Origin of the sequence: Streptomyces sp. NBC_01314, from assembly GCF_041435215.1 — a bacterium.
Classification (GTDB): domain Bacteria; phylum Actinomycetota; class Actinomycetes; order Streptomycetales; family Streptomycetaceae; genus Streptomyces.
This window is the reverse complement of sequence record NZ_CP108394.1, coordinates 2,471,333-2,529,003: the sequence shown is the minus strand read 5'-3', so window position 1 is coordinate 2,529,003 and position 57,671 is coordinate 2,471,333. Positions and strand designations below refer to the sequence as shown.

The following is a 57,671-nucleotide window of genomic DNA, read 5'->3' as shown; positions in this document are numbered from 1 at the left end:
GGGGCGCGGCCGCACTGCACGCGCTGCGACTGATCGCCCGGGGGCGGCTGCTGCCGGGACTGACCGCCGAGGGGTTCGACGCGTGGCGCGCGGGACCGCTCGACCCGGACGACATCGCGCACCTCAGGGCCGTCGCCGCGGCACTGCCGTACGAGGGCCACGCGGTCCCGCTGCCCGGCAGGGGACCGCTGCGGCTGCCCGAGCCGGAGCCGCTGATGCGGTCCTTCCTGGACGCGGTCGCCGACACGCTGCCGCGCGGCCCGGCGGCGCCGTACGTCTCCGGGAAACCGTTCGCCGCGCACGCCGGGCAGCGGCTGCCGCACGCCCGCGACTGGGCGGCCGAGGTCGCCGCCGGCATGGACGCGGGCGTACGCATCTCCCTGCGCCTCGACCTGGCGGCGCACGACCTCTTCGACGACCTCGAAGGCGCTTCGCGGGCGGGCGCGGCCGTGGTCCAGGTGCACAGCCTCGCCGACCCCACCCTCGTCGTCGACGCCGCAGCGCTGTGGGCGGGTGACGCGGACGCGGCGTTCGGGCCCCGCGCGCGCGTGGACGCCGCCCTCGCCGTACGGCGCGCGGCCCGCGTCTGGCCGCCTCTGGACCGGCTCTCCGAGCAGGACGTCCCCGATGTCCTCGCCCTCTCAGAGGACGAGCTGTCCGACCTGCTCGGCGTCGCCGCGACCCGGCTCGGCGCGGCCGGCGTAGCCGTGCACTGGCCCCGGGACCTGGCCCACGACCTGAGCGCCCGCGCCGAGGTGCGCCCGGCGCCCGGCTCCGCCACGGACGGCACCGGTTTCTTCGAGGGCGAGGAACTGCTGCGGTTCCGCTGGCAGTTGGCGCTCGGCGGCGACCCGCTCACCGAGGCGGAGATGGACACCCTCGCCGAGGCCCACCGCCCGATCGTGCGCCTCCGTGACCAGTGGGTCCTCGTCGACCCGGCCCTCGTCCGCAAGGCCCGCAAACGCGAACTGGGCCTCCTCGACCCGGTGGACGCGCTGTCCGCGGCCCTCTCCGGCACCGCCGAGATCGACGGTGAGACGGTGGAGGCGGTGCCGGTCGGCGCGCTCGCGGCTCTACGGGACCGTCTGACGGCGGGGATCGGTGCAGCGGAACCGCCACCCGGCCTCTCGGCCACCCTCCGCGACTACCAGCTCCGGGGCCTGGCCTGGCTGGACCTCATGACCTCCCTCGGCCTCGGCGGCTGCCTCGCCGACGACATGGGCCTCGGCAAGACGATCACGGTCATCGCCCTCCACCTGCGCCGGGCCCGCCCCGAACCCACGCTGGTCGTCTGCCCCGCCTCCCTGCTGGGCAACTGGCAGCGCGAGATCGCCCGCTTCGCCCCCGGCGTGCCCGTACGCCGCTTCCACGGCCCCGACCGCACCCTGGACGACCTACCGGGCTCCGAGGAGGTGCAGGCGCGCCCCCAGAGCCCCGCAACCGGCGGCTTCGTCCTCACCACCTACGGAACCATGCGCTCGACGGCCCCACGCCTCGCCCAGCAGGAGTGGGGCATGGTCGTCGCCGACGAGGCCCAGCACGTCAAGAACCCCTACTCGGCGACGGCGAAGGCCCTGCGTACGATCCCGACGCCCGCGCGCGTGGCCCTCACCGGCACCCCGGTCGAGAACAACCTCTCCGAGCTCTGGGCCCTCCTCGACTGGACGACCCCCGGGCTCCTCGGCCCGCTGAAGTCCTTCCGCGCCCGCCACGCCCGCGCCGTGGAGAACGGCGAGGACCAGGAGGCCGTGACCCGCCTCGCCCGCCTGGTCCGCCCCTTCCTCCTGCGTCGTAAGAAGTCCGACCCGGGCATCGTTCCCGAACTCCCGCCCAAGACCGAGACCGACCACGCCGTCCCCCTCACCCGCGAACAGGCCGCCCTGTACGAGGCGGTGGTCCGCGAGTCGCTGCTCGCCATCGAGACGGCGGAGGGCATCGCCCGCCGGGGCCTGGTCCTGAAACTCCTCGGCGCCCTCAAGCAGATCTGCGACCACCCGGCGCTGTATCTGAAGGAGGAGGCGGGTGCCGCGATCGGAGACCGGTTCGCCGCCCGCTCCGGCAAACTGGCCCTGCTGGACGAGCTGCTGGACACGCTGCTCTCCGAGGACGGCTCCGCGCTGGTCTTCACCCAGTACGTCGGCATGGCCCGCCTGATCACCGCGCACCTCGCCGCCCGCGCCGTCCCGGTCGAGCTGCTGCACGGCGGCACGCCGGTCAAGGAACGCGAACACATGGTGGACCGTTTCCAGAGCGGGGAGACGCCGGTCCTGGTCCTGTCCCTCAAGGCGGCCGGCACCGGCCTGAACCTCACCCGCGCAGGCCACGTCGTCCACTTCGACCGCTGGTGGAATCCGGCCGTCGAGGAACAGGCCACCGATCGCGCCTACCGCATCGGCCAGACCCAGCCCGTGCAGGTGCACCGCCTCATCACCGAGGGCACCGTCGAGGACCGCATCGCCGACATGCTGGAAGCCAAGCGTGCCCTCTCCGACGCCGTTCTCGGCTCGGGCGAGGCGGCTCTCACCGAGCTGGGGGACCGGGAGCTGACCGACCTGGTGTCGTTGCGGAGGCCGACGTGAGCGGGGGAGCGGGGACGCCGGGACACGCGGAGGAGCACCCCGGGGAGGACGTACGGGCCGGGGAGGACGCCGCGGCCGCGGCGTCGGGTGCGCGGCGTTCGGCAGGGGACGCGGAGGAGCCGGGGGACGCGGAGGAGCTGGGGAACATGGACCGGCCGGATTCCGGTGCCGGGTCCCGGCCCGCCGACGTGGCCCGCCGGGCGCTGCGGGCGGCGCGGGAACGGGACAGGTACGGGGCCGGGGCCGACGCCGTCGATCAACGGGGTTCGGGCTCTGCGCCGGGGGCCGACGCGGCGGGGGAGAAAAGGACACCCGACGCTCGGACGGCCCCGCAGGCCTCCGCCCGGCCCGCTGACGTGGCGCGGGAGGCGTTGCGGAGGGCCGCGGAGTCCAGGGCGGGGGGTCTGAAGGAGTCGGCGGAGTCGGCGGGAGAGCGGGGCGGGGTCGAGCCCGTGGGAGGGCGCGGTGAGGCCGAGCCGCTGACGCGGAGTGCTCCGGGCGGGCGGGCGGTGGAGCGTGCTTCTGCCGACCCCGGGGACTCCCGGCTCGGTGACGGGCCGGGGCCCGGTTCCGGTGCTTGGGCCGGTGGGGGAAGCAAGCCGGGCGCTCGCCCCGGCGACATAGCCCGCGAGGCCTTGCGGGCCGCACGCGATGCCACCGGGCGGGCCCGGGGCGAGGCGGAGGGCACTCGTGCCGAGGCCGAGGCCGAGGCCGAGGCCACGGACAAGGCAGGCCGGACTTCGCGGCCGCCGGCGGCGGGCCGAGACCGGGCTTCGGGAAGCCGGATGGGTGACGTACGCGAACTGCTCGCCGACGCCTTCAAGTTGCCCTCCGAGGAGCCGGAAGCCGACGAGACCTCCCTCATGGGCACGGACACCGAGGGGGAGGGTGTCGGTTCTGCGGCGGCGGGGGAGTTCCACGAGCCGCCGCCCCCTCGCGAGGGCGTGACCCGCGACCGCGCGACCCATGGCCCCGCCGTTCCCGGCCGCACCACGCACGCCCCGTCCCCGGCAACAGGCGGCACCTCCGCGCGGCGGGAGCCCACCTCGGCCGTGGCCGACCCGGAGCCGGCCCCCGCCCGGCCCAGTGCCCCTCACCAGGACACCGACCTCGCCGCAGCCCCCCGCGTCCCCCGCACCATGGCCGCACCCTCCCGGGACGGTGAACTGCGGCGTACCTTCCGGCCGTTGCCGCCGCGCCCCTCGGCCGGGGAGGCGTTCGCGGAGAGCTGGTGGGGCAACACGTGGGTGACGGCTCTGGAAGAGGGCGCGTTGGACGCGGCGCGGTTGGCGCGGGGGCGGGCGTACGCCGACAAGGGGCAGGTGGACGCGATCACCGTCACGCCGGGGCTGGTGCTGGCGTATGTGCACGGGAGCAGGCCTCGGCCGTACCGGGTGCAACTCCGCCTGCGGACGCTGGACGAGAAGGAATGGGACCGCTTCCTGGACGCGGCGGCGGAGCAACCGGGCCACATCGCCGCGCTGTTGGACAAGGAGCTGCCGCAGACTCTCGCCGGACCCGAGGCCGGCTCCGAGGCCGGCTCCGAAGCCGGACCAGGACCCGAGGCCGGCTTCGGAGCCGCAGCCGCGGCAGATCGTGGACCCGGACGCCTCGCAGGCCCCGGAGCCGGGGACGGCGTGCGTCTGTTGCCCGGCGCCGGGGAGCTCGAACCCCGTTGCAGTTGCCCCGACTTCGGGCACCCCTGCAAGCACGCCGCCGCGCTCTGCTACCAGACGGCGCGGCTGCTGGACGAGGACCCGTTCGTGCTGTTGCTGCTGCGGGGCCGGGGCGAGCGGGAGCTGCTCGACGCCCTGTCGCGGCGGAACGCGGCCCGTGCGGCGCGTGCCGCGCAGGAGCAGGAGCCCGCACCGCTTCCCGGGGTACGGGCCCTCGACGCCCTCGCCCCGCGCACCCTTCCCCCGCTGCCCGCCCCCTCGCCCCCGCCGCCGCACCCGGAACAGCCGCCGGTGTACCCGGGCGTGCCCGGCGGCCCGGACCCGTTCGCCCTGGACCAGTTGGCCACCGACGCGGCCGCCCGCGCGCATGCGCTGCTCACCACGGGACGCGACCCGGTGGCCGAACTGACGCTGTGGCAGGACGCGGTACGACTCGCCGCCGCCCGCCCCGGCTCCGGCCTCACGGCCACGACCCGCGCCCTCTACTCCTCCCTGGCCGCAGCCACCGGACGCACCCCGGCCGACCTGGCCCGCGCGGTCGCCGCCTGGCGTCAGGGCGGCCTCGAAGGGCTGGCCGTCCTGGAGGACTTCTGGGACCCGCCGGCCGGCCGCTTCGACCGCGCCCGTCCCCTGCTCCTCGCCGCCGACCTCCCGGCCTTCCGCCCCCGGCGCAACCACCTCACCCACCCCCGCGGTCACGTCCAACTCCGCCTCGGCCGCGACGGCCTCTGGTACGCGTACGAGTCCGAACCGGGCCACGACGACTGGTGGCCGCGAGGCACACCGGACCTCGACCCGGTGGGCGCGCTCACGGGTCTGGGATCCGCCGACGACTGACGGCCGACCGAGCCACGGCCCCACCCGGCCGGCAACGGGGACACGCGACGCGCGGCACACGCCCCGACATGCGACATGCGACATGCGACACACGACGCGCGACAACACGCCCCCGACACGCAACGCGCGGCACACGACCCCGATGCGCGACCCGACACGCGACACACGACACGCGGGGATGTTTGTTCGATGCCCGTTCGGGTCACCCCGCGCCGGCTGTGTCACCGGCCTGTGACCTGCGCTCCGGTGAAGACGATGTGAGAGTTGCCCGCTGATGTTCGGGAGCTGTCCGGGCTGATTCGGGGGCCTGGGACCGAGCACCGAGGAAGGGACGTTAGCGTGGAGCGGTGAGTGAGACGCAGACCCCCGCCCTCCAGTACCGGTTCGACGGGCCGGACGACGCCCCGGTCCTGATCCTCGGACCCTCGCTCGGTACTACATGGCACATGTGGGACCGGCAGGTCCCAGAACTGACCAAACAGTGGCGGATCTTCCGCTTCGACCTGCCGGGCCACGGTGGTGCGCCCGCGTACCCGGGCGGCTCGGTCACCGAGTTGGCCGCCCGGCTGCTGGCCACGCTCGACGCCGTCGGGGTGCAGCGGTTCGGTTACGCGGGCTGTGCGCTCGGCGGCGCCATCGGCGTCGAGCTCGCGCTGCGCCATCCCGAACGCATCGCCTCGCTCGCGCTGATCGCCGCCTCGCCCCGCTTCGGCACGGCCGACGAGTTCCGTCAGCGCGGGGTGATCGTGCGGACGAACGGCCTCGACCCGATCGCCCGTACGTCTCCGGACCGCTGGTTCACCGGCGGGTTCGCGGCGGCTCAGCCGGCGATCACCGAGTGGGCCGTGCAGATGGTGCGCACCACCGACCCCGGTTGCTACATCGCCGCCTGCGAGGCGCTCGCCTCGTTCGACGTGCGCGGCGAACTCGGCCGTATCGGCGTCCCCACCCTCGTCCTCGTCGGCTCCGACGACCAGGTCACCGGCCCCGCCGAGGCCCGCACGCTCGTCGCGGGCATCCCGGACGCCCGGCTCGCCGTCGTACCCGGCGCCTCGCACCTCGTGCCGGTCGAACAGCCCGCCGCCGTCACCGACCTCCTCGTACGGCACTTCTCCACCGCCTGGCAGCCCGCCTACGACTCCATCACCGGCCAGGTCGCCATCCCGGCGGCCCCGGTCAAGCCGGTCCTCGCCGCCGTTCCGCCGCAGACCGGACCGGTCGCCGAGATCGCCCCGGCCGCCGCCCAGCCCGAGGCGCTGGGCAGACCGGACCCGTACGACGCCGGGCTCAAGGTCCGCCGCGAGGTGCTCGGGGACGCGCATGTCGACCGGGCGCTGGCCTCGGCGGACGAGTTCTCCGGCGACTTCCAGGAGTTCATCACCCGCTACGCCTGGGGCGAGATCTGGGACCGGCCCGGTCTCGACCGCCGCTCCCGCAGCTGTGTCACGCTGACCGCGCTCGTCGCCGGCGGACACCTGGACGAACTCGCCTTCCACACCCGCGCCGCCCTCCGCAACGGCCTCACCCCGAACGAGATCAAGGAAGTCCTCCTCCAGGCCGCCGTCTACTGCGGGGTGCCGGCCGCGAACAGCGCGTTCCGCGTGGCCCAGCAGGTCATCCGCGAGGAGACCACCCCCGAGGAGTGAGCCCCGGTGCCGAGCCCGGCCGCCGGTGGGCGCACAACCGGTGGCCGGAGGCAGGATGGACCCATGAAGCTCACCAAGAAGTCGCACGCCTGCGTCCGTCTGGAGAAGGACGGACGCACGCTCGTCATCGACCCGGGCGGGTTCAGCGAGGAGGACGCCGCGATCGGCGCGGACGCCGTCCTGGTCACGCACGAGCACATCGACCATTTCGACGAGGGACGGCTGCGGACGGCCCTGGAGGGCAACCCGGCCGCCGAGATCTGGACCCTGCGGTCCGTCGCCGAGAAGATCTCCGCCGCCTTCCCCGGCCGGGTGCACACCGTCGGCCACGGCGACACGTTCACCGCCGCGGGCTTCGACGTCCAGGTCCACGGCGAGCTCCACGCCGTCATCCACCCGGACATCCCGCGCATCACCAACGTCGGCTACCTCGTCGACCGCGGCCGGGTCTTCCACCCTGGCGACGCCCTCACCGTCCCCGACCATGCCGTCGAGACGCTGATGCTCCCCGTCATGGCCCCCTGGAGCAAGATCTCCGAAGTCATCGACTACGTCCGCGAGGTGAAGCCGCACCGCGCGTACGACATCCACGACGCCCTCCTCACCGACCTCGCCCGCCCCATCTACGACCGCCAGATCGGCACCCTGGGCGGTGCCGAGCACCTGCGTCTCGCCCCCGGCACCTCGGCGGACGTCTGAGCAGCGCGCACGTCGTCGTCGGCGACCGGGCGTGACCGGCGTTGTCGGACCCGCCCGGTAGGTTGTGAGGCATGCGCATCGCGACCTGGAACGTGAACTCGATCACCGCCCGTCTCCCGAGGCTCCTGGCCTGGCTGGAGAGCAGCGGCACCGACGTGCTCTGCCTCCAGGAGGCCAAGATCGCCGAGGACGGCTTCCCGTTCGACGCGCTGCGCGAGGCGGGCTACGAGGCGGCGGTGCACGCGACGGGCCGGTGGAACGGCGTGGCGGTGATCTCCCGCGTCGGCATCGAGGACGTGGTCAAGGGCCTGCCCGGCGACCCCGGCTACGACGGCGTCGTGGAGCCCCGCGCGATCTCCGCGACCTGCGGCCCGGTCCGCGTCTGGTCGGTGTACGTGCCGAACGGCCGCGAGGTCGACCACCCGCACTACGCGTACAAGCTCCAGTGGTTCGAGGCCCTCAAGGCCACCGTCGCGGGCGACGCGGCCGGCAGCCGCCCCTTCGCCGTCATGGGCGACTACAACGTGGCGCCGACGGACGACGACGTGTACGACGTCGCCGCCTTCGAGGGCCTCACCCATGTCACCCCCGCCGAGCGTGCCGCCCTCGCCTCCCTCCGCGAGGCCGGCCTCTCCGACGTCGTCCCGCGCCCCCTCAAGTACGAGCACCCCTTCACGTACTGGGACTACCGCCAGCTCTGCTTCCCGAAGAACCGGGGCATGCGCATCGACCTCGTCTACGGCAACGAGGCGTTCGCGAAGGCCGTGACCGACTCGTACGTGGACCGGGAGGAGCGGAAGGGCAAGGGCGCGTCGGACCACGCGCCGGTCGTGGTGGACCTGGAGGTGTAGTTTCCGGCGGCTCAGAGGAGCCTGAGGTCCACCGACTCGGCCAGCACGGCCAGTCCCGTTTCGTTCGGATGCAGATGGTCCCCGCTGTCGTACGCGGGAAATAACCGGGCCGGGCGATCGGGGTCGCGCAGCACCACGTCGAAGTCGAGGATCCCGTCGAACTCCTCGTTCCCCCGGATCCACTCGTTCACCGCGACCCGCCGCTCGTCGGCGTCGGCCGTGCAGCGGGACTCGCCCTCGCACGGCGCGATCGTCGCCACGAGCATGCGCAGTCCCCGCTCGTGCCCCCGGGCCGCGATCTCCCGCAGTCCGGCGACGACCTCGCCCGCCGTCGCACCCCAGCGGACGTCGTTGACGCCCTGGAAGACGACGGCGGTACGGGCGGAGGTCTGGGCGAGGACGTCACGGTCGAGGCGGTGCAGGGCGCTCACGCCGCCCGTGTCGGTGGAGACACCGTCGCCGGGATAGCGGTCGGTGACCACCCGGTTCGCCGAGATCCCCTGGTTGAGGACGCCGTAGCGCGGGACCTCGTCCTGGGCGAGCAGCCGCCCGGCCAGCACATCCGGCCACCGCCGGTTCGCGTCGGCCGTCACCCTCTCGCCGTCGGTGATCGAGTCCCCGAGGAGCACGACGGAGCCCGGCCCGCCGCCCACGTCCACACCGGTCAGCAGCGGCCAGGTCGTGAGCGTCGAGGTGTACGCAGTCGCCGAGCCCTCGCCCGCGTGGTCCCCCGGCTCGCTCACGTACGACGTCTGCTGGGCGAGCCGGTGCACCGGGGCGGCCGTCACCGTGCCCGGCAGGTGGAAGCTCACCAACAGGTTGGTGTCCGGCGGCACTTCGAAGCCCAGCGGGTCGCTGAACGCCTGGGCGCCCGCCGGGATACCGGTACCCGCCGCGCCCCCGAACGACAGCGGCACCGGCGCGCTGCGGGCGGTCGCCCCCGCCGCCTGCAACGCCACCGTCGCGCTGCCCACCCGTACCGGCGCCGACGCGAAGGTGTTGTCGAGCCGGATCCGGACCCGGGGCCCGCCCGCCGAGGTGTGGACGACGAGCCGCAGTGTGCGGTCGGTCCAGGGGCCGACGGCCGTGTATCCGGAGGCGGAAGCGGCCCAACCGCCGGTCCAGCCGGGCGACTCGGGGCGGACGGACAGGGCGAACACATGCAGGTCCCGGTTGCGCGGCAGGGTCACTGAGGCGACTTCGCGGCCACGCGTGACCGGCACGGTGACGACGTACAGCCGTGCCTTCTCGGTGAGTTGACCGCCGGGAGTGTTGATGTGAGGGAGCGCCACGGCTTTGGTGGCGAGCGGGCCGGTGCGCCAGTCCGGGGCGGTCAGGCGGTACGCGGAGCGGGCGCCGCTCGTGTAGCGGACCGTACCGGTGCCGGTCGCCTCGGTGCCGCCCGTGGCGGCGACGAGGAAGGCGAGGGCGTCTCCCCGGCCCCGTACACGGACGGACTGGCCGGCGGCGCGTACGTTGTCGGGCTCGCCCGCCGTGCGGCGCGGCCAGGTCAGGCGCGCGCCCTGAACGGTCAGCGCGCGTCCGGGTGTCCACCCGGCGGCCGTCAGGTCGGTGGCGGAGAGGGAACCGCCGGAGCCGTCGAAGTCGGCCTCGGCGGGCCGCGCGTCGTCGCTGACCGCCCGATTGTCGAAGAGGCGTTCCAGCGGCACCGGTTCGGGCACCGGGCCGCCGGCGGCCCGGGCGGTGGCGACGGGTGCCACCGCCGCCAGAAGTGCCAGTACGACGGTCGTTCCCCGGACGCGTCGGCGCACGCGTGACCCCTCCCGCTCACTGATGACCATGTTGGCGACGATGGCGATCGATGACGACGGATGCGACATCGGTACAACGATGAGACGACAGATGCGTCATGAAGCCAATGAGGCGTCAGGAACCCGTCCATGAGGCGGGCTCGAAATGCGAACGAACTCCCGGCGAACAGTCGGTCCCCGCGCGCCTGTGGTGCTGAGGGTGATGCGGATGACACGCTGAGCGCATGAACATCTCTTTCCTGGGCAACTGGCGCAAGAGGCGTGACTCCGTTTTCGGGGTCGCGGTGTTCACCGGCGGCGACGGTGACGACGGTCACGAAGGACTCGCCGAACTCCTCTCCGAATGCGAACTGCTGCGCGCGCAGGCCGCACAGGCCGGTGTTCGACTGGACGACTCCGCAGCCTCGCTGGAAGCCCTCGACCAGCTCGTTCCGCGCTGGCGCGACGACGAGGAGACCGTGGCCTGGCTCGGGAACGACGCCGGGCTCTACCTGGGCACGGTCGTCGTACGGACCGTCCCCGGCGCCCGCTGGGAGATCTGGCCCGATGGGCAGCCCGTGGTGCGCCTGATGTCCGGCCGTGAGATCGACGTGGTCGAGGCCGGCCACGAGTGGGCCGCGAGCGGCGCACCGGAACTGTCCCAGCTGTACGCCGAGGTCGCGGAGGGATGACGGCCTCCCGCGCCGTCCCGCACGCTGTCCTCCGCGCCGCCTGCGACGTGGCCGACTCCTGAAAATACGGCTAATCCCTGACAGTGCGTGTCGTCCCTGAGGGCAACATCCGTCCGGATAGTTTGCGGCACCTGCGACACGACACCAACACGACACGACACGACACGACACGACATGGCACGGGCCGAGAGCGAGTAGGGCGGGCAGGGCATGGCGGTCGATCCGCTGATCGAGATGCACGACGTGAACAAGTACTTCGGCGAGCTGCATGTCCTGCAGGACATCGACCTGACCGTCGGCAAGGGGGAGGTGGTCGTGGTCATCGGCCCGTCGGGGTCGGGGAAGTCGACGCTGTGCAGGGCGATCAACCGGCTTGAGCCCATTCGCTCCGGCACGATCCTGCTCGACGGGCAGCCGCTGCCGGACGAGGGCAAGGCCCTCGCGGCGCTCCGCGCGGACGTCGGAATGGTCTTCCAGGCATTCAACCTCTTCGCGCACAGGACGGTCCTGCAGAATGTGTCGCTCGGTCAGGTCAAGGTCCGCAAACGGAAGAAGGAGGACGCCGACAGGCGCTCCCGCGAACTCCTCGACCGTGTCGGCCTCGCCGACCAGGCGACGAAGTATCCGGCGCAGCTCTCCGGCGGCCAGCAGCAGCGCGTGGCCATCGCCCGCGCCCTCGCCATGGACCCCAAGGTCATGCTGTTCGACGAGCCGACCTCGGCCCTCGACCCGGAAATGATCAACGAAGTCCTCGAAGTCATGCAGCAGTTGGCACGTGAGGGCATGACCATGGTCGTCGTCACCCATGAGATGGGCTTCGCCCGCTCCGCCGCGAACCGTGTCGTCTTCATGGCGGACGGCCGCATCGTCGAGGACCGCACTCCGGACGGCTTCTTCACGAACCCGGAGAGCGACCGTGCCAAGGACTTTCTCTCCAAGATCCTCAAGCACTGACCACCGCCACTGGACCCGGCGCGGGCCTCGACTACGATGAGCGGTTCATCCACTTGGGGTGAGCGAGGCCGTGGACGCCACCCCCGGCCGAAAAGGGATGCTGCTGCCAGGCGCGCAGTAGCCAGGGGCCAGGCCCGCCCGGCAGCAGCCGGAGATCACTGCTCGCGCAGCGGGATCGACACGTACGACGGGTCGTTCGGCGGCGAGGAGAAGGTCAGCTGCGCGCCGGTCGGGTTGTGCTCGATGTAGAGCGGGTCGACCGTGTCGACGACCAGGGCGAGACGGTGGCCCGCCGGAACGTCGTAGGCCGTGGAGAGCAACTCCAGGTCCACGCCGAACGGCTTGCCGGGTGTCTCGCCGTGGAAGGTGTACGGCGCGTGGCTGACCAGCTTGCCGAGGCCGAGCGGGCCCACGTCGTACAGGTAGGCGACGAGGGTGCCGCTCTCCTTGGTGGCCGTGACCGTGGTGTGCAGCTTCGCGGTCCCCCGCACGGACCGCGCCGTCGCGTACTTCTCCGACTGCCACACGGCCGCCCAGCGGCGCGGCAGCAGCGGAATCGAGGCCACGGGCGGCAGTTGGGCCACCTGGTCCAGGATGCTGGAGAGGAAGACGACACCGCCGTCCGCGCCCGAGTCGACGTTCGCGCGGATCGTGGTGCCGCCCGTCAGGGCGATCTTCTCGCGGGTCGCGGTGACCGACTTCCAGTCCGGGTAGCCCTCGAAGGCGCCGCCCGTACGGGACTTGAGCCGTACGGGCTGCTCGCGGTCGATGCCGTTGGGCGTGCCCTTGAGGTAGCGGTCGAACCAGCGCTGGGTGTCCGTCCACACGTCGTTGGGCAGCCCGAACAGTCCGGTCGCCTCCGTGGTGGCGTGGTCACCGGGGCGCAGTTCCAGCCGCTTGGGGCCGGTGAGCTTCTCGTAGAAGTCGGCGTACTGGTTGGGCGGGAAGATCGAGTCGCCCCAGGCGTTGGCGAGCATGACCGCCGTGCCGTTGGTGTTGAGCTGGTCCAGGTAGGTCTCGGGGGAACGTTTCTTCCCCCAGGCGATCATGTCCTCCTCCTTGGCCAGGTTGGAGGCGTAGAAGTTCTCGAAGAGCTGCTGGAGTTCGGGGCCCTGGCGGCCGGTGATCCGTCCGGCGCCGTCCAGGAGGGCGGCTGCCTGGAGGTGCTGGGTGCGCCCGCCGTAGATCGAGTCGATCAGGTCCGCCCAGCCGCTCAGCGCGGCGACCGCCTTGACGCGCTTGTCGTGCGCGGCGGTGAGCAGGCTGATGCCCGCGCCGTACGACAGCCCCGCCATGCCGATGCGCGCGGCGTCGGCCGAAGTGTTCGCGAGGGCCCAGTCGATCACCTTGGAGGCGTCGGCTGTGTCGGGTGGCCCCGCGACCTCTATGTATCCGCCGGATTCCCAGAAGCCGCGGACGTTGTAACTGACCACGACGTAACCGGCTTCGGCGAGCTTCCGTGCCTGGGCCAGGTACTCGACCTGGGGGAGGCCCCAGCTCGTGGGCAGCACGAGGAGGGGGTGGGCGCGCGAGGCGTCCGCGGGCGCGACCACGTTGGCCTTGAGGACCGTGCCACCGTCGCCCTCGATGTCGACGAAGCGCGTGGTGGGGTCGGCGGTGGCGCCGGACGCCGCCTCGGCGGCGGGGGCCAGGCCGAGGGCCGTACCGGCGACCAGGGTGGCCGAGACGGCGCCCGCGGCGCTCGTACGCAGGGCCCTGGCCGTACGCGATGTGGTGCCGTGCTGGTGTCTCACGGGTCGCTCCTCACTCGTGTAAGTGCAAAGTGACCCGACGGTAACCGGACTCCCTTACCGGAAGTAACTCCCCAGTAAGTTACGTGACGGTAACGTTCAGCCGTGAACTAGGAGGCGCGGTGCGAGATCTGTGCCGGGGCCGACGGGGTCGGTGCCGGGGCCTGGGCCGCGCGGGTGACGTCCGAGACGAGCTCGACCACATCGGGGCCGTACGCCTGGGAGTTGACGACCTTCAGGAGGAGGACGAAGGTGCCGGTGCCGTACTTGCGGTGCAGGCGCTCGTGGTTGCGGGCGAGGTAGCGGGTGGCGGCCTGGTTGGTGATCGCGCGCTGGCCGCAGAAGAGGAAGACGGGCCGGGACTGGTCCGGCTGACCGGTGGTGAGCCGGGCCAGGACGACGTGCTCGGTGATGCCGGGGTCGAGGCGGTACTGCTCGCTGCCGACGTGCAGGGCGGCCCGGTCGGGGCCGGGATCGGGGTCGAGGTTGAAACGGATACCCGGCAGCATGGCCGCTATGTGGGCGGCCATACGCCGGTTGGAGCCGGGCCCTCCCACGCAGAACTCGGTGCGTTCGCCGAAGCCCTGCTGGGCGGCGTCCTGGGTGATGATCTGTGCGTGCGCGCCGCAGTCCTTGATCAGTGCGGAGAGCTCCAGCAGTGCGAACACGTCGAAGCGGTGCACCGCCAGATTCACTGTGGACGGATCGCGGCTGACCACCAGCAAGGACTCGGAGTTGTCGGGCAGTCCGAAGAACGTCTGCTTCCGGCGGAGTTTCCGCTTCCACAGGTACGTCCGGAAGAGCCAGCCCAGCGAGGCACTGAGCCCCGCCGCGATCACGCCGAGGACGATATTGCGCACGTCGTCATTCATGGCCGCGCATGGTAGCGGGCGAGCCGAACCCTGTCCGAATCCCTGTCCGATTCCGTGTCTGGTGTCCTGGTTCGGCGTGCCGTCGCGAGAGCGGTGCGGGTCCGCCGGATGGCCGAGACGCCGCTGACGGGGCCATGGCACCCGCGTTAGTCTGCGCGGACGGTCCTTGACTGGAGGTACGGATGCGTCTGCGTCGTCCTGTCGCGCGGAAACTGGCTGTGCTGGCGGCAACGTCCGCCGTGGTGTCGATGGGCGCGGCCCCGCCGTCCCTGGCCGCGACGGACACCGTCGAGAAGGCCCCGGTCGCCGTCGGCTACGGCGGCGCCGTCTCCAGCGTCGACCCGGACGCCTCCGCCGCCGGCATCGAGATGCTCCGCAAGGGCGGCAACGCGGTGGACGCGGCCGTCGCCACGGCCGCCGCGCTCGGCGTCACGGAGCCCTACTCCTCGGGCATCGGCGGAGGGGGCTACTTCGTCTACTACGACGCCAGGTCCCGTACGGTGCACACCATCGACGGCCGGGAGACCGCACCCCTGAGCGCCGACGAGAGCCTCTTCCTGGAGAACGGCGCGCCGATCCCGTTCGCCGAGGCCGTCACCAGCGGGCTGAGCGTCGGCACGCCCGGGACCCCGGCAACCTGGCAGACGGCGCTGAGCAGTTGGGGCACCAAGTCGCTCGGCAAGCTGCTGAAGCCCGCCGAGAAGCTCGCCCGCGACGGCTTCACCGTCGACCCGACGTTCCGCGCCCAGACCGCCTCCAACGAGGCCAGGTTCCGTAACTTCCCGGCCACCGTCGACCTCTACCTCCCCGGCGGGCAGCTGCCGGTGGTCGGCTCGACCCTCAAGAACCCCGATCTGGCACGCACCTACGCCGAGTTGGGCCGCAAGGGCGTCGGCGCCCTCTACCGGGGCGACCTCGCGCAGGACATCGTCGATACGGTCAACAAGCCGCCCGTGGACCCGAGTTCGGGCTACAACGCCCGCCCCGGCGACCTGACCACCGCCGACCTCGCCGCGTACCGCGCGAAGCGCCAGGCGCCCACGAAGGCGAAGTACCGGGGCCTCGGCGTCTACGGAATGGCCCCCTCCTCCTCCGGCGGCACGACGGTCGCCGAGGCGCTCAACATCCTGGAGCGGACCGACCTCTCGAAGGCGAGCGACGTCCAGTACCTGCACCGCTACATCGAGGCCAGCCGTATCGCGTTCGCCGACCGTGGCCGCTGGGTCGGTGACCCCGCCTTCGAGGACGTACCGACGAAGGGGCTGCTGTCGCAGAGGTTCGCCGACTCGCGCGAGTGCCTGATCAAGGACGACGCGGTGCTCACCAGCCCCGTCGCGCCGGGCGACCCGCGCGATCCGGCGGCCTGCGCGACGGGCGGGACGGCAGCGCCGACGACGTACGAGGGTGACAGCACGACCCATCTCACGGTCGCCGACAAGTGGGGCAACGTCGTCTCGTACACACTCACCATCGAGCAGACCGGCGGCAGCGGTATCACCGTGCCGGGCCGGGGCTTCCTGCTCAACAACGAGCTGACGGACTTCTCCTTCACCCCGGCCAGCCCTGCCGTGCACGACCCGAACCTGCCGGGGCCGGGCAAGCGGCCGCGCTCGTCGATGTCGCCGACGATCGTGCTCGACCGGCACGACAAGCCCGTGGTGGCGCTCGGTTCGCCGGGCGGCGCGACCATCATCACGACCGTGCTGCAGACCCTGACCGGCTTCCTCGACCGGGGCCTGCCGCTGGTCGACGCGATCGCCGCGCCACGCGCCAGCCAGCGCAACCAGACCACCACCGAGCTCGAACCGGGCCTGTGGAACAGCCCGTTGAGGACCGAGCTCGAAGCAATCGGGCACGGCTTCCGGCAGAACCCGGAGATCGGCGCGGCCACGGCCGTCCAGCGCCTGTCGAACGGCAAGTGGCTGGCCGCCGCGGAGACCGTACGGCGCGGGGGCGGCGCGGCGATGGTCGTGCACCCCACGGAGTAGGTGTCAGCGAGGGCAGGTGTCACTGTGGGGCGGGCGGCGTCGTTCGGAAGGCGAGCCGCCCGTCCTCCACGGCCTCCACGTCCGCCACCACCCGGCTGCCGGACGGCAGCCGACCATCGAGGAGCAGTCGGGACAGGGGGTTCTCGACCTCCCGCTGGATCGTGCGGCGCAGCGGGCGGGCGCCGTACTCGGGCTGGTCACCGTGGCGGGCGAGCCATTCGACGGCCCTCTCGGTGAACTCGATGGTGACGCCCCGCGCGTGCAACCGGTGCCGGGTCCGCTCCAGCAGCAGGTCGGTGATCCGCCGCAGTTGGTCGTCGGTGAGCCGGCGGAAGACGACGATCTCGTCGACGCGGTTGAGGAACTCGGGCCGGAAGTGCTCCCGCAGCGGCCGCAGGATCCGCTCGCGCCGGTCCTCCTCGACCGCCTCCGCATCGCCCGCCGAGAAGCCCAGCCCCGACCCGCCCCGGCCGATGGCCTCCGAGCCCAGGTTGCTGGTCATGACGACCACGGTGTGGGTGAAGTCGACCGTGCGGCCCCGCGCGTCGGTGAGCCTGCCGTCGTCGAGGACCTGGAGCAGCAGGTTGAAGACGTCCGGGTGGGCCTTCTCCACCTCGTCCAGCAACAGCAGCGCGTACGGATGCCGTCGTACGGTCTCCGTCAGCTGCCCGGCCTCCTCGTGGCCGACGTAGCCGGGCGGGGCGCCGACCAGCCGGCTGACGGCGTGCCGCTCCTGGTACTCGCTCATGTCGAGCCGCACCATCCGGTCCTCGCCGCCGAAGAGGGCCTCCGCCAGCGCGCGGGCCAGTTCGGTCTTGCCGACGCCGGTCGGGCCCAGGAACAGGAAACTGCCGATCGGCCGTTCGGGACTGGCCAGCCCGGCGCGCGAGCGCAGCACGGCGTCCGCCACCACACGCACCGCCTCGTCCTGCCCGACGACCCGCTGACGCAGCCGCCGTTCCAGCCCGAGCAGCCGTTCCGTCTCCTCCTGCGTGAGGCTGCTGACGGGGATGCCGGTCTGCCGGGAGACGACCTCGGCGATGTCCTCGGCGGTGATCTCCAGACTCTGCCCGTCGTCGGCCCGCTTCTCGCCGCGCCCTTCGGCGATCCGGTCCCTGAGCTCGCCGATCCGGTCCCGCAGGCGGGTGGCCTGCTCGTACTGCTCACCCGCGACCGCCTGGTCCTTGTCCCGGGTCACCCGCTCGATCTCCCGTTCCAGGGCCCGTACGTCCGTCCCCTTCGTCCGGGCGCGCAGCCGGACCCGGGCCCCGGCCTGGTCCATCAGATCGATGGCCTTGTCGGGCAGCCGGCGGTCGGTGAGGTACCGGTCCGACAGCTCCACGGCGGCCACCAGGGCCTCGTCGCCGTAGCGGACCTGATGGTGGGCCTCGTACCGGTCACGCAGCCCGCGCAGGATCTCCAGGGCGTCGTCGCCGTCCGGCTCGGGGACCAGCACCGGCTGGAACCGGCGGGCCAGCGCCGCGTCCTTCTCGATCCGCCGGTACTCGTCCAAGGTCGTCGCCCCGACGATGTTCAGCTCGCCGCGGGCCAGGGCCGGCTTGAGGATGTCGCCCGCGTCCAGCACGCTGCCCTCGCCCGAGCCGGCGCCCACGACCGTGTGCAACTCGTCGATGAAGACGACCAGTTCCTCGGAGTGCGCGCGGATCTCGTCGACGATGTTCGTCAGCCGTTCCTCGAAGTCGCCCCGGTAACGGGTCCCGGCGACCACCCCGGACAGATCCAGGGCGACCACCCGGCGCCCGGCCAGCACATCGGGCACGTCCCCCTCGGCGACGCGCTGGGCCAGCCCCTCCACGATCGCGGTCTTGCCGACGCCCGCCTCACCGATGAGCACAGGGTTGTTCTTGCCGCGCCGGGAGAGCACTTCGACGGTCTGCTCGATCTCCTCCTCCCGCCCGATGACCGGGTCGATACGGCCCTGAAAGGCGAGGTCGGTCAGGTCGCGGCCGTACTTGTCCAGGGTCGGGGTGGCGGTGGGGGTGCGGCGCGGCAGGTCGGAGCGCGGAAATCCGGCGAGGGGGATTCCGGCGGGCGGGGGCGTCGTCGGCGGCTCCGACGCGTCCGGCGGCAGCGCGGAGGCCGAGAGGTGCGCGGCTCCGAGGATGTGCCCGGCGGCCGAGTCGGGGTTGGCGGCGAGGGCGCTCAGGACGTGTTCGGGGCCGATGTGGCCGGAGCCGGTGACCCGGGCCAGTTCGTGCGCGTCCAGCAGGGCCCGTTTGACCGCGGGGGTCAGTGCCAGGGACGCGGGCGCCGGCCCCTGGCCCGGCTTGTGCCGCTCCGGGCCCGACCGTTCGTCGATCTCACCGGCCAGCGCGTCGGGGTCGGCGCCCGCGCGGGCCACCAGACTTCGGGTCGGCTCGGTGTTCAGCGCGGCGCGCAGCAGATGCTGGGTGTCCAGGTCACTGCTGCCGTGCCGTGCCGCGTACGCCGCGGCGTCGGCCACCAGTTGGCGGGCCTGGCCGCTCATCAGCCGGCCGATCTCGATCCGCTGTGGGCGCGGCCCACCGAAGAAACGGGCGAAGAACTCACTGAAGGGGTCCGGACCGTAGCCCTCGGGCCCCGGGAATCCGCTGTTCATTCGCCACCGGGTTCCCATGCGCGGCGGGGCTACACCAGGGCGCCGTTGGGGATACGGGTTCGCTTTGGGGGCGTGGGTGCGGGTGCGGATGCGTGGGGGCTTCCCGCGCGGCTCGACGGCGCTTCGAAGTCCCCGTCACCGCGCGGTCAGTACCCGCGGCCCGGCATCCGTGATGGCGACCGTATGTTCCGCATGAGCCGCCCGGGACCCGTCGTCCGTGCGCAACGTCCACCCGTCCGGCGCCGCGTGGTACCCGTCGCCGCCCCCGCCGATCAGCATCGGCTCGATGGCCAGGACCATCCCGTGCCGCAGCTTCATCCCGCGTCCGGGCCGCCCCTCGTTCGGTACCCCCGGGTCCTCGTGCATGTGGCGGCCGATCCCGTGCCCGCCGAACCCGTCGGGAATCCCGTACCCGGCGGCGCGGCACACCGTGCCGATCGCGTGCGCGATGTCGCCGATGCGGTTGCCGACGACGGCCGCCTCGATGCCCGCGGCGAGGGCGCGTTCGGCGGTCTCGACGAGCCGCAGGTCGGCGGCGCGCGGCTCGCCCACCACGAAGCTGATCGCCGAGTCCCCGACCCAGCCGTCCAGTTCGGCGCCGAAGTCCATGGAGACGAGGTCGCCGTCGCGCAGCCGGTACGCCGTCGGGATGCCGTGCACGATGGCGTCGTTCACGGAGGCGCAGATCACGGCCGGGAAGGGCGTGGGCGCGAAGGAGGGGCGATAGCCGAGGAACGGCGACGAGGCGCCCGCCCCGCGCAGCACCTCGTGTGCCACCTCGTCCAGTTCGAGCAGGGAGACGCCCACGTCGGCGACGCTCCGCACCGCGGTCAGCGCTCGTCCCACGACCTGCCCGGCCTCGTACATCGCGTCCATCGACGCATCCGTCTTCAGTTCCACCATGCCAATTACTATACCGCTCGATACCCAATTAATATACCGGTCCGCCGACGGGGATCGGTATTAGAATGGGGTCATGGTGCGCACCCCCCTGACCCCCGAAGAGCACGAACGCGGCGAGCGGCTCGGCCGATTGCTGCGCGAGGCGCGCGGCGGTCGCAGCATGGCGGAGATCGCCGCCCGCGCGGGTATCTCCGCGGAGACCCTGCGGAAGATCGAGACCGGCCGAGCTCCCACCCCGGCCTTCTTCACGGTCGCCGCCCTCGCCCGCGCGATGGGTCTGTCCATGGACGAACTCGTCACGCTATGCGCACCGGCCGCCGCGCCGGCCCCGACGGCCGCGGTCGCCTGAACTGTTCGCCGTCATGGCCGGAGTCGGTCGTCGCGGTGGCCTGAACCCCTCACGCACAGCTGTCACAGGGCCGCGCACAGCACTCTGCGTCCGCTCCGAAAACTTCGCGTAGCCGTCCTGTAACACAACTGGTGTTTTCTTACGGGCCGGAGCACTCCAGTCTGCCGGGGAGCATGGAATGGCTGTGGATCAACTCCCGGGACAGGTGCGGGAGTTCGCGGGATACCTGAACAAGCTGATGACGAAGCTCGACCAGGGCGGTGGCTGGTGCGCCGTTTTCTGGCAGCGCGACCCCGACGGCATGCGTGCCTGTCTGGACGGCCTGGAGGTGCCGCCCTGGGACGTCGTGGAAGCGCTCATGCACGACCTCAACACCGCGTACGGTCCCGCCGCGGCGGCCCAGGAGACCGAGCGGGCCCGTGCTCTGCACAGCGCCTCGCTCGCCGCGTACGACTCCCGGCCCGGCGGCCGTGACGCTCTCCGTGACAGGCTCGACGTCATGCTCCGCGAGCAGCGCCACGCCGCCGAACGCACCGCCGAACTGACCCGCCTGCTCCAGGCCGCCACCTCCCAGGTCGAGGCCGACTCCGTCCGCCTCGACCTGGCCTGGGCCCACAACGACCGCGAACGCGCCACGGCCCGCTGCACAGAACTGCGCACCCGCATCGAGGACGCCGACCGCCGCGCCCCGCACAGCCCCGTGCGGGGCGCCACGCACGTTCCGGAGAACACCGCCGGGGACGTCTTCCGAGTGGGAGCGCCGGAACCGGAGGAACGCACGGCCGACTCGGCGCAGCGCCTCGGCGGACGTACGTATGAGGAGCAGTACGGCGGCGGGCAAGCGCACGCGGACCAGTACGGCGGCGGGCGCACGCGTGAGGACCAGTACCTCGGCGGACGTATACGCACGGACCCGTACGGCGGCGGACGTGCCCCCGACAGTCCTGCGCCCGGCAGCCGTACCCCCGAGGGGGCCGCCGCACACGACGCCCGGCGTGACACCTACACGGCCGCCTTCCCCGAGCCCGACGAAGAGGCCCGGACCGCGTCCACCGCCGACCCCGAGCCCGGCCCCCACAACCCCGCTCCGGAGGCCGCCGCCCCGGCGCCCGCCAAGCAGCGTGCCAAGCGCCGCCCACGAGGGGGCGCCCGTTTCGCCGGGGCGATGGAGGCCGAGGAGGCTCCGCCCGTCGTCGTGCCCGTGGCCGCGCCGGCCGCGGGCCGCAAGGGGCGCGCTCCCCGGGGCGCCCGGTACGCGGGTGTCGCGGAGGGGGCCGAGGCGGCGGCACCGAAGCAGCCGCAGGCGCGGCAGCCGCTGGACGACGAGGCGCGGCGGGAGGTCGCCGACACCGTGCAGGGGTTGGTGCGGCTGCGCCGGGAGGGCCGCAGCGGGGAGGCGCACGCCCTCCTCGTGGAGGTCGCGCGGTGGCCTGCCGCCCGCTTCCCGCTGCTCGCGGCCGACCTTCGCCGCGCGGGGCTGGGCGCCGACTGGGCGACCCTGTTGTGGGAGGCCGGCTCGCTGCCCGCCGACCGACTGGTCGCGGTCGCGGACGCCCTGAACGCGGTGGGCCGCGCCTCGGACGGCGAGCAGGTGCTGCGGCAGGGCGTCTCACGGCCCGCCGAGGAGATCGGCGAGGCGGTGCTCGCGTTCACCACCGAGGGGCGTGAGCGGGAGGCGCGTGCGCTGCTCGACGTGTATGTACGCGTGCGTACACCGGAGGAGGCGGCGCGCACCGCGGAGGCCGATCCGCGACGCCTCAAGCCCCTGGTGCTGGCGGCGGCGCGCGCCGTCTCCGAGGAGCGTTGCCGAGAGGTCGTGCACGCGCTGCGCGTGCAGGGAATCACCTGACCCGCCCCGCCACCTCCGACCCACCGGCCGCGCCCGACAGCCGCCCGTGGGGCCGCCCGTGGGACGGCCGGGGCGCCGGCCGGTTCGGCGCGCGAAACACAGAGGTAATCGCCCACTGGAGTGCGAAACGTGATCGACTCGGCCGGTTGACGACGATGGTCTTGCCCAGCCAGTCGACGGGGCTTAGTTTCAAGCCTCTACGGCCTGCTTCTACGGGCGTAGAGGCTCGCTGAGGTCCCTGTCGAAGGAGCACCTGACATGGCCAACGTCGTACGCGCCGCCCTGGTCCAGGCGACCTGGACCGGCGACACCGAATCCATGGTCGCCAAGCACGTCGAGCACGCCCGCGAGGCGGCCCGGCAGGGCGCCAAGGTGATCGGCTTCCAGGAAGTCTTCAACGCGCCCTATTTCTGCCAGGTCCAGGAACCCGAGCACTACGCCTGGGCGGAACCCGTCCCGGACGGCCCGACCGTCACGCGGATGCGGGAGCTGGCCCGCGAGACCGGCATGGTGATCGTCGTCCCGGTCTTCGAGGTCGAGCAGTCCGGGTTCTACTACAACACCGCGGCGGTGATCGACTCCGACGGCACCTACCTCGGCAAGTACCGCAAGCACCACATCCCCCAGGTCAAGGGGTTCTGGGAGAAGTACTACTTCAAGCCCGGAAACCTCGGCTGGCCGGTCTTCGAGACGGCCGTCGGCAAGGTCGGCGTCTACATCTGCTACGACCGCCACTTCCCGGAGGGCTGGCGCCAGCTCGGTCTGAACGGCGCCCAGCTCGTGTACAACCCGTCCGCGACCCACCGGGGCCTGTCCTCCCACCTGTGGCAGCTGGAGCAGCCCGCGGCAGCCGTCGCCAACGAGTACTTCATCGCCGCGATCAACCGGGTCGGCGTGGAGGAGTACGGGGACAACGACTTCTACGGCACCTCGTACTTCGTGGACCCGCGCGGCAAGTTCGTCGGCGAGGTCGCCAGTGGGCACGACGAGGAACTCGTCGTACGGGATCTCGACTTCGACCTGATCGAGGAAGTGCGGCAGCAGTGGGCGTTCTACCGGGACCGTCGGCCCGACGCGTACGAGGGGCTCGTACAGCCGTGACCGCGTGCGAAGGACTCGTGCAGCCCTGAGGTGGGCACGTACAGCCGTGACACACGCAGAACCCGTACAGCAGTGAAAGGAGTGGTGCAGCCGTGACCGACGAACTGCTCGGACGCCACAAGGCCGTACTGCCCGACTGGCTCGCGCTCTACTACGCGGACCCGCTGGAGATCACCCACGGCGAGGGCCGCCATGTCTGGGACGCCCGGGGCAACAAGTACCTCGACTTCTTCGGCGGCATCCTCACCACGATGACGGCGCACGCGCTGCCCGAGGTCACCAAGGCGGTGAGCGAGCAGGCCGGGCGGATCATCCACTCCTCGACGCTCTACCTCAACCGGCCGATGGTCGAACTCGCCGAGCGGATCGCGCAGATGTCCGGCATCCCGGACGCCCGCGTCTTCTTCACCACCTCCGGCACCGAGGCCAACGACACCGCGCTGATGCTGGCGACGACGTACCGCCGCAGCAACCAGATCCTGGCGATGCGCAACAGCTACCACGGCCGCTCGTTCAGCGCGGTCGGCATCACCGGCAACAAGGGCTGGTCCCCGACCTCGCTGTCACCGCTCCAGACGCTGTACGTGCACGGCGGCGTCCGGACCCGCGGCCCGTACGCCGACCTGAGCGACGCCGACTTCATCACGGCCTGCGTCGCCGACCTGGAGGACCTGCTCGGCCACGGCCGGCCGCCGGCCGCGCTGATCGCCGAGCCGATCCAGGGCGTCGGCGGCTTCACCTCACCGCCGGACGGCCTGTACGCGGCCTTCCGCGAGGTGCTGCAGCGGCAGGGTGTGCTGTGGATCGCGGACGAGGTGCAGACCGGGTGGGGCCGCACCGGCGACAACTTCTGGGGCTGGCAGGCGCACGGCCAGAACGGGCCGCCGGACATCCTCACCTTCGCCAAGGGCATCGGCAACGGCATGTCCATCGGCGGTGTCGTCGCCCGCTCCGAGGTCATGAACTGCCTGGACAGCAACTCGATCTCGACCTTCGGCGGCACCCAGATCACCATGGCCGCCGGGCTCGCCAACCTGAACTACCTGATCGAGCACGACCTCCAGGGCAACGCGCGCCGCGTCGGCGGACTGCTCATCGAACGGCTGCGCGCGATCACCGCCCAGATCCCACAGGTGCGGGAAGTACGCGGCCGGGGGCTCATGATCGGCATCGAGCTGGTCAAACCCGGCACCGACGAGGCGAACCCGGAGGCCGCCTCGGCGGTCCTCGAAGCCGCCCGCCGGGAGGGCCTGTTGATCGGCAAGGGCGGCGGCCACAACACCAGCGCGCTGCGCGTCGCGCCCCCGCTGGCGCTGACCGTCGCGGAGGCGGAGGAGGGCGCCGACGCCCTCGAACGTGCTCTGAGGAGCATTCAGTAACACCAGATGTAAGGAAACCCAGCGCCATGACCACCGCCTTGGAACCCGCCCTGTCGGTACGCCAGGTCCTCAACCTGGACCGGGTCCTCGCCGGAGAGCCCGAGGTGGTGGCCGGGGCCGGTCAGCTCGACCGGCCCGTGCGCTGGGTGCATGTGGCCGAGGCCCCCGACGTGGGCGTGATGCTCACCGGCGGCGAGATGGTCCTCACCACCGGGGTCCTGCTCGCCGGGAACGTCGAGGCCCAGGCCGAGTACATCCGCTCGCTGTACCGGGCCGAGGCCGCGGCGGTCGTCCTCGGTCTCGGCCGGGCCTTCCCGACGCCGCCCGACGTGATGCGCCGGGCGGCGGAACGGTGCGGTCTGCCCATGGTGGTGCTGCACCGGCCGTTCCCCTTCGCCGAACTGACCGAAGAGGTGCAATCCCGGTTGGTGCGGCGGAAGTTCGCGGCCGTGAGCCTGTCGGAGGCCGTCCGCACGGCCCTGACCGGACTGATCACCGCCGGTGCCCCGCTGCAACGGCTCCTCGACGAGATCGCCAAGCACGCGGGCTGTCCGCTCGTCGTCACCAACCTCGCCCATCGCGTCCTCGCCACGGCGGGGGAGCGGTCGGCGGTCGACGACGTGCTGCGCGACTGGGAGCGGATCTCCCGACAGGCGGGCGGCAGCGCGGGCGACGGCTGGGCACGGGCCGAGCTGGGCGGGCGCGGGGAGCGCTGGGGACAGATCGTGCTGTGCGGGTACCGCGGCGACACCGCCACCGGGCGGCTGCTCGCGGACCGGGCCGCCGAAGCGCTCGTCCTGCACCGCATGCTCGGCGGTGCGGCGCACTCCTGGGAGGAGCAGTCCGCGCAGAGCCTCCTGACGGACCTGGTCTCCGGAGTCGTACCGGCCCGGCAACTGCTGCCGAGGGCACGGGCGGCCGGGCTCCCGGTCAACCGCCGTACGTTCGTACCGCTCGTCGTACGCGACGAGGAACCGGCCCAACTCGACCGCGTACTGCGGATGCTGGGCCTTCCCGGGCTCGTCGCCGAACTGGCGGAGGGTGCCACCGCCGTACTCCTCAGCCTCGCCCGGGACCAGGACGCGACCGCGCTCACCGCGCACTTCGCGACCCGGCTGCGGTCGGAGTCGGGGGTGCGGAAGCCGGTCGTGGCGGCCGCTGAGGCGCGGACCACCTGGGAGGACGTGCCGGGCGGGCTGCGGGAGGCCCGGCATGTGGCGGACGCCGTCGCCCAGTCCTCGGGGACCGGGCTCGACGTGCCGCTCGTCGTACGTCTGCGGGACGTGCATTTGCGCGGCCTGGTCCGGCTGCTGCGGGACGACCCGCACGTACAGGCCTTCGCCGAGCGGGAGCTGGACGGGCTGCTGTGCGGCGACGGACACGCCGAGCAGGATCTGCTGCCCGTACTGCGGACCTACCTCGCGACCGGCCGCAACAAGTCGCACACGGCTCAGCTGCACCACGTCAGCCGGCCCGCGCTGTACCGACGGCTCGAAGCCATAGAGGCCCGCCTCGGCGTGGACCTCGACGACTTCGAACAGGCCGCGTCGGTCCACATCGCCCTCCTCGCCCACGACGCGCAACAGGGCTGAAACATGCCGGGACCTGCGAAAACGGCGGTGAAACATGCGTCCGCGAAGAGGTGACACGGTGGAACGCGAAACGCCCGCAGACGTGACACCGTGCAACTCAAACCCGACTTCCGGACTCCATACGCTCGCCGCACACCGAGTTACCGGAGGTCCCGATGAGCAGAGTCATCCGCGCAGCCATCTTCCAGACGGCCTGGACCGGCGACAAGGAGTCGATGATCCAGGTCCACGAGCAGGCGGCCCGCGACGCGGCCGCGCAGGGTGCGCAGGTCCTGTGCTTCCAGGAGCTGTTCTACGGTCCCTACTTCTGCCAGGTCCAGGACAAGGCGTTCTACGAGTACGCCGAGCAGATCCCCGACGGCCCGATCGTCAAGCGCTTCCAGGCGCTCGCCAGGGAGCTGGGTCTCGTCCTCGTGCTGCCGATGTACGAGGAGGAGCAGCCGGGCGTCCTCTACAACACCGCCGCCGTGATCGACTCGGACGGCAAGTACCTCGGCAAGTACCGCAAGCACCACATCCCCCAGGTCCCCGGCTTCTGGGAGAAGTTCTACTTCCGCCCCGGGAACGCGGGCTGGCCCGTCTTCGACACCGCTGTGGGGAAGATCGGCGTCTACATCTGCTACGACCGGCACTTCCCGGAGGGCTGGCGTGCGCTGGGCCTCGCCGGCGCCGAGATCGTGTTCAACCCGTCGGCCACCTCGCGGGGGCTGTCCCGCTACCTGTGGCAGCTGGAGCAGCCGGCGTCGGCCGTCGCCAACGAGTACTTCATCGGCGCGATCAACCGGGTCGGCGTCGAGGAGCTGGGCGACAACGACTTCTACGGCACCTCCTACTTCGTGGACCCGGAGGCCCAGTTCGTGGGCGAGGTGGCCAGCGACAAGGAGACCGAACTCGTGGTCCGCGACCTGGACCTGGCCAAGCTCCGCGAGGTCCGCGACCGCTGGCAGTTCTTCCGCGACCGCCGCCCGGACGCGTATGCCCCGCTGACGGCCCCGTAACGAAGCCTTCCCGCGCCCCTCCGCTGGTGAGGGGCGCGGGGCAGTGCCTGATATGCGGCTTCCGCCGCGTGGGCGCAACCAGCCACCGACGACCGGCACTTTCCCGACAACCGAACGGAGCGTGAACCCATGGTCGGCCGTACCCTCATCCGCGGCGGTCTCGTCATCACCGCGTCCGACGAGATCCACGCCGACGTACTGATCGAGGACGGCCGAGTCGCCGCCCTCGCGGCGAGCGGCACCCCGGCCGCCGAGGCCTGGACCGCCGAACGCACCATCGACGCCACCGGGAAGTACGTGATCCCCGGCGGCGTGGACGCCCACACCCACATGCAACTCCCCTTCGGCGGCACCTCCGCCTCCGACACCTTCGAGACCGGCACCCGGGCCGCGGCCTGGGGCGGTACGACGACGATCGTCGACTTCGCCGTGCAGAGCGTCGGCCACGCCCTCCGCGAGGGCCTCGACGCCTGGCACGCCAAGGCGGAGGGCAACTGCGCGATCGACTACGGCTTCCACATGATCGTGTCGGACGTGAACCAGGACACGCTGAAGGAGATGGACCTGCTGGTGCAGGAGGGCGTCACCTCCTTCAAGCAGTTCATGGCCTACCCGGGCGTCTTCTACAGCGACGACGGCCAGATCCTGCGCGCCATGCAGCGCTCCGCCGAGAACGGCGGCCTGATCATGATGCACGCGGAGAACGGCATCGCGATCGACGTGCTGGTCGAACAGGCCCTGGCACGCGGGGAGACGGACCCGAGGTACCACGGCGAGGTCCGCAAGGCCCTCCTCGAAGCCGAGGCCACCCACCGCGCCATCAAGCTGGCCCAGGTCGCCGGCGCCCCCCTGTACGTCGTGCACGTCTCGGCGATGGAAGCGGTCGCCGAGCTGGCCAGGGCGCGCGACGAGGGGCTCAACGTCTTCGGGGAGACCTGCCCGCAGTACCTGTTCCTGTCGACGGACAACCTCGCGGAGCCGGATTTCGAGGGCTCCAAGTATGTGTGCAGCACGCCTTTGCGACCGCGCGAGCACCAGGCGAAGCTCTGGCAGGGCCTCAGGACCAACGACCTCCAGGTGGTCTCCACCGACCACTGCCCCTTCTGCTTCGTCGGCCAGAAGGAACTCGGACGCGGCGACTTCTCCAAGATCCCCAACGGGCTGCCGGGCGTCGAGAACCGGATGGACCTGCTGCACCAGGCGGTCGTCGACGGGCACATCTCGCGCCGCCGCTGGATCGAGATCGCCTGCGCGACCCCGGCCCGCATGTTCGGCATGTACCCGAAGAAGGGCACCATCGCGCCGGGCGCGGACGCCGACATCGTCATCTACGACCCGCACGCCGAGCAGGTCATGTCCGCCGAGACACACCACATGAACGTCGACTACTCGGCGTACGAGGGCAAGCGCACCACCGGCCGGGTCGAGACGGTCCTCTCGCGCGGCGAACTCGTCATCACCGAGCGGGAGTACACGGGGCACGCCGGGCACGGCGTCTACACCCCCCGCTCCACCTGTCAGTACCTCAACTAGGAGTGGCGCCCATCATGGACTTCGGACTCGTCCTGCAGACCGACCCGCCGGCCTCGCGTGTCATCGAGCTGATGAAGCGCGCCGAGGACAACGGCTTCACGTACGGCTGGACCTTCGACTCCGCCGTGCTCTGGCAGGAGCCGTTCGTCATCTACAGCCAGATCCTGTCCCAGACCACGAAGCTGACGGTCGGCCCCATGGTCACCAACCCGGGCACCCGCACCTGGGAGGTCACCGCCTCGACCTTCGCCACGCTCAACGACATGTTCGGCAACCGCACGGTCTGCGGCATCGGCCGCGGCGACTCCGCGATGCGGGTCGCGGGCCGCAAGCCCAACACCCTGGCCCGTATCAGCGAGGCCATGAAGGTGATCCGGTCGCTGGGCAGCGGGGGAGAGGCCGACCTCGGCGGCACGGTCATCAGCTTCCCCTGGATCAAGGATGACGCCGAACTCCCGGTCTGGATGGCCGCGTACGGCCCCAAGGCCCTGAAGATGACCGGTGAGGAGGCCGACGGCTTCATCCTCCAGCTCTCCGACCTGTACCTCACCGAGTACATGGTCAAGGCGGTCAAGGACGCGGCCGTGGCCGCCGGGCGCGACCCGTCCGAGGTGAAGATCTGCGTGGCGGCACCCGCGTACGTCACCGAGGACGACTCGCCGGAGGCGCTGGCCCACGCGCGTGAGCAGTGCCGCTGGTTCGGCGGGATGGTCGGCAACCACGTCGCCGACCTGGTGTCGAAGTACGGTGAGCACTCCGCGGCCGTACCGGAGGAGCTGACGGACTACATCAAGGCACGTGAGGGGTACGACTACTCCCACCACGGGCGTGCCGACAACCCCGACACCCAGTTCGTGCCGGACGAGATCGTCGACCGGTTCTGCGTCATCGGTACCCCCGAGGCGCACATCGAGAAGCTCAACGCACTGCGCGCACTGGGCGTCGACCAGTTCGCGGTCTACGACATGCACGACGCGCAGGAGCGGGTGATCGACGTGTACGGCTCGACGGTCATCCCGGCTCTCAACGACTGACCGGGCTTCCCTTCCGGAAACCGGCCTTCCCTTCCGGAACAGGTCGGCGACTGCAAGAATCCGGCCACCCCGATAAATCGGAACCAACCGCTCCACTTCTGGAACCGACCGCTCCATCTCCGGAACCAGCCGCCCCACCCCCGGCACCATCCGCGTTACTGTCCGACCCCCCCCCACACCTTGTCTCCCTTCCCTCCGCCGTCCCGGAGGGAAGGGGCCCAAGGCCTCCGCACGGCCTTTCTCTCCCGTCCCGTCTCCCTGATTGGCCTGCCCATGACCGAAACAGTCCCCACGGGGTCGTCGATAGCCCAGTCCGCCGACTCGTCCGGCCGGATCGAGCTGGCCCCCGAGGCCTTCCCCGCCGACAGCCCCTTCGCCAATGAGGACCTGCGCCCCGTACCCGTCTCCGAGCGCAAGTGGACGACGTACAACTTCGCGGCGCTGTGGATCTCCATGGCCCACTGCATCCCCAGCTGGACCCTGGCCTCCGGCCTGGTCGCCCTCGGTATGGACTGGAAGCAGGCCGTCTTCACCATCGCCCTGGCCAACATCATCGTGCTGCTGCCGATGCTGGCCACCGGGCACGCCGGACCCAAGTACGGCATCCCCTTCCCGGTGCTCGCCCGCGCCTCCTTCGGACTGCGCGGGGCCAACATCCCGGCGCTGATCCGCGCGGCCGTCGCCTGCGGCTGGTTCGGCATCCAGACGTGGATCGGCGGCTCCGGCATATTCGCGCTCGGCTCCAAGCTCACCGGTGGTGAGTGGGAGAAGGCCGGGCAGATCGCGGGCAACCCCTGGCCGCTGTGGCTCTGCTTCATCCTCTTCTGGGCGCTGCAGATAGCGATCATCTACCGCGGCATGGACTTCCTGCGGCACTTCGAGAACTGGGCCGCGCCCTTCGTGATCGTCGGCGCGCTCGTGCTGCTGATCTGGATCGCGGTCAAGGCCGACGGGTTCGGCGCGCTGCTCGACCAGCCGTCCAAGCTCGGCTGGGGCCCCGACTTCTGGCCGGTCTTCTTCCCGTCCCTGATGGGAATGATCGGTTTCTGGGCGACTCTGTCCCTGAACATCCCTGACTTCACCCGCTTCGGCGCCAGTCAGAAGGCGCAGACCTGGGGCCAGTCCCTGGGCCTGCCGACCACGATGACCCTCTTCGCCGTCCTCGCCGTGCTGGTCACCTCCGGCTCCGAGGTCGTCTACGGCGAGGCCATCTGGGACCCGGTCGCGCTGGCGGCCAAGGCCGACAACGCCTTCGGTCTGCTCTTCGCGCTGATCATCGTGCTGGTCGCGACCATCTCCGTGAACATCGCGGCGAACGTGGTCTCACCGGCGTACGACCTGGCGAACCTCGCGCCGAAGCTCATCAACTTCCGTACGGGCGCGCTCATCACGGGTGTGCTCGGCATCCTGATCTTCCCGTGGAAGCTGATCTCCACGCCCGAGTTCTACATCTTCACCTGGCTCGGCGTGGTCGGCGGTCTGCTCGGCACGGTCGCGGGCATCCTTATCGCCGACTACTGGATCATCCGCCGTACCGTCCTGCACCTCGCGGACCTGTACACGCCCGGCGGGCGCTACTGGTACGTGAACGGCTGGAACTGGCGGGCCATAGTGGCCTTCGTGGTGGGCGGTGTCCTCGCGGTCGGTGGCTCGTACTCGACCGTCTCCGAGGCCGGCGTGTCCTCGGGACCGTTCCCGCACGACGGCATGATCCCGTTCCTCAAGCCGCTCGCCGACTACGGCTGGGCGGTGGGCCTGGGCACGGCGATCGTGCTGTACGTGGCGCTGATGGCCGGGGAGAGGAAGAAGGCGCAGGACCGGACGGAGAAGGAGCAGGTGACCGTCTGACGGCGGCCGTGACCGTGGGCGGCGGTGGCCGTGCCGGAGGAACCCACCCTTACCGGGCGTCCTTCAGCACGGCCGCCGCCTCTTTCGCGGCCTTGATGGCGCCCTTGTTGATCTCGTCCGTGCCGGGCGCCTTCTGGGACTCGAAGTCGCTGCCGTTGTAGGTGACGACCACCAGGGCGTTGGACATGCGGACGTACACCACGCCCTCGCGGGTCTGCTGCTTGTCCTCGGTGGTGAGATTCACCACCGAGTAGGCCTCGTCACCGAGGCCGGGTACGGCGCCGCCGCCACTCTTGTCCGTGGTGCGTGTCTTGTAGGCGCTTTCAGCCTTGTCGTCCGATTGCTGGATCTCGTACGAGACGTCGAGCCAGCGGTAGTCGAAGCCGTTGAGCGCGTTCCATGAACAGGTGCGGCGCACGGACTCGTTGGTCGACGCGATCTCCTTGCCGGCCGTCTTCGCGCCCGGAACAAGGGATTTGACCATTTTTGTCGAGACGCCGGAGCAGGGTGACGGTGCCTTCGCGTACGTCTTGGACGCGGCCGATGTCGACGGCGCGGACTCGGAGGTCGAGACGGGCTTCGACGCGGTGTCCCGGGTGGAGTCCTCCCCGGCCGGGCTCGCGGACAGCGGACCGGACGACAACGCCCAGCCCGCGGTGGCGAGTACGGCGACCGGCAGCAGTCGCGCGGTGAGGGCGAGCGGCAGAGGGAGATCACGCACGGCGCACTTCTCGGGGTCGAGGCGGCGGTACCGCCGGGCGGTGGGGTACGTCAGTGTCACACGACTATCTGTGGGACGAAAGTCCGGACTCTTTCCATGTATACGTGGCGACAGGGCATCGTGGTTCAGCTCGGCTCGTGATTCAAGGTCCGGTCGTGGTTCGGGTCCGGTCGTGGTTCACGTCGGTTCGTGGTCCAGGGCGCGGGTGCCGCCCTCGGGTCGGCGGCCTTCGTGTCGACGGCGGAGTCGCGGCTTCCGCCGGGGTGCGTGTCAGGATCGGCCCATGATCCCGATACGCGGCCGTAGGGCCTCCCGCGCGATCCTTGTGGCGGCACTCACCCTGGCCGTCGGCGGCTGCGGACTCTCGGAGGAACTGGACCGCGAGCGCGACCCCGACCGTGCGGCGCCCTCGGCCCCGGTCTCGCCGGCGGCCACGGACGGGCCCGAGGCGACGGCGGCCTGCCCGCCCTCGGGGGTGCGGATGGTCCCCGGCCTCGTGGAATCGGCGATGGGGCTGCGGGCGATGGGTGTGACCCTCACGAACTGCGGCACGGTGCTGTACACCGTCAACGGCTACCCGGCGATCGAGGTGCTCGACGAGGACGGCGAGCCCTACGCCGACGTACGCGTCCTGCAGGGTACGCGGCACATCACCACCGGCGTGCCGGACTTCGGCCCGCACGTCGTCACCCTGAAGCCCGGCGAGTCCGCCAGGACCGAACTGGTCTGGCGCAACACGGTCACCGAGGCGGACATACCCGCCGTCAACGCCCTGTACCTGCGCATAGCCCCGCTGTCGGACAGGCCCGCCGAAGTGATCACCCCCGAGGGCGGCATCGACCTCGGCAACACGGGCCGCCTCGCCACGACGGCGTGGGCGCAGGTCACCGGGGAGGGGTCTTAACCAGTTGCGGAGCCATCGGGGCGATCAGCACCCTGGGTGCATGAAGCGGTCACCGTACGCCACCGAGCCCCGACTCCCGTCCCTGCGCGAGGAGATCCTCGCCTACTACGAGCAGGGGAAGGAGGACGCGCGCCTCAGACAGGGCACCGGGCGGCTGGAGTTCTGGCGGACGCAGGACGTGCTGCGGCGGCTGCTGCCGGAGGCTCCTGCTCGGGTGCTCGATGTCGGCGGGGGCACGGGCATCCACGCCGAGTGGCTGGCGGAGGACGGCCACGAGGTCGAGGTCGTCGATCCCGTGCCGATGCACGTGGAGCGGTCCGGACGGCTGCCCGGGGTCACCGCCCGGCTCGGGGACGCCCGCGCGCTGCCCGCCGAGGACGCCGCGTACGACGTCGTGCTCTTCCTCGGGCCGCTCTATCATCTGCCCGAACGCCCGGACCGGGTAAGGGCGTTGGCCGAGGCCCACCGGGCCGTTCGCCCGGGTGGTGTGGTGGTCGCGGCCACGATCAACCGGTTCGCGGGGCTCAACGACACCCTCCTGCAAGGGAACTACTTCATCCCGGAGCGCCGTGAACGCATTGACGCCGTTTCGGTCGATGGCCGGCACGGGTACTCGTCGGCGGACCCACACTTCACCACCGCCTACTTCGCCGACCCGGCCGAGGTACCCGGCGAGTTCACCGAGGCCGGGCTCGCACACGAGGGGCAGTACGGCGTCGAGGGTGTCGCCTGGCTGATGGGCGGGGTGGAGGAGTGGCTCGACGACCCGGAACGCCGGGAGGCGGTGCTGGCCGCGACCCGGCGGATCGAGTCGGAGCCGTCGCTGCTGGGGGCGAGCGGGCATGTGCTGACGGTGGGGCGGCGTTCCTGAGGGCACCGCCGGGGCGTCGTCGCTCCTGAGAGGGCCTTCCGGGGACTGCGTACGATCATCGGACGTCCGTCGCGCAGTGAGGAGCCCGCCCGTGTTCACCACCCGACCGACGCTCCAGGGGACCTTCGGCATGGTGGCCTCCACGCACTGGCTCGCCTCCCAGTCGGCGATGGCGGTCCTGGAGGACGGCGGCAACGCGTTCGACGCGGCCGTGGCGGCGGGCTTCGTCCTGCACGTCGTGGAACCCCACCTCAACGGGCCCGCCGGCGAGGTGCCCATCGTGCTCGCGCCCGCGGACGGCGAGGTCCGGGTGCTGTGCGGACAGGGCGTCGCGCCGGCCGGGGCGACCGCCGAGCACTACCGGGGGCTCGGTCTGGAGCTGGTACCCGGCACGGGGCCGCTGGCCGCCGCCGTGCCGGGCGCGTTCGACGCGTGGATGCTCCTCCTGCGCGACCACGGCACCAAGGACCTGGCCGACGTCCTGAAGTACGCCATCGGGTACGCGGAGGACGGCCACGCGCCCGTGGAGAACGTGGGGGCGACGGTCGAGTCCGTGCGGGTCCTCTTCGAGAAGGAGTGGCTGTCGTCGGCGCGGGTGTACCTGCCGGGCGGGCGGGCGCCCCGTCCCGGCGAGCTGTTCCGCAACCCGGCCCTGGCCGCGACCTGGCGAAGGCTGCTCGCCGAGGTCGAGGGGGCGGGCGACCGGGAGGCCCGTATCGAGGCGGCGCGCGAGGTGTGGCGCTCCGGCTTCATCGCCGAGGCCCTCGTCCGGCAGGCCGGGCGGCCCACCCTGGACACCAGCGGCGACCGGCACACCGGGACGCTCACCCTGGCCGACCTCGCCGCCTGGTCCGCGTCCTACGAGGCCCCGGCGAGGTACGACTGGAACGGCTGGACCCTGTGCAAGGCCGGCCCCTGGAGCCAGGGCCCGGTGCTCCTCCAGCAACTCGCCCTGCTGCCGCCCGAACTGCCCGCGTACGGGTCCGCCGACTATGTGCACCTGCTCATCGAGGGCTGCAAGCTCGCCATGGCGGACCGTGAGGCCTGGTACGGGGACGCGGCGCCGGTACCGCTCGACGCGTTGCTGTCCGACGAGTACAACGCCGCGCGGCGCGCGCTCGTCGGCGACACGGCGTCGTACGAGCTGCTGCCCGGCGGTCCGGGCGGCCGTACCCCGCGACTGAGCGCGCACGCGCGCGTGGTCCCCACCGACGAGGCGGGCCCCGGCCTCATGGGGGCCGGTGAGCCCACGGTCGCGAAGGGGCTCGGGGGAGTCGGTGAGCCCACCGTCGCCACAAGTCCTCGGTCACCCGTGCCGGGGGAGCCCGAGGTCGCGGCGGACGGAAGCACCAGGGGCGACACCTGCCACCTCGACATCGTCGACCGCTGGGGCAACATGGTCGCCGCCACGCCCAGCGGCGGCTGGCTGCAGTCCAACCCGGTGGTGCCCGAGCTGGGCTTCCCGCTCGGCACCCGGCTGCAGATGGCCTGGCTGGACGAGGGACTGCCCAACTCCCTCACCCCCGGCCGTCGGCCGCGCACCACGCTCACCCCGTCGCTGGCCCTGCGCGACGGAGTCCCGGTCATGGCCTTCGGCACACCCGGCGGTGACCAACAGGACCAGTGGCAGCTGCACTTCTTCCTCGCGGTCGCCCTCCGCCCGCCGGTCCGCGGCGGACTCGACCTCCAGGGCGCCATCGACGCCCCGAACTGGCACAACGACAGCTTCCCCGGCTCCTTCTACCCGCGCGGCATGCGGCCCGGCAGCGTCACCGTCGAGTCCCGGACGCCCCCGGAGACGGTTGCCGAGCTGCGCCGTCGCGGCCACGACGTCGTCGTCGGCGAGGCCTGGTCGGAGGGCAGACTGTGCGCGGTCGCACGGGACCCGGCGAGCGGGGTGCTGTCGGCGGCGGCGAATCCGCGCGGGATGCAGGGGTACGCGGTCGGGCGCTGAGACCGGGGCGCCGGACGAGTTCCGAGGCCGGTCCTCGGCTCGCGGTGGACGACGGCCCGCACCGGGTATTCACGGCGATTCCATACCGAATACACCGAACGGGTGGGGATTGTCAGTGCCGCGTGCTGTCATGGAGACATGATCGAAGACCACGAAACCATCGACGAGTTTCTCGCCCGGCATGCCTCGGACGTCGAGGAAGCGATCCGCAAGGCAGCCGCCGCGGAGATCATGCCGCGCTTCCGGCAGCTCGCCGCGCACGAGGTCGACCAGAAGAACGGCCCGCACGACCTGGTGACCGACGCCGACCGCAAGGCCGAGCTGTATCTGACGGAGGCGCTCTCCGCGCTGCTGCCCGGCTCGGTCGTGGTCGGCGAGGAGGCGGTGCACGCCGATCCCGCGTCGTACGAGGCGATCCAGGGCGACGCGCCGGTCTGGATCGTCGACCCGGTGGACGGCACCCGCCAGTTCGTGAACGGCGAACCGGGCTTCTGCACCCTCGTCGCCCTCGCCCAGGGCGGAGTCCTGCGCGCCTCCTGGACCTACGCACCCGCCCTCGACCGGCTCGCCGTGGCGATACGAGGCCGGGGTGCCACCGTCGACGGCGAGCCCCTGCGCGCCGGCTCGCCCGACCCCGGCCGGGACCTCGATATCGCCACCTCCCACCCGGACTACACCACGGAGGAGCAGAAGCGGGCCCTGCTCGGCCTCTGGACGGACGGCGTGGCCCCGCGGGCCTGCGGTTCGGCCGGGCTGGAGTATCTCGCCATCGCCGAGGGCCGGTTGGACGCGACCGCGTTCTCCTGGGAGGCCGCCTGGGACCACGCGGCCGGCCTCCTTCTCGTCGAAGAGGCGGGCGGCGCCCACCTCACCCTGGCCGGCGAACCCTTCCGGATAACCGGCGGCAACGCACTCCCGTTCACCACGGCCCGGGACGCGGCCACGGCCCGCCGGGTGGCGGGGCTGCTGTCGGGCGGAGCCTGACCCGAGGGCCGGGGGCTGGGGTAGTCGACGGTCGGGGGCTGTGGCCCGGGGAGCTTTGTCCGGTCGGCTCGGGCGACCGGGGTGCCTCCCTCCCGGTGGTCGTGGTCGTGGTCGTGGCCGAGCGGTGAAGCGGAACGCGGCGAAGCGGGGCCGCCGGCGGGGGCCCATCCTTGAAGCGGAACCGGCGCGTCCGCCGACGGGACCCACCCTTGCCCGGGCCTGTCGGTGGCCGGGCATATCCTGAGCGCAGGTCTGTCCGCGGGCGGGGATTCCGTCGGCGGAGCACGACCATCGGCTGACGAAGGGGTCCGGACGTGCCGTCGATGCTCGACGCGGTGGTGGTGGGGGCGGGGCCGAACGGCCTGACGGCTGCCGTGGAGCTGGCCCGCCGCGGGTTCTCCGTGGCCGTGTTCGAGGAGAAGCCCACCGTGGGAGGGGGCTCCCGCACCGCGGAGCTCACCCTGCCCGGTTTCCGCCACGACCCCTGCGCCGCCGCGCACCCGCTCGGCGTCAACTCGCCCGCGTTCAAGGCGATGCCGCTCCACCGCTACGGCCTGGAGTGGCTGCACGCGGAGCTGCCCATGGCGCACCCCTTCCCCGACGGCTCGGCCGCCGTGCTGTCGCGCTCGGTGGGGGAGACGGCCGCCTCGTTCGGGCCCCGTGACGCGGGCGCGTACCGCAGGCTGGTCGAGCCGTTCCTGCCCAAGTGGGACACGCTCGCCCGGGACTTCATGTCGCTGCCGCTGTCCTCGCTGCCCCGCGACCCGGTCACCCTCGCCCGTTTCGGCCTGGTGGGGCTGCCGCCGTCGACGTGGCTGATGCGCCGCTTCAAGGACGAACGGGCCAAGGCCCTGTTCGCCGGGCTCGTCGCCCATGTCATCGCCCCGCTCGGCGGAATCGCCACCGGCGCCGTCGGCCTGGTCTTCGCGCTGGCCGCACACGCCGCGGGCTGGCCCGTCGCCCGGGGCGGCTCGCAGGCCATCTCCGACGCGCTCACCGCGTATCTGAAGGATCTCGGCGGCACCGTCCACACCGACTACGAGGTCAAGCGCCTGGACGACCTGCCGCCCGCGCGCGCGTACGTCTTCGACACCTCACCCACCGCGCTGGCCCGGATCGCGGGCTTGGGCAGCTACTACCAGCCCTACCGCTACGGCGCGAGCGTCTTCAAGCTCGACTACGCGCTGGACGGCCCCGTGCCGTGGACCGCCGAGGAGGCGCGCAGGGCCGGGACCGTTCAGGTCGGGGCGAGCAAGGCCGAGATCGGCGCGGCGCTCGACGCGGCCTCCCGGCACGGCCGGGCGCCCGACGCGCCGTTCCTGATCACCGTGCAGCCCAGCCTGGCCGATCCGAGCCGGGCGCCCGAGGGCAAGCACGTCTTCTGGGCGTACGGCCATGTCCCGAACGGCTGGACGGGCGATCTGACGGACCCCGTCGAGCGGCAACTGGAGCGTTTCGCCCCGGGGTTCCGCGACCGCGTCCTGGCCCGTGCCACCGCGGGCCCGCCCGAGCTCGCCGCGCACAACGCGAACTACGTGGGCGGCGACATCGCCTGCGGCGCCGCCTCCGGACTGCAACTGCTGCTCCGCCCCAAGCTCTCGCTCCACCCGTACAGCACCCCGCACCCGGCCGTCTTCATCTGCTCCTCGGCGACCCCGCCGGGCCCCGGTGTGCACGGCATGTCGGGACACAACGCGGCCAAGGCGGTCTGGCGGAGGCTGCGTCAGGAACCCTGAGACGCCATCGGCGAGAGGTCGCCGGCGCGCAGTGCGACGTCCACGGACCGAAAAGGTCTTCACAGGTTCTCCATGTGAATGTTCAAGTCATATGGGTAAGTTTGCCGCCATGGAAGATCGGAGAGCGGTACCGGGCTCCGGCTCGCGGCCTGCCGTGAGCCTCGCCGACCTCGCACAACTCGTGCGCGCACCGGCCGCGTTGAGCGTCCCGGGCGACGTCCTCGCCGGCGCCGCCGCCGCCGGGCACCCGCTGGGTGCGCGGACGTTCGGCGTGATGGGGTCGTCCGTCTGCCTCTACTGGGCCGGCATGGCCCTCAACGACTACGCCGACGCCACGATCGACGCGGTCGAGCGCCCCGGGCGCCCCGTCCCGTCGGGCCGTGTCCCGCGCCGTACCGCCCTCGCCGTCGCGGGCGCCCTGACCGCCGGGGGCCTCGCGCTCGCCGCGGCCGCCGGGGGCCGCCGGAGCCTGTTGGGAGCGCTTCCACTGGCCGGCGCTGTCTGGGCGTACGACCTGAAGCTCAAGTCGACCCCGGCGGGCCCGGCCGCCATGGCCTCCGCGCGGGCCCTGGACGTCCTCGCGGGCGCCCTGGCCGCCGGGCGCGGCCCGGACCGTACGACCCGAACCGGTACCGCCCTGCTGCGCGGCGCCGTCCCCGCCGCGCTGGTCGGCGCCCACACCTACACGCTGACCGTGCTCAGCCGCCACGAGATCTCGGGCGCCCCCGCCCGGCTGCCGGCCGCGACCCTCGCCGCCTCCACGACCACCGCCCTCGCCGCCGCACTCCCGGCCGTCCGCACAGCCGTCGCCTGGCGCGCCGGGCGTCTGGCGGAGCGCGACGGGACCACCGCCGCGCGGTCCGGCACGACCGCCGGGTCGACCGGGACGCGGGGCCGGGCCGTGACCGCCCGTGTGTCGCCCTCGGCCGCGGCACGGGCCGTCGTGGTCGCCGCCGGGGCCCTCGCCTACCTCGGCAGCTACGGAACGGCGCAGGCCCGTGCCGTACGGGAACCGTCGGGCGAGAACGTACGGCGGGCCGTCGGGGCCGGGATCCTCGGGCTGATGCCCCTGCAGGCGGCGCTGACCGCACGGAGCGGAGCCACGGCCGCGGCGGCCGCCCTGGGCGTCGTACACCCCCTCGCGCGGCGACTCGCCCGGCGCATATCCCCCACCTGAACCAGAACAGACCTCCGCAGGAGGAAAGCCGGGATGACCCCGCCCCCCACACCCCTCAGATTCGGCTACGGCACCAACGGCTTCACCAACCACCGGCTCGGCGACGTCCTCGCGGTCCTCGCCGACCTCGGCTACGACGGCGTCGCGCTCACCCTCGACCACGGCCACCTCGACCCGTACGCGGACGACCTGCCCCGGCGGGTGGACGCGGTCGCCCGGGACCTGGCGCGCCACGGACTCGACGTGACGGTCGAGACCGGCGCCCCCTACCTCCTCGACGCCTGGGGCAAGCACCACCCGACACTCATGGCGGACGGGGCCGAGCGCAGGATCGACCTGTTGCGGCGGGCCGTACACATCGCCGCCGACCTCGGCTCGCCCACCGTCCATCTGTGCAGCGGCCCCGCGCCGGACGACGGCCTGCCGGAGCGGGACGCGTGGAAGCGGCTCGCGGCGGGCGTCGAGACCGTCCTGGAGACGGCGGCGGAGCACGGTGTCTCGCTGGCCTTCGAGCCGGAGCCGTACATGTTCGTCGACACCGTGGAACGGTGCCTGGAACTCGCCGGGATGGTCGGCGGACACGAGCTGTTCGGGATCACCCTCGACGTGGGCCACGCGCACTGTGTGGAGGACCGGACGGTTCTGGAGTGCGTCCGCCTCGCCGCCCCGCGCCTGATGAACGTGCAGATCGAGGACATGCGGCGGGGCGTCCACCAGCACCTCGAACTCGGCACAGGCGAGATCGACTTCCCACCTGTGCTCGCCGCCCTCCAGGACCTCGGTCACCGCGGACTGGTCTCCGTGGAGATCCAGGGCGGTTCCCTCGACGCCCCCGAAGTGGCCCGTCGCTCGCTGGACTTCCTCCGCGCGGCGACGGCCTGACCCGATACGACGGCCCCCGTTCCGTCACGTTCTCCACCCCCCCCAGAGGTTGTTCCGTCATGCTCTCCACAGGGATGCCGCTCTCAGAGTCGGCCGAACCGCCCGATCCCCGCACCCTCCTCACCCACCACACGCTGGACGCGACGGCCCGTGCCTGGCTCGACGAGGCCGTGGCCCGCGTCACCGACCGGCCCGCCGCGATCCGGACCCTGTTCCCCGCCGCCCGAAGACGCTGTGGCCGCGCGCGGCTGGACACGCACTTGACCGTCGACGAGGCGGCCCGCGCCGTCCTGCTCGTCGCGCTGCCGCTGGGCGGACAGCCGCTCGCCGACGAACTCGCGGGCCTCTTCCGCCACGGCGACCCGGCCGAACAGCGGGCCGTCCTACGGGCCCTGCATCTGTTCGCCGGCCTCCAGGACGGCGACCCCGCCCGGGAACCCCTCGGCGACCTCGCCCTGCCGCTCGTCCGCGAAGCCCTGCGCGGCAACGACAGCAGCCTCATGGAGGCCGCCCTCGGGCCGTACGGGGCCGGCCGCCTTCCGGACGCCGAGTACCGGCAGGCCGTGCTGAAGTGCGTCTTCCACGAGATCCCGCTGGACCGGACAGCCGGTCTCGCCGCCCGTGCCGACGCCGAACTCGCCCGTATGCTCGCCGACTTCGCGCACGAACGGGTCGCCGCCGGACGGGGTGTACCGGCGGACATCTGGCCCGTCGTCCGCGCTTTCCCCGCCGCCGGCGGGCTCACCGACAGGCTCACCGCCGAGACGCGGGCCGCCGCGCCCAACCGCCGCGAGGCCGCCGAGCGCGCCCTGCGGGCGCTCCAGCGACCCACCGCCTCCCTGGCCACGGCCCAGAGCACCGCCCCCGGAGCCGCCGCGCAGAGCGTCACCTCCGAGGCCTCTGCCAAGAACGCCGTCTTCCCGTAGGACACCGCCGTCGCGTCCCGTCGGCATCGCTCACCGAACAACCCGAGGAAAAGGCCTGCCCGTGCGCATCTTCGACCCCCACATCCACATGACCTCCCGCACCACCGACGACTACGAGGCGATGTACGCGGCGGGGGTGCGTGCCGTCGTCGAGCCGGCCTTCTGGCTGGGCCAGCCCCGCACCTCGCCCGAGAGCTTCTACGACTACTTCGACGCGCTGCTCGGCTGGGAGCCCTACCGGGCCGCCCAGTTCGGCATCCAGCACTTCTGCACGATCGCGCTCAACCCCAAGGAGGCCAACGACCCGCGCTGCCGGCCCGTGCTGGACGAGCTGCCCCGCTACCTCGCCAAGGACCGGGTCGTCGCCGTCGGCGAGATCGGCTACGACTCCATGACGCCGGAGGAGGACGAGGCGCTCGCGCTCCAGCTGCAGTTCGCCATCGAGCATGAACTGCCCGCCCTCGTGCACACCCCGCACCGCGACAAGGCCGCCGGTACCCGCCGGACCCTGGACGTCGTACGGGAGTCGGGCATCGCCCCCGAACTCGTCGTCCTCGACCACCTCAACGAACTGACCGTCGGCACGGTCCTCGACAGCGGCTGCTGGGCCGGGTTCTCGATCTACCCGAGGACCAAGATGAGCGAGGACCGCATGGTGGCCATCCTCCAGGAGCACGGCACCGACCGCGTACTCGTCAACTCGGCCGCCGACTGGGGCAGTTCGGACCCGCTCAAGACCCGGAAGACCGCCGACGCCATGCTCGCGACCGGGTTCGACGACGACGCCGTGGACCGGGTGCTGTGGCGCAACCCCGTCGCCTTCTACGGGCAGAGCGGCAGACTGGACCTCGACGAGCCCAAGCCGGACGAGGAGTCGAGCTTCCAGGGCAACTCCATCCGGCGCGGCGGGGAATGAGGGCTCTCGGTCATGCGATTCCGGCACCCGGACGGCACCGCCGTCCACCTCGGCTACTGCAGCAACGTCCACCAGGCGGAGGACCTCGACGGCGTCCTCGCCCAACTCGCCGACCACGCGGAACCGGTGCGCGAGCGCCTCGGCGTCGACCGGCTGGGCATCGGGCTCTGGCTCGCCCGTGACGTGGTGGCCCAACTGGTGGCCGAACCGGGTGAGTCGAAGCGCCTCAAGGACGAACTCACCGTGCGCGGCCTGGAGACCGTCACCCTCAACGCCTTCCCGTACGCCGGGTTCCACCGTGAGGTGGTCAAGAAGGACGTCTATCTTCCCGACTGGGCGGACGAGGCCCGACTGCGGCACACCCTCGACTGCGCCCGCGTGCTCGCCGAGCTCCTCCCGGACGACGCCGAGCGCGGCAGCGTCTCCACACTGCCGCTGGCCTGGCGCACGCCCTGGCCGCCGGACCGCGCCGACACCGCCCGCCGCGCCCTGGACCGGCTCACCGCCGGGCTCGCCGGAATCGAGTCGGACGCCGGCCGCCGTATCCGGGTCGGCTTCGAACCGGAGCCCGGCTGCGTCGTGGAGACCACCGCCCAGGCCGTACGGGAACTGCGCGGCCTCGACCCCGAGCGGCTCGGAGTCTGCCTCGACGCCTGCCACCTCGCCGTACAGTTCGAGGAGCCGGGCGCTGCCCTGCGGCGCCTCGCGGACGCCGGGCTGCCCGTCGTCAAGCTCCAGGCGTCCTGCGCGGTCGAGGCCACCGACCCGGCCGACCCCGCCGCCCGCGCGGCCCTGCGGCGCCTCGCGGAGCCGCGCTTCCTGCACCAGACGCGTACGGCGGTGGAGCAGGAGGCCCCGGAGGTGCGGGGCGTCGACGATCTGCCGGACGCGCTGGACGGGGGCCTGCCCACAGACACCGGGCCCTGGCGCGTCCACTTCCACGCCCCGCTGCACGCCGACCCCGAACCGCCGCTGCGCACCACCGCCGACCAGCTGAGCCGGGTCCTGGCCGGACTGCTCGGCGGTGCCTCGGCCGACTGCGACCACATCGAGGTCGAGACCTACACCTGGTCCGTCCTCCCCGAACCGCCCACCGACCTGCCCGGCGGCATCGCCGCCGAACTCGCCTGGGCCCGCGACCGGTTGACCGGCCTGGGCCTCAAGGAGGACCAGCAGTGAGTATCCGAACCGGCCGTACAGGGCCACCAGCGACGACCGGCGCCGCCTCGCCCGGGGGCCACCGATGAGCACTCGCACCAGCCGCAGGGAGAACCGATGAGTACCCGACCCAACCGGCTCGTCGTCCTCGACATCGTCGGCCTCACGCCCAAGCTGCTCAAGCACATGCCCGCCGTGGCCGCCCTCGGTGAGCGCGGCTTCCGGGCCCGGCTCGACCCCGTACTGCCCGCCGTGACCTGCGCGGTGCAGTCCACGTTCCTCACCGGCGAACCGCCCGCCGGGCACGGGGCGGTGGGCAACGGCTGGTACTTCCGGGACCTCGGCGAGGTGCTGCTGTGGCGCCAGCACAACGCGCTCGTCGGCGGCGAGAAGATCTGGGAGACCGCCCGCAGATCCGACCCCGACTACAAGGTCGCCAACATCTGCTGGTGGTACGCGATGGGCGCGGACGTCGACCTCACCGTCACCCCCCGGCCGATCTACTACTCCGACGGCCGCAAGGAACCCGACTGCTACACCTGGCCGCCGACCCTGCACGACGAACTCACCGACCGGCTGGGCCCCTTCCCCCTGTTCACCTTTTGGGGCCCCAACGCCGGCATGCCCTCCACCCAGTGGATCCTCGGCGCCGCCCGCCAGGTCTTCGACGAGCACGACCCGGACCTCACCCTCGTCTACATCCCCCAACTCGACTACGAGCCCCAGCGCTCCGGCCCCGACTCACCCGCCACGGTCCAGGAGGCCCGCCGACTCGACGACGCCCTGCGCCCCTTGATCGACCACTTCCTCGGCGAGGGCGCCACGGTGGTCGCACTCAGCGAGTACGGCATCACCCCCGTCTCCCGACCCGTGGACATCAACCGGGCCCTGCGCCGGTCCGGCCTGCTCCAGGTGCACACCCAGGACGGCATGGAGTACCTCGACCCCTGGACCTCACGGGCCTTCGCCGTCGCCGACCACCAGATCGCCCACGTCTACGTACGGGACCCGGCCGACACGGCGGAGGTCGCCAAGATCCTCGCCGAACTCGACGGCGTGGACCAGGTGTTGGACGCCGAGGGCAAGGCGGCCCACGGCCTGGACCACGAACGCTCCGGCGAACTGGTCGCGATCGCCGACCCCGACGCCTGGTTCACCTACTACTACTGGCTCGACGACGAACGCGCCCCCGACTTCGCCCGCCAGGTCGAGATCCACCGCAAACCCGGCTACGACCCCGCCGAGCTGCTGTACGACGAGACCGTACCCGCGGTGAAGCTCCGCGCGATCGGCCAGGTCGCCCGCAAGAAGCTGGGCCTGCGCTACCGCATCAGCACGGTGCCGCTGAACCCCGCCGGTGTCAGCGGCAGCCACGGGCGCCTCCCCGCCGACCCCGACGACGGGCCCGTGCTGCTGTGCTCCAGCAGCGAGCTCACCCGTGAGGCGTACGCCGCCACCGAGATCAAGTCCCTGCTGCTGGGGCTCGCGGGACTGAACGACGAAGGGCGATCCGCCTGACGGCCGATCCTCCTCCGGACGAGTGGACCCCGGCATGTGGCCCGGCGCCGTGGAGGAACTGCCGAGCCATCGGGCCGTCGCGCACTGAGGGCTGCGGCGGATCGCCACGGAAGACGCGAGGTCGCGAGGTCGCGAGGACGTGCGCATGTGCGGACGTGCGGGTTGCGGAGGTGGCGGTCGCGGGCGTCCGTATCCGTGCCGACGAGGGCGAGGGCGTGATCGTGTCGGTCCAGGTCGCCCACCGCGACCCGTCCGCCTTTGCCGGCCCCGGCGCACCGGACGTCCGCCGCGACACCACCGGCCATCCGGCCTTCGGCCACGGACCGCACCAGGGCATATGCCGGTCCCTGGCCCGTGCGGGGGCCCGTCGGCGGCCCGCCATATTGGGAGGCTCGCTCGTCCCGTCGGCTGATATAGAGGCGGCATGACCACCATCACCCTCGTCCGGGGCGACATCACCCAGCAGTCCGTCGACGCCATCGTCAACGCCGCGAACTCCTCCCTCCTCGGCGGGGGAGGAGTGGACGGCGCGATCCACCGGCGTGGCGGCCCCGCCATCCTGGCCGACTGCCGCAAGCTCCGCGCCTCTTACTACGGCAAAGGCCTCCCGACCGGCCAGGCCGTCGCCACGTCGGCGGGCGAGCTGGACGCGCGCTGGGTGATCCACACCGTCGGCCCGGTCCACAGCCAGAGCCTCGACCGCTCCGCCCTCCTCGTCTCCTGCTACCGCGAATCCCTGCGCGTCGCCGACGAGTTGGGAGCCCGCACGGTCGCCTTCCCCGCCGTGTCCGCCGGCGTCTACGGCTGGCCGATGGAGGACGCCGCCCGCATCGCCGTGCAGACCGTCCGCGCAACGGAGACGTCGGTCGAGGAGGTCCGGTTCGTCCTGTTCGACGACGAGGCGTACGCGGCGTTCGCCGAACAGGCGGGATGACGGTTCACGGGTCTCCGGGCGAGGCATGACGGTCGTGCGGACCCCCGGAAGCGCCCCGGCGCGCGCCGCCTGCGCGCGCCCTGACGGACGGACGGCCGGAGCGTGTCGAACGGAGTCGTACAGGGCTGCCCAGCCGGCGAAACTGCCTGGTCAACGTCGTCGGTGCGGCTGATGGACAGGCCCTTGCCCGGCTCCATGATCGGTTGCGGCGGGCCCTGTCTCCTCCCACGGTGAGCGCAAAGGACAGCAGCTTCGAAGGAACGTGCATGCGCGCCCTCGTCTCCCGTGGTCTCCTCCTGTCACCCCTGGTCTGCGGAGCAGTGGTCTTCGGACCGGTCGGCACCGCCACCGCGGCCGTCGACGCGGGCCGCACCGCCTCGGACCGCACGTCGATGGGGATCGCCGCGGTCCCCGAACCTGATCTGGACGCGCTCTTCGACGCGTTGGACGCGGAGATCGACGCGCTCCTGCGAAGGAGGAGGCCGACGCGGACGCCCTCGTCGACCAGGAGCTCACCGAAGTGGACGCGCTCCTCGCACGGCTCGACCTCGACATGGACGGGCTGTTGGCGGACCTCGACGCGGACGCGGACACGGACACGGGCACGGACGTCGATACCGACGCGGACGTGCTGCTCGGCCAGCTGGATCTGCTCGACCGCATGGATCAGAGCGACGTACTCGCCCCGCTGCTGGACGAGTTGACCACCATCGCCAAGCTGGACGCCGACCAGCTCGACGCGGCCCAGGCGGCCCGGCATGCCGCGGCGCTCCGGGCGGCCAACACCACCGTGCAGCAGCGGTTGCAGAAGCTGAAGGCAGCGGCCCCGGCCACCACCGACAGCGCCGCCGCGGCGGCCGACCCGGTCGCGGATCTGCCGGCCACGCTCCAGGCCGCGGTCGACGCCCTTCTCAAGGCGCTGACCTCGCTCGACCTGGGCGCCGTACTGGGCGCGGTGACCGGTCTGCTCGCGCCGGTCCTCGGAGTCGTCACCGGTCTCCTGTAGCCGGTCCTCGGCCTGGTCACCGGCCTGCTCGGTGGTGTCCTCGGCGGCCTGACGCCCGCGACACCGCCGGCGCTTCCCGCGACGTGACCGCCCTCAGTCCCCGTCCGGTGCGTCGCTGAGCCCCAGCTTCAGGTGCTCGACGTGGTAGACGGCCTGGTCCAGCAGCTCGGCGACATGGTGGTCGTGCAGCGCGTACACCACCGAACGGCCCCGCCGCTCGCCCACGACCAGGCCGAGGTTGCGCAGCAGACGCAGCTGGTGGGAGCAGGCGGACTGTTCCATCCCGACCTCGGCGGCCAACTCGGTCGCCGGGAGCGGGCCTTCGCGCAGTCGGGCCAGGATCAGCAGGCGGGACGGGGTGGAGAGGGCCTGGAGGGTGGTGGCCACCTTGGCGACGTTGGCCGCGTCCAGGCGCACGCGAGGGGTGGCGTCCTGCGCTGAGGTGACGGCTCCATGACCCATGGCGCATATCTTACCCATCGCACATGAAGGCATGAACGAGTCTTCATGTGTTCCTGTATGGTGGGCCGCGTGTCTGCCACCCTCGCCCCGTCACCGGCCCGCCGTACGTCCGCGCCGCCGACCCCCCGCCGCCGTACCCGGATCCTCGCCCTGCCCGAGGCCCGCTGGGCGCTGGCGTCGACCGTCGCCTTCCTGCTCGCCTTCCCGCTGGACCTCGCCGGCGCCTCCGCCTGGCTGTACGGCCCGCTCTACGCGATCGCGTACGTGGCCGGCGGCTGGGAACCCGCGCTCGAAGGGCTGCGGGCCCTGCGCGAGAAGAGCCTCGACGTCGACCTGCTGATGATCGTCGCGGCGCTGGGCGCGGCCGCGATCGGCCAGGTCCTCGACGGCGGCCTGCTGATCGTCATCTTCGCCACCTCCGGTGCCCTGGAGGCCCTGGCCACCGCCCGCACCGCCGACTCGGTACGGGGGCTCCTCGATCTCGCGCCCACCACGGCCACCCGGCTGTCGGCGGACGGCTCCACCGAGGAGACCGTGCCCGCCGAGCGACTCGCCGTGGGCGACGTGGTGCTGGTCCGTCCCGGCGAGCGCATCGGCGCCGACGGGCAGGTCCTGGAGGGGGAGAGCGAGGCCGACCAGGCCACCATCACCGGCGAGCCGCTGCCCGTCACCAAGCTCCCGGGCGACGAGGTCTTCGCGGGCACCCTCAACGGCACGGGCGTGCTGCGCGTCCGCGTCGCACGGGACCCGGCCGACTCCGTGATCGCCCGCATCGTGAGCCTGGTCGAGGAGGCCTCCCGCACCAAGGCGCCCACCCAGCTGTTCATCGAGAAGGTCGAACAGCGGTACGCCGTCGGCGTCGTCGTCGCCACCCTCGCCGTCTTCGGAATCCCGCTGGCCTTCGGCGAGGACCTCACGGCCGCGCTGCTCCGCGCCATGACCTTCATGATCGTGGCCTCCCCCTGCGCGGTCGTCCTCGCCACCATGCCGCCGCTGCTCTCCGCCATCGCCAACGCCGGCCGCCACGGTGTGCTGGTCAAGTCCGCCGTCGCCATGGAGCGGCTGGGCGAGATCGATGTCGCCGCCCTCGACAAGACCGGCACGCTCACGGAGGGGACGCCCGAGGTCACGGCCGTACGGCCGCTGCGGGGGTCCGGGCTCGACGAGGACGGGCTGCTGGCGCTGGCCGCGGCCGCCGAGCATCCCAGTGAGCATCCGCTGGCCCGTGCGGTGGTGGCCGCCGCCGGGGCCAGGGGGCTGAGGGTGGCCGCCGCCGAGGACTTCGTGGCCACGCCCGGGCGGGGAGTTCGGGCGACCGTCGAGGGGCGTGTGGTGACTGTGGGGCGGCCGGGGGAGAGCGGAGGCGGCGCCTCCGGAGGCGGGATCGACGACGCGGGAATCGGTGACGGTGGGATCGACGACGCGGGAATCGGTGACGGTGGGATCGGTGACGGTGGGGACTTCGCGGGGACGACGGTCGTCGTCACGCGGGACGGGGGTGCCGTCGGGACGCTCACCCTGGCCGACCGTCTGCGGCACGACGCGCCCGCCGCGGTGGCGGCGCTCGCCGCCGTGACCGGGGCGTCCGCGGTCCTGCTGACCGGGGACAACGCGCGTGCCGCCGCCCGGGTGGCGGCGGACACCGGGATCGCCGACGTCAGGGCCGGGCTGTTGCCGGAGGGCAAGGTGACGGCCGTACGGGAGCTGCAGGGCGGGGGCCGCAAGGTGCTGTTCGTCGGGGACGGGGTCAATGACGCGCCCGCGCTCGCCGCCGCGCACTCCGGTGTGGCGATGGGGCGGGCCGGGTCCGATCTCGCGCTGGAGACCGCGGACGCGGTGGTGGTGCGGGACGAGCTGGGAACGATCGCGGCGGTGGTGCGGTTGTCGCGGGCGGCTCGGCGGCTGGTGGTGCAGAACCTGGTGATCGCGGGGGTCTGCATCGCCGTACTCGTGGTGTGGGATCTGGTGGGGCATCTGCCGTTGCCCCTCGGGGTGGCCGGGCACGAGGGGTCCACGGTGGTGGTGGGGCTCAACGGGCTGCGGTTGCTGCGAGAGTCCGCCTGGCGGCAGGCTGCGCGCGCCTGAGGGGGAGGGGGGCCTGTGGTGAGGCGGCTGTGGGTCGGTTGAGGTTGGTCGCGCAGTTCCCCGCACCCCTGTGGGTCTCGGCGGTCACCAGGTCGGGCCTGCCTCGATGTCGTATTCTCGCCAGCCCTCCGCCCCCTCCCTCCCCGATGCTTGAGTCATGCGGAACGGGATGTACACGGATACGGAGCGGTGTGTGCGGGCCGTGCGGTCGAAGGACGCGCGGTTCGACGGATGGTTCTTCACGGCCGTGGTGACCACGCGGATCTACTGTCGGCCCAGTTGCCCGGTCGTACCGCCGAAGGCGGAGAACATGACGTTCTATCCCAGTGCGGCGGCGTGTCAGCAGGCCGGGTTCCGGGCGTGCAAGCGGTGTCGGCCGGACACGAGTCCCGGGTCGCCCGAGTGGGACCAGCGGGCGGACCTCGTGGCGCGGGCGATGCGGCTGGTGGGGGACGGCGTGGTGGACCGGGAGGGCGTGCCGGGGCTGGCGCGGCGACTCGGCTACAGCTCCCGGCAGATCGAGCGACAGCTGCTGGCCGAGTTGGGCGCGGGGCCCCTGGCGCTCGCCCGTGCGCAGCGGGCGCAGACCGCGCGGCTGCTGATCGAGACGACCGCGCTGCCGATGGCGGAGATCGCGTTCGCCGCCGGGTTCGCGTCGATCCGGACGTTCAACGACACCGTGCGGGAGGTCTTCGCGCAGTCGCCGAGCGAACTGCGCGAGCGGGCCACCCGGTCGGCCCGGCAGCGTTCCGACTCCCCCGGTGCGTCAGGGGTGTTGAGCCTCCGGCTGCCGTTCCGGGCCCCGCTCAACCCCGACAACCTCTTCGGTCACCTCGCCGCGACCGCCGTACCCGGGGTGGAGGAGTGGCGCGACGGCGCGTACCGGCGCACCCTCCGTCTGCCGTACGGCCACGGCATCGTGGGCCTCACACCTGAGCCCGACCACATCGCCTGCCGGCTCACCCTCGGCGATCTGCGTGACCTGCCCGTCGCCATCAGCCGCTGCCGCCGCCTGCTCGACCTGGACGCCGACCCGGTCGCCGTCGACGAGCAGCTGCGTACCGACCCCGTGCTCGCGCCGCTGGTGGACAAGGCGCCGGGGCGCCGGGTGCCGCGTACCGTCGACGAGGCCGAGTTCGCCGTACGGGCGGTGCTCGGTCAGCAGGTGTCCACGGCCGCGGCCCGGACGCACGCGGCCCGGCTGGTCATCGCGCACGGCGAACCGGTCGACGACCCCGAGGGTGGTCTCACCCATCTCTTCCCGTCCCCCGAGGCGCTGGCGACCGTCGACCCCGAGACCCTCGCGATGCCCCGCACCCGCCGGACCACCTTCACCACCCTGGTACGGCAACTCGCGCACAACGAGCTGCACTTGGGCGTCGACAGCGACTGGTCGCAGACCCGTGCCCGCCTTCTCGCCCTCCCCGGCTTCGGGCCCTGGACCGTCGAGGTCATCGCCATGCGGGCCCTCGGGGACCCGGACGCCTTCCTCCCCGGCGACCTCGGCATCCGGCGCGCGGCCCAGGAGCAGGGCCTTCCGTCCACCCCGGCGGCCCTCACGGCCCGTGCGGCGGCCTGGCGGCCGTGGCGGGCGTACGCGGTCCAGTATCTGTGGGCGACGGACAGCCACCCCATCAACTTCCTTCCCGTCTGAGCCCGTTCCGGGCGGACACACCTCTCAAGGACCTCCCATGAAGCACCCGCGGAAGCACATGGAGAAGCGGATCAACGAGCAGAAGCGGCACACCGTCGTCGACAGTCCCTACGGTCCCCTCACCCTCGTCGCCGACGACGGTGTCCTGTGCGGCCTCTACATGACCGAGCAGCGCCACCGCCCGCCGGAGGAGAGCTTCGGCGTACGCGACGACACGCTCTTCGCCGAGCCGGAGGAGCAGTTGGACGCGTATTTCGCGGGCGAGTTGAAGGAGTTCACCCTCGAACTCAGGCTGCACGGAACCCCGTTCCAGCGTCTGGTCTGGGAACAGCTCGCGCGGATCCCCTACGGCGACACCCGCTCGTACGGCGATCTCGCCGGCGCTCTGGGCAACCCCCAGGCATCCCGCGCGGTCGGCCTGGCCAATGGCAGGAACCCCGTCGGCATCATCGTCCCCTGTCACCGCGTGGTCGGCTCCGACGGCAGCCTCACCGGATACGGCGGCGGCGTGGAGCGCAAGCAGCGCCTGCTGGACTTCGAACGGGGGACGGCCCTCTTCTGACGGGCGTGACGGGCGGAGGGGGCGCCGGTGGGTGCGTGGGGCGGTCCGTCACGGCAGCAGGCGGCGCTCCTTCGCCACGGCCACCGCGCCCGACCGCGTCTCCACGCCCAGCTTGCCGTAGATGCGACCGAGGTGGGTCTTGACGGTCGCCTCGCTGATGAAGAGGGCTCGGGCTATCTCCCGGTTGCCCAGACCGCGGGCCAGCTGGCCGAGGATCTCGTGCTCACGCTCGGACAACGCGGGCCGTGGGCTGCGCAGTTGGGCCAGCAGGCGGTCGGCCACCGGAGCCGACAGCGTGGTACGGCCGGACGCGGCGCCGCGGATCGCCGCGAACAACTCGTCGGGCCGCTCGGCCTTGAGGAGATAGCCGGTGGCACCCGCTTCGATGGCTCGGCTGATGTCGGCGTCGGTGTCGAACATGGTGAGCACGAGAACGCGGGGGACCGGAGCGGGCGGGACGGAAGGGTCGTCGGCGGGGGAGGACCGGGCGTCGGCCGACCGTGCTGTCAGCTGCCTGGTGGCCGTCACGCCGTCCACTCCGTCGCCGAGTTGCAGGTCCATCAGCACCACGTCGGGATGGAGGCGGGCGGCCATGGCGAGCGCCTCCTCGCCGGTGCCCGCCTCACCGACCACCTCGATGCCGTCGGCACTGGACAGCAGCGCGCGCAGCCCGGCGCGTACGACGGCGTGGTCGTCGCACAGCAGGAGCCGCACCGGCGGCCGAGCGACGGACGGTGGAGCGACGGACGGCCGGACGACGGGCAGTGGCGCGACGGGCGGCGACGCAACCGGGGGTGAGGGGGCCGATTCGCTCATCGGACGTACTCCTTGGTGGTGTCGAGGGCGATCGGCGCACGGGGGACGGCCGCCGACACCACGGTGCCCTCGCCCGGCGTGGACTCCACCGTGAGCGTGCCGCCCGACTGCCGGGCCCGGATCCGCATGGCCGGCAGCCCGTGCCCGCGTTCCCGGCCCGTCGCGCTCGGCGCCCGGCCCCCCTCGGCGATGGACCGGCGGTCGGCGTCGAAGCCCCGCCCGTTGTCGGCGATGTCCAGCGAGACCTGGTCGTCGAGGCAGGTCAGGGTCAGTGCGGCCCGGGTCGCGGCGGAGTGTTCGCGTACGTTGGCCAGGGCGCCCTGGGCGATGCGCAGCAGTGCCGCCTCGGCGCGTTCGGACAGCGGGCCCGGCGTGCCGTCGAGGCGGAACTCCACTGTCAGACCCGGCCCGCTCTCCCGCGCGGCGAGGGCACCCAGCGCGTCGGGCAGGGAGTGCTCCGCGAGATCGGCCGGCGCCAGATCGTGGACGAACCGGCGCGCCTCGGCGAGGCTGTGGGAGGTGATCTCGGCCGCCTTCCCGATGTGACCACGGGCCGCGTCCGGGTCCGTGCCCCAGACGCGCTCGGCGGCCTGGAGCAGCATCCGCTGGCTGGACAGCCCCTGGGCGAGGGTGTCGTGGATCTCCGTGGCCAGCCGCTGCCGCTCCGCCAGGACGCCCGCCCGCCGTTCCGTGGCCGCGAGATCACGGCGGGTACGGACCAGGTCGTCGATCAGGACGCGCTGCCGGGCCGCCTGCCGCTGCAGATGGACGAAGACGGCGGTGGCGACCGCCGCCATGGCGGGCGGGGCGGCCACCATGTTGGGGTTGATGGTGCCCTCGGACACCCGTATCTCGGCGGCGACGACCAGCGTGGTGAGCAGGACCGCCAGCGGCACGGCGATCCGTGGGGGCAGCGTGTGGAGCCCTGCGAACAGCAGCGGCATCGCACACCACGTGGCACTCGGCGTGAGCGCGAGAAGGACGACCCAGACCGCCGTGACGGATCCCAGCCAGGCCAGATGCCGGGTGGACGGCCGGCTGCCGGAAGGCGGCGCGGGAGCCAGCAGCTGTCCGAGGGCGTAGAGGAGCCCGAACACCGCGAACAGCGCCACCACCCAGCCGGTACGCGTCCCGCCCTGTGCACGCGTCAGGAACCGGGCGAACGAGGAGCACAGCAGCAGGAAGAACGCGGCGTGCACGACGGCGGCCAGCCAGCGCCCGTCCGGGTCCGTGCGCTGGTGCTCCGGCCAACTCATCCCGCCACCGGCTCTCTTGTCGTACTCGTCGGGGTACTTCACAGGTCGCCCTCCTGTGTCTAACGTGACCGGCTCCCGACCGCATCAACCGATCGGCTGATACGAGGATCGCCCGAACCGCCCGCGGACCGGAGCCGGTCGACCGAGCCGAACGCCCGCCGCCGCCCCGAGGCTGGCAGTACGACCCGAGCCACCTCGGGAAGCACCCCCAAAGTCCATTGGGAAGGAAACCCCGTGCCGCCGACCGAGAAGAACGTCACCGTCAACCGGGCCGCCCTCGGCCATCGCATCACCTACGCGCTGCGCCACCCCGACCGGGTGCCGCGCCACCTGGTGCGTGTCGTCCGGGACATGTGGCTGCGCCACCGCCACCCCGACCACATCGACTACTACCGCGCGGTGATGCGCTCCGACACCCGCGCCGACCCGGACGCGGCGGTCGGCAGCCGCAGCCGTGAACGGTGGCTGGCGCTGGGCGCGATGCAGTTCGACTATCTGCTCGGCCACGGTCTGCGCCCCGAGCACCGCATGCTGGAGATCGGCTGCGGCAACCTGCGGGGCGGCTGGCGGTTCATCCGCCACCTGGAACCCGGGCACTACTACGGCATCGACATCTCGCCCGACATCCTCGCCGCGGCCCAGGACACGATCGTGGAGATGGGGCTGCAGCAACGCCTCCCCACCCTCACCCCCGTACGCGACCTGACGCTCCGGTTCCTCCCCGACGCCCACTTCGACGTGGTGCACGCGCACAGCGTCTTCTCGCACTCACCGCTGCACGTCATCGAGGAGTGCCTGTCCCACATAGGCCGGGTGCTGACCCCGGACGGCTGGTTCGACTTCACCTTCGACCGCACCGAGGGCACGGAACACCACGTCCTGAGGGAGGACTTCTACTACCGCACCGAGACGCTCGTCGCCCTGGCCGCGAAGCACGGCCTCCAGGCCCGCCTCATGGACGACTGGGAGAAACTGCCGCACGGCCAGTCCAAGATCCGCGTCACCCGCCCCGCCGCTGCCCAGCCGACCCAGCCGACGGAACCGACCGAGATGTCCGAACCGACCGAACCGGCCGAACCGCTCAGCCCGTGAGCCGCTCGGCCCCTCAGCCGCCCGCGGCGCCGATCTCCCGCAGCACCTCCGGCAGCGCGGTCCCGATCGGCTCGCGTACGACCTCGTCCGCCCGCTCGTCGTACGGGGTCGGCTCGGCGTTGACGATGATCAGGCGTGCCCCGTGGTCGGCGGCGACTCCGGCGAGCCCGGCGGCGGGCTGCACCTGGAGACTGGTGCCGACGGCGATGAAGACCTGACAGGCCTTGGTGATCGAGACGGCCTCGCCGAGAACCACGGGGTCCAGGCGCTCACCGAACATCACTGTGGCGGACTTCAGCACACCGCCGCACTTCAGGCAGGGCGGATCGTCCTCGCCCGCCTCGACCCGGGCGAGTGCGTCCTCCATCGGCGCACGGGCATGGCACTCGACGCACACCACGGACCGCGCGGTGCCGTGGAGTTCGAGGACCTTGCGGGCCGGCATCCCGGCGAGCTGGTGCAGCCCGTCCACGTTCTGTGTGATCACCCGCACCGGGACACCGGACCGCTCCAGCTCGGCCACCGCCCGGTGCGCCACGTTCGGCTCCGCCTTCAGTGTCCGGTTCTGCCGCCGCATCTGCCACGAGCGCCGCCGGATCTCGGGATCGCCCATGTAGTACTCGTACGTCACCAGCTTCTCGGCCTCCGGATCCCGCCGCCACAGCCCGTTCGGGCCTCGGTAGTCGGGGATGCCGGAGTCGGTGGAGATGCCTGCGCCACTGAGGATGGCGACGAGGGGCTTGTTCATGGGGCGAGGGTAGGTCGGCCGGCCGGTGGGGGCGAGCGGATATCGGGCCGGGGTCGGGTGCGGAGCCCCGGCCCCGGTGCTGTCAGGAGGCGGGCAGGCCGTACGTACGGTCGTAGTGCTGGGCGACCAGGACGCCGCTGTGGTCGCAGGAGAGCTGCCAGTCGTTGACGCCGGTCTCCACGCCGTCGGTGAAGTTCCAGAGGAGTCTGCCCTTGGCGGCTCCGATCGCGTAGATGCCGTCCCTGTTCTGGTAGGCGGGGACGTGGACGGCGTCGGGGCCCGCGGTGACGGGGTGGTCGATGCTGAGGCGCGGCGTGGGGCAGAACCAACGGCGGGCGCCGGTCCCGGCGTTGAAGGCGTACACGCCGGCGGGGTCCGTGCCGGTGACGTAGACCGTGTTGCCGTAGACGCCCAGGGAGGCGAACATGCCGCGCTCGGGCTTGACCCGCCAGCGCAGTTTGCCGGTGGTGAGGTTCAGGGCCTTCAGTTCCGCGCCGATGGCGAACACCGTGCGGTTGAGCACGGCGAGGCCGGGCCGGAGGTCGTAGCCGACGGGGTACCGCCACAGGACGCCGGAGCTCTTGGTGCTCCGGGCGGTGACGTTGCGCAGGCCGTCGGCGTAGACGAAGAGCCCGGGGAGGAGGACCGGCGCCAGCCGGATACCGACGTCCTCGGGGCTGATGGGGATGACCTCGGCGCGACGGCCCGCGAGGTCGACGCCGAACACCGTGTCCGTGGAGGTCGCCACGCCCTGGTCGTCGGAATCCCGCTGGAGCCGGACACCGATGACGGAGACGGCCCGGTCGTCGGTGGCGCCGAGCAGGGTGTTGAACCGGAAGTCCGGCCCGAAGTCGATGGTGAAACGTTCCCCTCCGTCGACCGGGTCGACCCCGATCACCGTCGACCCTTCACCGAGCGCGATCGCGGCGTCGAAGGCCAGCACGGTCGGGGTGGGTGACTGGCTGATGCCCTGGTAGACCCATTTGGGCCGGGTGCCGTCCTTGAGGTCGAGGCAGACCATGTCGCCATGCCGGGTCTTCAGCAGGGCCGTGCCGTCGTTGAAGACGGCGGGCGCCTGGAGCAGCGGGTCGCTGCGGTAGGTCCACAGCGGCTTCGGAGCCGGGCCGGCGGGTGTCGTGGACCGCGCGGCCGGTTTCGTCGGCCGGCCGAGCACCAGGGCGGCGCCGGCGGCTGCGGCGGTGGCGCCGCCGGCCGACACGGTGAGGACCGTACGCCGTGACGGACCGGGCCGCGGCACGGCGCGGCGATGCCCGGGGGAGGAGGGGCGGTACGGCTCCGGCTCCTCGGGAGCGGAACGGGGCTCCGTACGGGAGTGAAGCACGGATACCGGCATCTCGCCGCCGGTACCGCCGGGCGACGGCACTTCACCCCGTCGGCCCGGGTGCACGGAGCCGTCGTACAAGCGATCGGAGCCGGACGCCGCCGGGGTCTCCGCGGGACCGGGCGCCTGGTCCCGCCGGAAGTCGTACGCGGCCCCGCTCTGCCGCGAGTCGTACGCGGCCGCGTCCTGCTGTGACCCGTAGGAGGCACGTTCCTGCTGGAAGTCGTACGCGGCCCGGTCCCTGTGGTGTGCGTGCGCCGCCCGGCCCTGGTCGCGGCCATGGGAGGAGCGGTCCCGGCCGTACGCGTCCGGTTCGGGGCCGGTCCCGGTGCCGGTCAGGGGAAAGGCGACCGGGGTGTTCGGTGCGGCGTCCAGGGTCTGCACCGCCGCCGCGCGCAGCGCGATCGAGGAGGTCACCGACGGGGGCAGCCAGCCGTCGCCCGTCAACTGCTCCACGCCCCCGGGCACGCAGGCCGCGGCCAGCTT

Annotated in this window: 46 protein-coding genes (2 of these 46 running past the window's edge); 35 read left to right on the top strand and 11 right to left on the bottom strand. The window is 72.3% G+C overall.

What is annotated here, in order from left to right; translation table 11 throughout:
• The 5 genes from OG622_RS11175 to OG622_RS11155 form a co-directional block, all read left to right on the top strand.
• On the top strand, positions 1-2,579 hold the 3' portion of the coding sequence (locus tag OG622_RS11175; RefSeq protein WP_371575350.1) for a DEAD/DEAH box helicase. It extends 301 nt beyond the left edge of the window; only the last 2,579 of its 2,880 coding nucleotides appear in the window; its start codon lies off the left edge, out of view; it ends in the stop codon at positions 2,577-2,579.
• Positions 2,580-2,725: 146 nt separating this feature from the next.
• On the top strand, positions 2,726-5,092 hold the full coding sequence (locus OG622_RS11170; protein ID WP_371584066.1) for an SWIM zinc finger family protein: 2,367 nt from the start codon (positions 2,726-2,728) through the stop codon (positions 5,090-5,092).
• A gap of 347 nt (positions 5,093-5,439) precedes the next feature.
• Positions 5,440-6,738, top strand: a complete 1,299-nt coding sequence (pcaC, locus tag OG622_RS11165) for a 4-carboxymuconolactone decarboxylase (RefSeq protein WP_371575348.1) — start codon at positions 5,440-5,442, stop codon at positions 6,736-6,738.
• A 63-nt stretch (positions 6,739-6,801) separates the two neighbouring features.
• A complete protein-coding gene (locus OG622_RS11160; protein ID WP_371575346.1) occupies positions 6,802-7,437 on the top strand; it encodes an MBL fold metallo-hydrolase in 636 nt (211 codons plus the stop codon).
• A gap of 71 nt (positions 7,438-7,508) precedes the next feature.
• Complete coding sequence (locus OG622_RS11155; protein ID WP_371575344.1) at positions 7,509-8,288, top strand: exodeoxyribonuclease III; 780 nt, start codon at positions 7,509-7,511, stop codon at positions 8,286-8,288.
• An 11-nt stretch (positions 8,289-8,299) separates the two neighbouring features.
• Here the strand turns inward: OG622_RS11155 and OG622_RS11150 are convergent, their stop codons facing one another.
• Positions 8,300-10,090, bottom strand: coding sequence for an SGNH/GDSL hydrolase family protein (locus OG622_RS11150; protein ID WP_371584065.1), 1,791 nt, complete (start codon positions 10,088-10,090; stop codon positions 8,300-8,302).
• 194 nt (positions 10,091-10,284) lie between these two features.
• Here OG622_RS11150 and OG622_RS11145 point away from each other — a divergent pair, with 194 nt between their 5' ends.
• A complete protein-coding gene (locus OG622_RS11145) occupies positions 10,285-10,731 on the top strand; it encodes a DUF6278 family protein (RefSeq protein WP_371575342.1) in 447 nt (148 codons plus the stop codon).
• Between the two features lie 210 nt (positions 10,732-10,941).
• A complete protein-coding gene (locus tag OG622_RS11140) occupies positions 10,942-11,685 on the top strand; it encodes an amino acid ABC transporter ATP-binding protein (RefSeq protein WP_371575340.1) in 744 nt (247 codons plus the stop codon).
• A 155-nt stretch (positions 11,686-11,840) separates the two neighbouring features.
• On the opposite strand, the gene OG622_RS11135 is transcribed toward OG622_RS11140, so the two are convergent.
• Together OG622_RS11135 and OG622_RS11130 are read right to left on the bottom strand one after the other, a co-directional pair.
• Positions 11,841-13,439, bottom strand: a complete 1,599-nt coding sequence (locus tag OG622_RS11135; protein ID WP_371575338.1) for an alpha/beta fold hydrolase — start codon at positions 13,437-13,439, stop codon at positions 11,841-11,843.
• Between the two features lie 107 nt (positions 13,440-13,546).
• On the bottom strand, positions 13,547-14,308 hold the full coding sequence (locus OG622_RS11130; protein ID WP_371575337.1) for a hypothetical protein: 762 nt from the start codon (positions 14,306-14,308) through the stop codon (positions 13,547-13,549).
• 182 nt (positions 14,309-14,490) lie between these two features.
• Between OG622_RS11130 and ggt the strand changes: the two genes are divergently transcribed.
• Positions 14,491-16,296 (top strand): gamma-glutamyltransferase, encoded by a 1,806-nt coding sequence (gene ggt, locus OG622_RS11125; protein WP_371575335.1) that lies wholly within the window; start codon positions 14,491-14,493, stop codon positions 16,294-16,296.
• A gap of 19 nt (positions 16,297-16,315) precedes the next feature.
• On the opposite strand, the gene OG622_RS11120 is transcribed toward ggt, so the two are convergent.
• Positions 16,316-18,895, bottom strand: coding sequence for an ATP-dependent Clp protease ATP-binding subunit (locus tag OG622_RS11120; RefSeq protein ID WP_371575333.1), 2,580 nt, complete (start codon positions 18,893-18,895; stop codon positions 16,316-16,318).
• A gap of 135 nt (positions 18,896-19,030) precedes the next feature.
• The gene (map, locus tag OG622_RS11115; protein WP_371575331.1) at positions 19,031-19,798 is read right to left on the bottom strand and encodes a type I methionyl aminopeptidase; all 768 of its coding nucleotides are present in this window, start codon (positions 19,796-19,798) and stop codon (positions 19,031-19,033) included.
• A 73-nt stretch (positions 19,799-19,871) separates the two neighbouring features.
• Between map and OG622_RS11110 the strand changes: the two genes are divergently transcribed.
• The 9 genes from OG622_RS11110 (at position 19,872) to OG622_RS11070 (ending at position 31,481) form a co-directional block, all read left to right on the top strand.
• Positions 19,872-20,147: a helix-turn-helix domain-containing protein gene (locus OG622_RS11110; protein ID WP_371575329.1), complete on the top strand. Its 276-nt coding sequence runs from the start codon at positions 19,872-19,874 to the stop codon at positions 20,145-20,147.
• A 178-nt stretch (positions 20,148-20,325) separates the two neighbouring features.
• Positions 20,326-21,996, top strand: coding sequence for a hypothetical protein (locus tag OG622_RS11105; RefSeq protein ID WP_371575327.1), 1,671 nt, complete (start codon positions 20,326-20,328; stop codon positions 21,994-21,996).
• A 258-nt stretch (positions 21,997-22,254) separates the two neighbouring features.
• Positions 22,255-23,097, top strand: coding sequence for a nitrilase-related carbon-nitrogen hydrolase (locus OG622_RS11100; RefSeq protein ID WP_371575325.1), 843 nt, complete (start codon positions 22,255-22,257; stop codon positions 23,095-23,097).
• Between the two features lie 92 nt (positions 23,098-23,189).
• Complete coding sequence (locus tag OG622_RS11095; RefSeq protein WP_371575323.1) at positions 23,190-24,476, top strand: aspartate aminotransferase family protein; 1,287 nt, start codon at positions 23,190-23,192, stop codon at positions 24,474-24,476.
• A 26-nt stretch (positions 24,477-24,502) separates the two neighbouring features.
• Positions 24,503-26,068, top strand: coding sequence for a PucR family transcriptional regulator (locus tag OG622_RS11090; RefSeq protein ID WP_371575321.1), 1,566 nt, complete (start codon positions 24,503-24,505; stop codon positions 26,066-26,068).
• Positions 26,069-26,223: 155 nt separating this feature from the next.
• Entirely contained in the window at positions 26,224-27,066 is an 843-nt protein-coding gene (locus tag OG622_RS11085) for a nitrilase-related carbon-nitrogen hydrolase (protein ID WP_371575319.1), read from the top strand.
• Between the two features lie 129 nt (positions 27,067-27,195).
• Positions 27,196-28,599 carry a dihydropyrimidinase gene (hydA, locus tag OG622_RS11080; RefSeq protein ID WP_371575317.1) on the top strand — a complete coding sequence of 468 codons (1,404 nt, stop codon included), beginning with the start codon at positions 27,196-27,198 and terminating at the stop codon, positions 28,597-28,599.
• A gap of 14 nt (positions 28,600-28,613) precedes the next feature.
• Positions 28,614-29,633, top strand: a complete 1,020-nt coding sequence (locus OG622_RS11075; RefSeq protein WP_371575315.1) for a TIGR03842 family LLM class F420-dependent oxidoreductase — start codon at positions 28,614-28,616, stop codon at positions 29,631-29,633.
• Between the two features lie 273 nt (positions 29,634-29,906).
• Entirely contained in the window at positions 29,907-31,481 is a 1,575-nt protein-coding gene (locus tag OG622_RS11070; RefSeq protein ID WP_371575313.1) for an NCS1 family nucleobase:cation symporter-1, read from the top strand.
• A 49-nt stretch (positions 31,482-31,530) separates the two neighbouring features.
• Here the strand turns inward: OG622_RS11070 and OG622_RS11065 are convergent, their stop codons facing one another.
• Positions 31,531-32,202 carry a hypothetical protein gene (locus tag OG622_RS11065; protein WP_371584064.1) on the bottom strand — a complete coding sequence of 224 codons (672 nt, stop codon included), beginning with the start codon at positions 32,200-32,202 and terminating at the stop codon, positions 31,531-31,533.
• Between the two features lie 283 nt (positions 32,203-32,485).
• Here OG622_RS11065 and OG622_RS11060 point away from each other — a divergent pair, with 283 nt between their 5' ends.
• The 14 genes from OG622_RS11060 to OG622_RS10995 all read left to right on the top strand — a co-directional run bounded on the left by OG622_RS11060 (position 32,486) and on the right by OG622_RS10995 (position 47,168).
• Positions 32,486-33,106, top strand: a complete 621-nt coding sequence (locus tag OG622_RS11060; RefSeq protein WP_371575311.1) for a DUF4232 domain-containing protein — start codon at positions 32,486-32,488, stop codon at positions 33,104-33,106.
• Positions 33,107-33,146: 40 nt separating this feature from the next.
• On the top strand, positions 33,147-33,977 hold the full coding sequence (locus OG622_RS11055; RefSeq protein ID WP_371575309.1) for a class I SAM-dependent methyltransferase: 831 nt from the start codon (positions 33,147-33,149) through the stop codon (positions 33,975-33,977).
• A 91-nt stretch (positions 33,978-34,068) separates the two neighbouring features.
• Positions 34,069-35,931: a gamma-glutamyltransferase family protein gene (locus OG622_RS11050; protein WP_371575307.1), complete on the top strand. Its 1,863-nt coding sequence runs from the start codon at positions 34,069-34,071 to the stop codon at positions 35,929-35,931.
• Between the two features lie 138 nt (positions 35,932-36,069).
• Complete coding sequence (locus OG622_RS11045) at positions 36,070-36,915, top strand: inositol monophosphatase (RefSeq protein ID WP_371575305.1); 846 nt, start codon at positions 36,070-36,072, stop codon at positions 36,913-36,915.
• 323 nt (positions 36,916-37,238) lie between these two features.
• Complete coding sequence (locus OG622_RS11040) at positions 37,239-38,651, top strand: phytoene desaturase family protein (protein WP_371584063.1); 1,413 nt, start codon at positions 37,239-37,241, stop codon at positions 38,649-38,651.
• Between the two features lie 109 nt (positions 38,652-38,760).
• Entirely contained in the window at positions 38,761-39,828 is a 1,068-nt protein-coding gene (locus OG622_RS11035; protein WP_371575303.1) for an SCO3242 family prenyltransferase, read from the top strand.
• A 33-nt stretch (positions 39,829-39,861) separates the two neighbouring features.
• Positions 39,862-40,710: a sugar phosphate isomerase/epimerase family protein gene (locus OG622_RS11030; protein WP_371575301.1), complete on the top strand. Its 849-nt coding sequence runs from the start codon at positions 39,862-39,864 to the stop codon at positions 40,708-40,710.
• Between the two features lie 59 nt (positions 40,711-40,769).
• Positions 40,770-41,636: an EboA domain-containing protein gene (locus OG622_RS11025; protein ID WP_371575298.1), complete on the top strand. Its 867-nt coding sequence runs from the start codon at positions 40,770-40,772 to the stop codon at positions 41,634-41,636.
• A gap of 61 nt (positions 41,637-41,697) precedes the next feature.
• Positions 41,698-42,552 carry a TatD family hydrolase gene (locus OG622_RS11020; RefSeq protein WP_371575296.1) on the top strand — a complete coding sequence of 285 codons (855 nt, stop codon included), beginning with the start codon at positions 41,698-41,700 and terminating at the stop codon, positions 42,550-42,552.
• 12 nt (positions 42,553-42,564) lie between these two features.
• Positions 42,565-43,731, top strand: a complete 1,167-nt coding sequence (eboE, locus tag OG622_RS11015) for a metabolite traffic protein EboE (RefSeq protein WP_371575294.1) — start codon at positions 42,565-42,567, stop codon at positions 43,729-43,731.
• A gap of 96 nt (positions 43,732-43,827) precedes the next feature.
• Positions 43,828-45,228: an alkaline phosphatase family protein gene (locus OG622_RS11010; protein WP_371575292.1), complete on the top strand. Its 1,401-nt coding sequence runs from the start codon at positions 43,828-43,830 to the stop codon at positions 45,226-45,228.
• Positions 45,229-45,383: 155 nt separating this feature from the next.
• Entirely contained in the window at positions 45,384-45,656 is a 273-nt protein-coding gene (locus OG622_RS11005; protein ID WP_371575291.1) for a hypothetical protein, read from the top strand.
• On the top strand, positions 45,653-46,162 hold the full coding sequence (locus OG622_RS11000; RefSeq protein ID WP_371575289.1) for an O-acetyl-ADP-ribose deacetylase: 510 nt from the start codon (positions 45,653-45,655) through the stop codon (positions 46,160-46,162). The genes OG622_RS11005 and OG622_RS11000 overlap by 4 nt, the downstream gene beginning before the upstream one ends.
• A gap of 520 nt (positions 46,163-46,682) precedes the next feature.
• Positions 46,683-47,168: a hypothetical protein gene (locus OG622_RS10995; RefSeq protein ID WP_371575287.1), complete on the top strand. Its 486-nt coding sequence runs from the start codon at positions 46,683-46,685 to the stop codon at positions 47,166-47,168.
• A gap of 93 nt (positions 47,169-47,261) precedes the next feature.
• Here OG622_RS10995 and OG622_RS10990 read toward each other — a convergent pair whose 3' ends face one another.
• Positions 47,262-47,630 carry an ArsR/SmtB family transcription factor gene (locus OG622_RS10990; protein WP_371575285.1) on the bottom strand — a complete coding sequence of 123 codons (369 nt, stop codon included), beginning with the start codon at positions 47,628-47,630 and terminating at the stop codon, positions 47,262-47,264.
• A gap of 57 nt (positions 47,631-47,687) precedes the next feature.
• Between OG622_RS10990 and OG622_RS10985 the strand changes: the two genes are divergently transcribed.
• From OG622_RS10985 to OG622_RS10975, 3 genes are all read left to right on the top strand, one after another.
• Positions 47,688-49,715: a heavy metal translocating P-type ATPase gene (locus OG622_RS10985; protein WP_371575283.1), complete on the top strand. Its 2,028-nt coding sequence runs from the start codon at positions 47,688-47,690 to the stop codon at positions 49,713-49,715.
• A 157-nt stretch (positions 49,716-49,872) separates the two neighbouring features.
• A complete protein-coding gene (locus OG622_RS10980; RefSeq protein ID WP_371575281.1) occupies positions 49,873-51,369 on the top strand; it encodes an AlkA N-terminal domain-containing protein in 1,497 nt (498 codons plus the stop codon).
• 37 nt (positions 51,370-51,406) lie between these two features.
• Positions 51,407-51,931: a methylated-DNA--[protein]-cysteine S-methyltransferase gene (locus OG622_RS10975; RefSeq protein WP_371575279.1), complete on the top strand. Its 525-nt coding sequence runs from the start codon at positions 51,407-51,409 to the stop codon at positions 51,929-51,931.
• A gap of 48 nt (positions 51,932-51,979) precedes the next feature.
• On the opposite strand, the gene OG622_RS10970 is transcribed toward OG622_RS10975, so the two are convergent.
• Together OG622_RS10970 and OG622_RS10965 are read right to left on the bottom strand one after the other, a co-directional pair.
• Complete coding sequence (locus tag OG622_RS10970) at positions 51,980-52,747, bottom strand: response regulator (protein ID WP_371575277.1); 768 nt, start codon at positions 52,745-52,747, stop codon at positions 51,980-51,982.
• Complete coding sequence (locus OG622_RS10965) at positions 52,744-54,003, bottom strand: sensor histidine kinase (RefSeq protein ID WP_371584062.1); 1,260 nt, start codon at positions 54,001-54,003, stop codon at positions 52,744-52,746. The genes OG622_RS10970 and OG622_RS10965 overlap by 4 nt, the downstream gene beginning before the upstream one ends.
• 234 nt (positions 54,004-54,237) lie before the next feature.
• Between OG622_RS10965 and OG622_RS10960 the strand changes: the two genes are divergently transcribed.
• Positions 54,238-55,095, top strand: a complete 858-nt coding sequence (locus tag OG622_RS10960; protein WP_371575275.1) for a class I SAM-dependent methyltransferase — start codon at positions 54,238-54,240, stop codon at positions 55,093-55,095.
• 13 nt (positions 55,096-55,108) lie between these two features.
• Here OG622_RS10960 and OG622_RS10955 read toward each other — a convergent pair whose 3' ends face one another.
• Together OG622_RS10955 and OG622_RS10950 are read right to left on the bottom strand one after the other, a co-directional pair.
• The gene (locus tag OG622_RS10955) at positions 55,109-55,843 is read right to left on the bottom strand and encodes an NAD-dependent deacetylase (RefSeq protein WP_371575273.1); all 735 of its coding nucleotides are present in this window, start codon (positions 55,841-55,843) and stop codon (positions 55,109-55,111) included.
• 82 nt (positions 55,844-55,925) lie between these two features.
• Positions 55,926-57,671 carry the 3' portion of a PQQ-binding-like beta-propeller repeat protein gene (locus OG622_RS10950; protein ID WP_371575272.1) on the bottom strand. It continues 771 nt past the right edge of the window, so 1,746 of the gene's 2,517 nt are visible here — the last part of the coding sequence; its start codon lies beyond the right edge, outside the window — the gene reads right to left on this strand; the stop codon is at positions 55,926-55,928.

Coding starts and splice junctions, on each gene's coding strand:
- OG622_RS11170 (WP_371584066.1), top strand. CDS start 2,726: ATGGACCGGCCGGATTCCGGTGCCGGGTCCCGGCCCGCCGACGTGGCC.
- OG622_RS11160 (WP_371575346.1), top strand. CDS start 6,802: ATGAAGCTCACCAAGAAGTCGCACGCCTGCGTCCGTCTGGAGAAGGAC.
- OG622_RS11155 (WP_371575344.1), top strand. CDS start 7,509: ATGCGCATCGCGACCTGGAACGTGAACTCGATCACCGCCCGTCTCCCG.
- OG622_RS11150 (WP_371584065.1), bottom strand. CDS start 10,090: ATGGTCATCAGTGAGCGGGAGGGGTCACGCGTGCGCCGACGCGTCCGG.
- OG622_RS11145 (WP_371575342.1), top strand. CDS start 10,285: ATGAACATCTCTTTCCTGGGCAACTGGCGCAAGAGGCGTGACTCCGTT.
- OG622_RS11140 (WP_371575340.1), top strand. CDS start 10,942: ATGGCGGTCGATCCGCTGATCGAGATGCACGACGTGAACAAGTACTTC.
- OG622_RS11130 (WP_371575337.1), bottom strand. CDS start 14,308: ATGAATGACGACGTGCGCAATATCGTCCTCGGCGTGATCGCGGCGGGG.
- ggt (WP_371575335.1), top strand. CDS start 14,491: ATGCGTCTGCGTCGTCCTGTCGCGCGGAAACTGGCTGTGCTGGCGGCA.
- OG622_RS11120 (WP_371575333.1), bottom strand. CDS start 18,895: ATGAACAGCGGATTCCCGGGGCCCGAGGGCTACGGTCCGGACCCCTTC.
- map (WP_371575331.1), bottom strand. CDS start 19,798: ATGGTGGAACTGAAGACGGATGCGTCGATGGACGCGATGTACGAGGCC.
- OG622_RS11110 (WP_371575329.1), top strand. CDS start 19,872: ATGGTGCGCACCCCCCTGACCCCCGAAGAGCACGAACGCGGCGAGCGG.
- OG622_RS11105 (WP_371575327.1), top strand. CDS start 20,326: ATGGCTGTGGATCAACTCCCGGGACAGGTGCGGGAGTTCGCGGGATAC.
- OG622_RS11100 (WP_371575325.1), top strand. CDS start 22,255: ATGGCCAACGTCGTACGCGCCGCCCTGGTCCAGGCGACCTGGACCGGC.
- OG622_RS11090 (WP_371575321.1), top strand. CDS start 24,503: ATGACCACCGCCTTGGAACCCGCCCTGTCGGTACGCCAGGTCCTCAAC.
- OG622_RS11085 (WP_371575319.1), top strand. CDS start 26,224: ATGAGCAGAGTCATCCGCGCAGCCATCTTCCAGACGGCCTGGACCGGC.
- hydA (WP_371575317.1), top strand. CDS start 27,196: ATGGTCGGCCGTACCCTCATCCGCGGCGGTCTCGTCATCACCGCGTCC.
- OG622_RS11075 (WP_371575315.1), top strand. CDS start 28,614: ATGGACTTCGGACTCGTCCTGCAGACCGACCCGCCGGCCTCGCGTGTC.
- OG622_RS11070 (WP_371575313.1), top strand. CDS start 29,907: ATGACCGAAACAGTCCCCACGGGGTCGTCGATAGCCCAGTCCGCCGAC.
- OG622_RS11060 (WP_371575311.1), top strand. CDS start 32,486: ATGATCCCGATACGCGGCCGTAGGGCCTCCCGCGCGATCCTTGTGGCG.
- OG622_RS11055 (WP_371575309.1), top strand. CDS start 33,147: ATGAAGCGGTCACCGTACGCCACCGAGCCCCGACTCCCGTCCCTGCGC.
- OG622_RS11045 (WP_371575305.1), top strand. CDS start 36,070: ATGATCGAAGACCACGAAACCATCGACGAGTTTCTCGCCCGGCATGCC.
- OG622_RS11040 (WP_371584063.1), top strand. CDS start 37,239: ATGCTCGACGCGGTGGTGGTGGGGGCGGGGCCGAACGGCCTGACGGCT.
- OG622_RS11035 (WP_371575303.1), top strand. CDS start 38,761: ATGGAAGATCGGAGAGCGGTACCGGGCTCCGGCTCGCGGCCTGCCGTG.
- OG622_RS11030 (WP_371575301.1), top strand. CDS start 39,862: ATGACCCCGCCCCCCACACCCCTCAGATTCGGCTACGGCACCAACGGC.
- OG622_RS11025 (WP_371575298.1), top strand. CDS start 40,770: ATGCTCTCCACAGGGATGCCGCTCTCAGAGTCGGCCGAACCGCCCGAT.
- eboE (WP_371575294.1), top strand. CDS start 42,565: ATGCGATTCCGGCACCCGGACGGCACCGCCGTCCACCTCGGCTACTGC.
- OG622_RS11010 (WP_371575292.1), top strand. CDS start 43,828: ATGAGTACCCGACCCAACCGGCTCGTCGTCCTCGACATCGTCGGCCTC.
- OG622_RS11000 (WP_371575289.1), top strand. CDS start 45,653: ATGACCACCATCACCCTCGTCCGGGGCGACATCACCCAGCAGTCCGTC.
- OG622_RS10990 (WP_371575285.1), bottom strand. CDS start 47,630: ATGGGTCATGGAGCCGTCACCTCAGCGCAGGACGCCACCCCTCGCGTG.
- OG622_RS10985 (WP_371575283.1), top strand. CDS start 47,688: ATGGTGGGCCGCGTGTCTGCCACCCTCGCCCCGTCACCGGCCCGCCGT.
- OG622_RS10980 (WP_371575281.1), top strand. CDS start 49,873: ATGCGGAACGGGATGTACACGGATACGGAGCGGTGTGTGCGGGCCGTG.
- OG622_RS10975 (WP_371575279.1), top strand. CDS start 51,407: ATGAAGCACCCGCGGAAGCACATGGAGAAGCGGATCAACGAGCAGAAG.
- OG622_RS10970 (WP_371575277.1), bottom strand. CDS start 52,747: ATGAGCGAATCGGCCCCCTCACCCCCGGTTGCGTCGCCGCCCGTCGCG.
- OG622_RS10965 (WP_371584062.1), bottom strand. CDS start 54,003: ATGAGTTGGCCGGAGCACCAGCGCACGGACCCGGACGGGCGCTGGCTG.
- OG622_RS10955 (WP_371575273.1), bottom strand. CDS start 55,843: ATGAACAAGCCCCTCGTCGCCATCCTCAGTGGCGCAGGCATCTCCACC.